Origin of the sequence: Leptolyngbya sp. FACHB-1624, from assembly GCF_047649235.1 — a bacterium.
Lineage (GTDB): Bacteria > Cyanobacteriota > Cyanobacteriia > Leptolyngbyales > Leptolyngbyaceae > Leptolyngbya > Leptolyngbya boryana.
The window spans coordinates 3,338,054-3,393,762 of sequence record NZ_CP180258.1; the positions used below are offsets into that span (position 1 = coordinate 3,338,054).

The 55,709-nt window shown below is 46.7% G+C and carries 59 protein-coding genes and 1 riboswitch (2 of these 60 running past the window's edge); of the genes, 28 read left to right on the forward strand and 31 right to left on the reverse strand.

All coding sequences use genetic code 11. The features are described 5' to 3' along the window. Positions 1-1,959: the 5' portion of a caspase family protein gene (locus ACMUEV_RS15630; protein WP_277880446.1), read on the reverse strand. 858 nt of this gene lie to the left of the window's left edge; the window shows 1,959 of its 2,817 coding nt (coding positions 1-1,959); it begins with the start codon at positions 1,957-1,959; its stop codon lies off the left edge, out of view. 41 nt (positions 1,960-2,000) lie between these two features. Then, positions 2,001-2,468 (reverse strand): hypothetical protein, encoded by a 468-nt coding sequence (locus tag ACMUEV_RS15635; protein WP_190652861.1) that lies wholly within the window; start codon positions 2,466-2,468, stop codon positions 2,001-2,003. 744 nt (positions 2,469-3,212) lie between these two features. Here ACMUEV_RS15635 and ACMUEV_RS15640 point away from each other — a divergent pair. Continuing rightward, a complete protein-coding gene (locus ACMUEV_RS15640) occupies positions 3,213-3,467 on the forward strand; it encodes a hypothetical protein (protein WP_190652860.1) in 255 nt (84 codons plus the stop codon). A gap of 1 nt (position 3,468) precedes the next feature. Here ACMUEV_RS15640 and ACMUEV_RS15645 read toward each other — a convergent pair whose 3' ends face one another. The 8 genes from ACMUEV_RS15645 to ACMUEV_RS15680 form a co-directional block, all read right to left on the reverse strand. Next, on the reverse strand, positions 3,469-3,600 hold the full coding sequence (locus ACMUEV_RS15645; protein WP_277880445.1) for a hypothetical protein: 132 nt from the start codon (positions 3,598-3,600) through the stop codon (positions 3,469-3,471). 240 nt (positions 3,601-3,840) lie between these two features. Further along, positions 3,841-8,139 carry a tape measure protein gene (locus ACMUEV_RS15650; RefSeq protein ID WP_415354606.1) on the reverse strand — a complete coding sequence of 1,433 codons (4,299 nt, stop codon included), beginning with the start codon at positions 8,137-8,139 and terminating at the stop codon, positions 3,841-3,843. After that, complete coding sequence (locus ACMUEV_RS15655; RefSeq protein ID WP_190652255.1) at positions 8,139-8,303, reverse strand: hypothetical protein; 165 nt, start codon at positions 8,301-8,303, stop codon at positions 8,139-8,141. Before ACMUEV_RS15655 ends, ACMUEV_RS15650 begins: the two co-directional genes overlap by 1 nt. Then, positions 8,300-8,716, reverse strand: coding sequence for a helix-turn-helix domain-containing protein (locus ACMUEV_RS15660; RefSeq protein WP_190652256.1), 417 nt, complete (start codon positions 8,714-8,716; stop codon positions 8,300-8,302). Before ACMUEV_RS15660 ends, ACMUEV_RS15655 begins: the two co-directional genes overlap by 4 nt. Before the next feature lie 40 nt (positions 8,717-8,756). Beyond that, positions 8,757-9,269, reverse strand: a complete 513-nt coding sequence (locus ACMUEV_RS15665; RefSeq protein ID WP_190652257.1) for a hypothetical protein — start codon at positions 9,267-9,269, stop codon at positions 8,757-8,759. 3 nt (positions 9,270-9,272) lie between these two features. Further along, on the reverse strand, positions 9,273-9,944 hold the full coding sequence (locus ACMUEV_RS15670; protein WP_190652363.1) for a hypothetical protein: 672 nt from the start codon (positions 9,942-9,944) through the stop codon (positions 9,273-9,275). Continuing rightward, positions 9,931-10,137, reverse strand: a complete 207-nt coding sequence (locus ACMUEV_RS15675) for a hypothetical protein (protein ID WP_190652258.1) — start codon at positions 10,135-10,137, stop codon at positions 9,931-9,933. The genes ACMUEV_RS15670 and ACMUEV_RS15675 overlap by 14 nt, the downstream gene beginning before the upstream one ends. Positions 10,138-10,144: 7 nt before the next feature. Beyond that, positions 10,145-10,825, reverse strand: a complete 681-nt coding sequence (locus ACMUEV_RS15680; RefSeq protein ID WP_190652259.1) for a hypothetical protein — start codon at positions 10,823-10,825, stop codon at positions 10,145-10,147. A 314-nt stretch (positions 10,826-11,139) separates the two neighbouring features. Here ACMUEV_RS15680 and ACMUEV_RS15685 point away from each other — a divergent pair, with 314 nt between their 5' ends. After that, positions 11,140-12,687, forward strand: coding sequence for a DUF4214 domain-containing protein (locus ACMUEV_RS15685; RefSeq protein ID WP_190652260.1), 1,548 nt, complete (start codon positions 11,140-11,142; stop codon positions 12,685-12,687). Between the two features lie 114 nt (positions 12,688-12,801). On the opposite strand, the gene ACMUEV_RS15690 is transcribed toward ACMUEV_RS15685, so the two are convergent. Together ACMUEV_RS15690 and ACMUEV_RS15695 are read right to left on the reverse strand one after the other, a co-directional pair. Then, positions 12,802-13,395, reverse strand: a complete 594-nt coding sequence (locus ACMUEV_RS15690; RefSeq protein ID WP_190652261.1) for a hypothetical protein — start codon at positions 13,393-13,395, stop codon at positions 12,802-12,804. Then, positions 13,395-13,673, reverse strand: a complete 279-nt coding sequence (locus ACMUEV_RS15695; protein ID WP_190652262.1) for a helix-turn-helix domain-containing protein — start codon at positions 13,671-13,673, stop codon at positions 13,395-13,397. The genes ACMUEV_RS15690 and ACMUEV_RS15695 overlap by 1 nt, the downstream gene beginning before the upstream one ends. A gap of 547 nt (positions 13,674-14,220) precedes the next feature. Here ACMUEV_RS15695 and ACMUEV_RS15700 point away from each other — a divergent pair. The 16 genes from ACMUEV_RS15700 to ACMUEV_RS15775 all read left to right on the forward strand — a co-directional run bounded on the left by ACMUEV_RS15700 (position 14,221) and on the right by ACMUEV_RS15775 (position 26,136). Continuing rightward, positions 14,221-14,628: a hypothetical protein gene (locus ACMUEV_RS15700; protein WP_190652263.1), complete on the forward strand. Its 408-nt coding sequence runs from the start codon at positions 14,221-14,223 to the stop codon at positions 14,626-14,628. An 81-nt stretch (positions 14,629-14,709) separates the two neighbouring features. Beyond that, a complete protein-coding gene (locus ACMUEV_RS15705; RefSeq protein WP_190652264.1) occupies positions 14,710-15,429 on the forward strand; it encodes a hypothetical protein in 720 nt (239 codons plus the stop codon). Between the two features lie 355 nt (positions 15,430-15,784). After that, on the forward strand, positions 15,785-16,078 hold the full coding sequence (locus ACMUEV_RS15710) for a hypothetical protein (protein WP_190652265.1): 294 nt from the start codon (positions 15,785-15,787) through the stop codon (positions 16,076-16,078). Positions 16,079-16,343: 265 nt separating this feature from the next. Next, on the forward strand, positions 16,344-17,378 hold the full coding sequence (locus ACMUEV_RS15715) for a ParM/StbA family protein (RefSeq protein WP_190652266.1): 1,035 nt from the start codon (positions 16,344-16,346) through the stop codon (positions 17,376-17,378). Between the two features lie 8 nt (positions 17,379-17,386). Beyond that, positions 17,387-17,689 (forward strand): hypothetical protein, encoded by a 303-nt coding sequence (locus tag ACMUEV_RS15720; RefSeq protein ID WP_190652267.1) that lies wholly within the window; start codon positions 17,387-17,389, stop codon positions 17,687-17,689. A gap of 92 nt (positions 17,690-17,781) precedes the next feature. Next, positions 17,782-18,111, forward strand: coding sequence for a hypothetical protein (locus ACMUEV_RS15725; RefSeq protein WP_190652268.1), 330 nt, complete (start codon positions 17,782-17,784; stop codon positions 18,109-18,111). After that, the gene (locus ACMUEV_RS15730; protein ID WP_190652269.1) at positions 18,108-18,263 is read left to right on the forward strand and encodes a hypothetical protein; all 156 of its coding nucleotides are present in this window, start codon (positions 18,108-18,110) and stop codon (positions 18,261-18,263) included. The genes ACMUEV_RS15725 and ACMUEV_RS15730 overlap by 4 nt, the downstream gene beginning before the upstream one ends. Further along, positions 18,260-18,676, forward strand: coding sequence for a hypothetical protein (locus tag ACMUEV_RS15735; RefSeq protein WP_190652270.1), 417 nt, complete (start codon positions 18,260-18,262; stop codon positions 18,674-18,676). The genes ACMUEV_RS15730 and ACMUEV_RS15735 overlap by 4 nt, the downstream gene beginning before the upstream one ends. Positions 18,677-18,687: 11 nt before the next feature. After that, positions 18,688-19,554, forward strand: coding sequence for a hypothetical protein (locus tag ACMUEV_RS15740; RefSeq protein WP_190652271.1), 867 nt, complete (start codon positions 18,688-18,690; stop codon positions 19,552-19,554). A 65-nt stretch (positions 19,555-19,619) separates the two neighbouring features. Further along, positions 19,620-21,452, forward strand: a complete 1,833-nt coding sequence (locus ACMUEV_RS15745) for an ATP-binding protein (protein WP_190652272.1) — start codon at positions 19,620-19,622, stop codon at positions 21,450-21,452. Between the two features lie 184 nt (positions 21,453-21,636). Further along, entirely contained in the window at positions 21,637-21,846 is a 210-nt protein-coding gene (locus ACMUEV_RS15750; protein ID WP_190652273.1) for a hypothetical protein, read from the forward strand. A gap of 30 nt (positions 21,847-21,876) precedes the next feature. Further along, positions 21,877-22,050 carry a hypothetical protein gene (locus tag ACMUEV_RS15755; protein WP_190652274.1) on the forward strand — a complete coding sequence of 58 codons (174 nt, stop codon included), beginning with the start codon at positions 21,877-21,879 and terminating at the stop codon, positions 22,048-22,050. A 17-nt stretch (positions 22,051-22,067) separates the two neighbouring features. After that, positions 22,068-22,358: a hypothetical protein gene (locus ACMUEV_RS15760; RefSeq protein ID WP_190652275.1), complete on the forward strand. Its 291-nt coding sequence runs from the start codon at positions 22,068-22,070 to the stop codon at positions 22,356-22,358. A 184-nt stretch (positions 22,359-22,542) separates the two neighbouring features. Next, positions 22,543-22,707: a hypothetical protein gene (locus ACMUEV_RS15765; RefSeq protein ID WP_190652276.1), complete on the forward strand. Its 165-nt coding sequence runs from the start codon at positions 22,543-22,545 to the stop codon at positions 22,705-22,707. A 468-nt stretch (positions 22,708-23,175) separates the two neighbouring features. Beyond that, entirely contained in the window at positions 23,176-25,806 is a 2,631-nt protein-coding gene (locus ACMUEV_RS15770; protein ID WP_190652277.1) for a phage/plasmid primase, P4 family, read from the forward strand. Continuing rightward, positions 25,807-26,136: a hypothetical protein gene (locus tag ACMUEV_RS15775; RefSeq protein WP_190652278.1), complete on the forward strand. Its 330-nt coding sequence runs from the start codon at positions 25,807-25,809 to the stop codon at positions 26,134-26,136. It abuts the gene before it with no gap. Here the strand turns inward: ACMUEV_RS15775 and ACMUEV_RS15780 are convergent. Next, complete coding sequence (locus ACMUEV_RS15780; protein WP_190652279.1) at positions 26,133-27,191, reverse strand: hypothetical protein; 1,059 nt, start codon at positions 27,189-27,191, stop codon at positions 26,133-26,135. The genes ACMUEV_RS15775 and ACMUEV_RS15780 overlap by 4 nt on opposite strands. Before the next feature lie 284 nt (positions 27,192-27,475). Here ACMUEV_RS15780 and ACMUEV_RS15785 point away from each other — a divergent pair, with 284 nt between their 5' ends. Continuing rightward, positions 27,476-27,697: a hypothetical protein gene (locus ACMUEV_RS15785; protein WP_242044605.1), complete on the forward strand. Its 222-nt coding sequence runs from the start codon at positions 27,476-27,478 to the stop codon at positions 27,695-27,697. Between the two features lie 61 nt (positions 27,698-27,758). Here the strand turns inward: ACMUEV_RS15785 and xth are convergent, their stop codons facing one another. Both xth and ACMUEV_RS15795 read right to left on the reverse strand, forming a co-directional pair. Further along, complete coding sequence (xth, locus tag ACMUEV_RS15790) at positions 27,759-28,544, reverse strand: exodeoxyribonuclease III (protein WP_190652280.1); 786 nt, start codon at positions 28,542-28,544, stop codon at positions 27,759-27,761. Between the two features lie 55 nt (positions 28,545-28,599). Beyond that, a complete protein-coding gene (locus ACMUEV_RS15795) occupies positions 28,600-29,802 on the reverse strand; it encodes a protein kinase domain-containing protein (RefSeq protein ID WP_347277621.1) in 1,203 nt (400 codons plus the stop codon). A gap of 401 nt (positions 29,803-30,203) precedes the next feature. Between ACMUEV_RS15795 and gatA the strand changes: the two genes are divergently transcribed. The 3 genes from gatA to ACMUEV_RS15810 are packed head-to-tail and all read left to right on the forward strand — an operon-like array spanning position 30,204 to position 32,434. Beyond that, positions 30,204-31,652 carry an Asp-tRNA(Asn)/Glu-tRNA(Gln) amidotransferase subunit GatA gene (gene gatA, locus ACMUEV_RS15800; RefSeq protein ID WP_190652282.1) on the forward strand — a complete coding sequence of 483 codons (1,449 nt, stop codon included), beginning with the start codon at positions 30,204-30,206 and terminating at the stop codon, positions 31,650-31,652. A gap of 9 nt (positions 31,653-31,661) precedes the next feature. After that, complete coding sequence (locus ACMUEV_RS15805) at positions 31,662-32,102, forward strand: element excision factor XisH family protein (RefSeq protein WP_190652283.1); 441 nt, start codon at positions 31,662-31,664, stop codon at positions 32,100-32,102. After that, positions 32,063-32,434, forward strand: a complete 372-nt coding sequence (locus tag ACMUEV_RS15810) for a XisI protein (RefSeq protein WP_190652284.1) — start codon at positions 32,063-32,065, stop codon at positions 32,432-32,434. The genes ACMUEV_RS15805 and ACMUEV_RS15810 overlap by 40 nt, the downstream gene beginning before the upstream one ends. Before the next feature lie 21 nt (positions 32,435-32,455). Here ACMUEV_RS15810 and ACMUEV_RS15815 read toward each other — a convergent pair whose 3' ends face one another. The 4 genes from ACMUEV_RS15815 to crtO all read right to left on the reverse strand — a co-directional run bounded on the left by ACMUEV_RS15815 (position 32,456) and on the right by crtO (position 37,289). After that, complete coding sequence (locus tag ACMUEV_RS15815; RefSeq protein WP_190652285.1) at positions 32,456-32,638, reverse strand: hypothetical protein; 183 nt, start codon at positions 32,636-32,638, stop codon at positions 32,456-32,458. Positions 32,639-32,728: 90 nt separating this feature from the next. Further along, positions 32,729-34,972: an NACHT domain-containing protein gene (locus ACMUEV_RS15820; protein ID WP_190652286.1), complete on the reverse strand. Its 2,244-nt coding sequence runs from the start codon at positions 34,970-34,972 to the stop codon at positions 32,729-32,731. 9 nt (positions 34,973-34,981) lie between these two features. Continuing rightward, positions 34,982-35,440 (reverse strand): hypothetical protein, encoded by a 459-nt coding sequence (locus ACMUEV_RS15825; RefSeq protein WP_190652287.1) that lies wholly within the window; start codon positions 35,438-35,440, stop codon positions 34,982-34,984. 157 nt (positions 35,441-35,597) lie between these two features. Further along, positions 35,598-37,289: a beta-carotene ketolase CrtO gene (gene crtO / locus ACMUEV_RS15830; protein ID WP_190652288.1), complete on the reverse strand. Its 1,692-nt coding sequence runs from the start codon at positions 37,287-37,289 to the stop codon at positions 35,598-35,600. 297 nt (positions 37,290-37,586) lie between these two features. Here crtO and ACMUEV_RS15835 point away from each other — a divergent pair, with 297 nt between their 5' ends. The 5 genes from ACMUEV_RS15835 (at position 37,587) to ACMUEV_RS15855 (ending at position 43,215) form a co-directional block, all read left to right on the forward strand. Next, a complete protein-coding gene (locus ACMUEV_RS15835; RefSeq protein ID WP_017288155.1) occupies positions 37,587-38,621 on the forward strand; it encodes a hemerythrin domain-containing protein in 1,035 nt (344 codons plus the stop codon). A gap of 107 nt (positions 38,622-38,728) precedes the next feature. Continuing rightward, positions 38,729-39,616, forward strand: a complete 888-nt coding sequence (locus tag ACMUEV_RS15840; RefSeq protein WP_190652289.1) for a glycerate kinase — start codon at positions 38,729-38,731, stop codon at positions 39,614-39,616. Between the two features lie 93 nt (positions 39,617-39,709). Then, positions 39,710-39,869, forward strand: a riboswitch (cyclic di-AMP (ydaO/yuaA leader). Positions 39,870-39,886: 17 nt separating this feature from the next. Then, positions 39,887-40,735 carry a nitrate ABC transporter permease gene (gene ntrB / locus ACMUEV_RS15845; RefSeq protein ID WP_190652290.1) on the forward strand — a complete coding sequence of 283 codons (849 nt, stop codon included), beginning with the start codon at positions 39,887-39,889 and terminating at the stop codon, positions 40,733-40,735. A gap of 205 nt (positions 40,736-40,940) precedes the next feature. Then, positions 40,941-42,332 (forward strand): ABC transporter substrate-binding protein, encoded by a 1,392-nt coding sequence (locus tag ACMUEV_RS15850; protein ID WP_190652291.1) that lies wholly within the window; start codon positions 40,941-40,943, stop codon positions 42,330-42,332. Positions 42,333-42,375: 43 nt separating this feature from the next. Further along, positions 42,376-43,215: an ABC transporter ATP-binding protein gene (locus ACMUEV_RS15855; protein WP_017288151.1), complete on the forward strand. Its 840-nt coding sequence runs from the start codon at positions 42,376-42,378 to the stop codon at positions 43,213-43,215. A 151-nt stretch (positions 43,216-43,366) separates the two neighbouring features. On the opposite strand, the gene ACMUEV_RS15860 is transcribed toward ACMUEV_RS15855, so the two are convergent. From ACMUEV_RS15860 to ACMUEV_RS15875, 4 genes are all read right to left on the reverse strand, one after another. Beyond that, positions 43,367-44,347, reverse strand: coding sequence for a hypothetical protein (locus ACMUEV_RS15860; protein WP_026148628.1), 981 nt, complete (start codon positions 44,345-44,347; stop codon positions 43,367-43,369). Between the two features lie 18 nt (positions 44,348-44,365). Beyond that, positions 44,366-45,016: a TVP38/TMEM64 family protein gene (locus tag ACMUEV_RS15865; RefSeq protein ID WP_190652292.1), complete on the reverse strand. Its 651-nt coding sequence runs from the start codon at positions 45,014-45,016 to the stop codon at positions 44,366-44,368. Between the two features lie 74 nt (positions 45,017-45,090). After that, a complete protein-coding gene (locus tag ACMUEV_RS15870; RefSeq protein WP_017288148.1) occupies positions 45,091-45,975 on the reverse strand; it encodes a D-alanyl-D-alanine carboxypeptidase in 885 nt (294 codons plus the stop codon). 182 nt (positions 45,976-46,157) lie between these two features. After that, the gene (locus tag ACMUEV_RS15875) at positions 46,158-47,054 is read right to left on the reverse strand and encodes an alpha/beta fold hydrolase (RefSeq protein ID WP_190652293.1); all 897 of its coding nucleotides are present in this window, start codon (positions 47,052-47,054) and stop codon (positions 46,158-46,160) included. Between the two features lie 180 nt (positions 47,055-47,234). Here ACMUEV_RS15875 and ACMUEV_RS15880 point away from each other — a divergent pair, with 180 nt between their 5' ends. After that, the gene (locus ACMUEV_RS15880; RefSeq protein WP_190652294.1) at positions 47,235-50,000 is read left to right on the forward strand and encodes a M16 family metallopeptidase; all 2,766 of its coding nucleotides are present in this window, start codon (positions 47,235-47,237) and stop codon (positions 49,998-50,000) included. 36 nt (positions 50,001-50,036) lie between these two features. Here ACMUEV_RS15880 and ACMUEV_RS15885 read toward each other — a convergent pair whose 3' ends face one another. The 8 genes in view from ACMUEV_RS15885 to ACMUEV_RS15920 are tightly spaced (at most 35 nt apart) and all read right to left on the reverse strand, a layout consistent with a single transcriptional unit that may run on beyond the window. Further along, on the reverse strand, positions 50,037-50,744 hold the full coding sequence (locus ACMUEV_RS15885) for a DevA family ABC transporter ATP-binding protein (RefSeq protein ID WP_190652295.1): 708 nt from the start codon (positions 50,742-50,744) through the stop codon (positions 50,037-50,039). Then, entirely contained in the window at positions 50,744-51,895 is a 1,152-nt protein-coding gene (devC, locus tag ACMUEV_RS15890) for an ABC transporter permease DevC (RefSeq protein WP_017288144.1), read from the reverse strand. Before devC ends, ACMUEV_RS15885 begins: the two co-directional genes overlap by 1 nt. An 11-nt stretch (positions 51,896-51,906) precedes the next feature. Further along, complete coding sequence (locus tag ACMUEV_RS15895) at positions 51,907-52,107, reverse strand: hypothetical protein (protein ID WP_190652296.1); 201 nt, start codon at positions 52,105-52,107, stop codon at positions 51,907-51,909. Further along, entirely contained in the window at positions 52,104-52,466 is a 363-nt protein-coding gene (locus ACMUEV_RS15900; RefSeq protein ID WP_190652297.1) for a DUF5367 family protein, read from the reverse strand. The genes ACMUEV_RS15895 and ACMUEV_RS15900 overlap by 4 nt, the downstream gene beginning before the upstream one ends. Positions 52,467-52,501: 35 nt before the next feature. Continuing rightward, positions 52,502-53,410 carry a sigma-70 family RNA polymerase sigma factor gene (locus ACMUEV_RS15905; protein WP_190652298.1) on the reverse strand — a complete coding sequence of 303 codons (909 nt, stop codon included), beginning with the start codon at positions 53,408-53,410 and terminating at the stop codon, positions 52,502-52,504. Between the two features lie 8 nt (positions 53,411-53,418). Further along, entirely contained in the window at positions 53,419-54,033 is a 615-nt protein-coding gene (locus ACMUEV_RS15910) for a GNAT family N-acetyltransferase (RefSeq protein WP_190652299.1), read from the reverse strand. A gap of 33 nt (positions 54,034-54,066) precedes the next feature. Next, positions 54,067-55,239 carry an ABC exporter membrane fusion protein gene (locus ACMUEV_RS15915; protein ID WP_190652300.1) on the reverse strand — a complete coding sequence of 391 codons (1,173 nt, stop codon included), beginning with the start codon at positions 55,237-55,239 and terminating at the stop codon, positions 54,067-54,069. Then, on the reverse strand, positions 55,236-55,709 hold the 3' portion of the coding sequence (locus ACMUEV_RS15920) for a TetR/AcrR family transcriptional regulator (RefSeq protein ID WP_017288138.1). It continues 108 nt past the right edge of the window; the window shows 474 of its 582 coding nt (coding positions 109-582); its start codon lies off the right edge, out of view — the gene reads right to left on this strand; the stop codon is at positions 55,236-55,238. Before ACMUEV_RS15920 ends, ACMUEV_RS15915 begins: the two co-directional genes overlap by 4 nt.

The window sequence follows — 55,709 nt, forward strand, 5'->3', positions numbered from 1 at the left end:
ATCCATAAGTGCTTCATGAGCTAAATCTATCCACGCAACACCACTGTTAGGATCTCTATCCGTAACAATCAGTCGTTCACGAATAAGCTTATTCAAAACTGACTCAATAAGTTGTTGATCCTCTAAATCGTTTCGTGCCAATTCCAAGATATTTTTCTTAGATTGTCTTTGCCGAGTATCACGAGATTCTAATCCTGTTCTAACTAGTCGTACAAAAACTCGTTTAACCCATGCTTTTTCATGCTCATTAAAAGTGGTGAAAATTTCTTCGGCGCGTTGATTTAAAGCACCAAGTACTCCACCAAGCTTGTAACCTTCACCATCTATTGATTGTCGGTCTTGTCCATTGCCCAGTTGCTTGTAATGTTCAAATGTAATTTCCAAGTTTTCCTTGTCCCTTAAATTCCACAATTCTTTTAGAGCAAACTCAAGTAAAGGCAGAAAGTTTTCTTCACTGCCAATGTCTCTGATAATTAAATCCGGCAATCCTGATTGGAATTTATATCCTCCCTGAAGATCTGCTGGTTTGACAATGACTTCCTTAATCTCATTGGATTGCAAAGGTGGAATCCATATAGTATGGTTCTGAATAATTCGAGTTAACGAACTGTCACCAAGACAATTGTCTATAAAGTCTGCTCTTATCGTTGCAATAACTGCAAGTTTAGATTCACTAGAATTGATAAACTTAGACAGAATACCGATGAACTTATCTTGCTGATCTTTATTGCAGGAGCTAGCTGTGAATACTTCTTCAAATTGATCTATGATGATCAAAATTTTACTGGTATCGTTTAATAAGTCGGCAAGTATACCTAAGCCATCACTTTCAATCTTTTGAGCTATCTCTTGGGCTTGAGTTGGATTTAGTGCTGGAAAAAGCTGTTGAGTTATTTCAATCTTTAGCTTACTTACTGGATCAGTCCAAGGAACAATAGGGTTTAAGACTTTCCATCCTAATCTTTCTAGATCAGGAGAGATTTTAGCCTGAACCACAGAAGATTTACCGCTCCCAGATGCACCCGCTAAGAAAATAAAATTTGATTTCTCTAATTTATATTTAACTTCTTCAACAACATTCTCGCGCCCACAAAAGAAATAACTTGATTTTCTTGAGAATGGCTCTAAACCTTGATATGGACATATATCCTTATCTAATTCATTTAAATTGTTATTGAGATTTGGTTGAAGATTTAGATAAAAAGGACCTTGAGCTTTTCCTCGTAACATTGGACATGGAATATGTTGATCCTTTTCTCTTTCCCCATTGTATTTATTGGCTTGATCGTATAGCCAATCCTTCAAGTCATCAACAGTGATTTTTCCGTCTTTATCTCTATCTAATTCGTTGAATCTATCTGTAAGAGCTAAATAAAGGTGAGTTGTTAGAAACCCTCCATGTAGAGTGGAGCGTTTATACTCAATTTTTATTTCTTGTGTTCTTTCTAAATGATCACCCGCTAAAAGCGCAAGATAATTCTGCGGCTCAATAGTTATTCTTTGCGAAGCAGATACTAACTGACTGCTTATAGGTTGTCCTCCGCCTTTAAAGGTAGTATTACGACCTGCATCCGCATAGCAGCAATCAAGTACAAGCAGCTTATTTTCAGCTTTGCAGTGGTTAAATGTATCTATAATCCACGAAATTGGAAGTGCTGAAAGAGCTAAGTTCTCAGGTTCTGTTGTGTCGAGCAACAAAAACAATTCACCATCGCGGCATTCGCCATGACCTGAGAAATAAAAAATTAAAGTATCTTGCTTTCTACAAGATTTTGCTATTGTTGTAAGTCTATCTAAAACAGCGCTACGGTCAAATTCTGACTCCAATCTGCTTACATCAAAACAGTATTTTTCATTACCTAAAACATCCGCTATTCTTGCTGCATCATCAACCGCATACCGGAGTTGACCATAGTTAGCAGGTCCGTTAGAACCCATGACTAATGCTTTTCTGAACATAGTTTAGGATAAGATTACGGATAAGTATTCAAGTTTAACTTCTACTGTTGAGGCGGGGTTTCTCCCGAAGAATCACTATATTTAACTTCAAGACCAAAGCCCTTTAGTGAAACTTGAGAAGTTCTATTAATTTGCTGGGAGAATTCATGAAGTTTATCTCTTCTCACCCACTGTAAAACTGGCTCTCCAGATGCATCACGTACAACATTTCCTTGAGAATCTTCTACGGGAATGCAGATAACTTCATGAACAACAATACCCCTGGGGGTGATGGATTGTATAGCTTGAGACAAAAGTGGTGTTAAGGAAAGAGTAAGTGCTGCTGAGGCAATAATAACTTTAGGGGCAGATTTTTCTTGAAAGCCTGTCACTGCTGGATCAGACGCAACACCATAGCGCACATCAATATCTTGTCTCTTTAACAACTCGACCACATCTGTCTGGTAGTCTGCTAGAAGCTGTTCAATTTCAGGGGATGCAAAGACGAAAATCTCAGTTGAATCTTCCATAAAGTCTAGACATTTTTTCTTGATGACACCTCAATTATGGCTGCACCCATATGGGAAGGGCAAGTTTCCGTAATCGTTCACTGACTGCGTACATATGTTACGTCTCATTGCAGCCTCTTACATTCTAAGCACGAATCTACGCCCACCTAATAATATTTACAGCACCCCCAGATAATTTTCTGAATCCTCCCATATAAATAATTCAGCGGTCTAACAATTATTTAGACTGACTCTTTCCGCCTAATCATCCAGATCGGGATGTTAGACCAAAGACAGAAAACAGTCAGCATAAAATTCCTTTGAAGCAATATAGACTACCGAAAGTCAGCATAATATCCCTAAATTGGGGAATTAGTATCGACGCTCTTTGCCTAGTGCCAGAAATTGAAACATTAGATGATGCATGTTTCGCATGTTACTCCTCAATAGGGCAATTAGGCAGAAAATTTCCGTATTTCTTCGTAAATTAGGTTTGTACTATTCTGCCTAAGTTCCGTTCAGCAAGATTTAAGTGTCTGATCATTTGCAGAAGTCCCAGTAACGTGCAAAATGGAGCACTTCTAAGCTGAGAAAAGGATTGAGTAACCAGACTCACTCTTGCCCTTAGCGTTTACGATACCGATGCTAGAGGCAATGTCTCCGACTTCTTGGGATCAGGCGCAAAATCTTTTTTAGCCATTTGAACTACCATTTTTTCTGATAGCCACTAACAAAATCATGTAAACGATTCAGCAGGTGAAAGCTATGAGGAAATACGAATCAACCGACTGGCTGTTTGATTCAATGATGCGGTTCAAGGAAAAAGAAGCTCAGAAACAGGCAGAGTCACAGCCGACAGATTCCCAGGAAGAGATTTCTCAGAGAGTGATTTCCCTGACTTGCCCCAAATGCGGTTCAGGGCAACCGATTCGGGCAGGAAAAGGTAGACCTCGCAAAGATGGAACGAGATCGCAGCGAGTTCTCTGTAAGGACTGCGGCAGGGCTTCGCTGATTACTTGAGTTAGTCTTTGTCGCAATCTTTGCGATCGTTTTGAGGTTTGGAATCAACAGGTTTTTGCGAAACTGAAGTTTCATTCAGTGGCATAACTTTGTCTACCAATTCCATGAGAATCAAAGCCGTGGCTCTACTCATTTTGTAACCCATTCAAACCTCCCGATTAAGACGACATCTATCTTGCCGCCCAGTCTATCAAACGTCAGGAAGTTTACCAATCGCGGCGCTTTCAAGGTCTACTGGGATCTGAGCCGACCTCTTACCAGATTGCCTGGTAGGTGGCGAAATTCACCGACCGCAATTACCAGAAATCTGGTAGTTGCTGGTTAAACTATCGCGATCACGATAGTTCAATCGGTGACCTCGCCATCATCTAGGTCAACCGCGATACAGTAGCCCGCCTGGGCGAGTTTGTCGCAGCATTTCATCCTGAACGGTTTTCTGAAAATGCTCCTGAACCCGTCTTGGGTCAATGCCTGAGTCTGAACTCACTTGAACCGAAGTATGGAAGCTCAGGTTTTGTCCGCCGCCAGAGTTGCCGCCTGTTAATGGGATTGAAGCAACGGGCATAATCTTGCCAACATCGCCGCCCACACTGAAATTCGCAACACTGCCGATGCCGTTCGGGAATAGCTTGCGGTATGCCATTGCTTCGTCAACATTTAGCACCTTCTCTTTAGGTGTCAGCGCAGCTAAGACCGAGTTCGGCCCTTCCCGGCGAAGTGCAGCCGAGATTTCGCCGTAGCCACTTCTGAATGAGTTACCGCCGATCGCTGGTACGTCGCCGCCAGATGCGAAGTTCAGGATGGGTGAGGCAATGTCAGGAATGCCGCTGAATTCGCCGCCAATGCCGCCGAATAGTTTCCCAAACAAGCCAGTAAACAGTTTGTTTACTGCCAGTTGTGTGAGATTTTGGAGCAATCCAGAAATCATATTCTTGAACGCATCGCCGATCGATTTCGTGCCCTGCCACATCTCGGTCACGAAGTTCTTAAACGGCGGCAGAACATTATCACTGATGATTTCCCGTGTCTCGTTGAATTGTTGATTGATGCTCGCCAAATTCACAGCGTTAAGCTGTTCTGCTTGATCCGTCAAATCCTTCAGAGTTAACCAAGAAATCTTGCCCTGCTCATGCAGTTGTTTCAGTCCATCGATTTGATCCTCGAAGCGCAGAGCCTCTTTCAGTGAAGCCTCCTCTCGCTGCAATTCACGGGTGTCACCGCCGATCAAGTTGCCGAAAGAAATCTGACCTTGAAGCAATCCCAGTCGCCCACTGGCTAGGGTATTGCGGCGTTCTCCGCTGACAGAGATTTGATCGATGCGCTGTTGCTTCTGGCGTTCCTTCTCTGCCTGTTCCTCTAATGCCGTGGCACGTTCGATGGCGCGTTTCTGCCCCTCATCTAGCCGTTGAAGATTCGCTTCATTGCGTCCGATAATCGCGCTCAGTTCGGCACTGGGAGCGACCGCCGCAAGTTCCTTGGCAGATTTCAAGGTTTCGACAATGCGTTGCTTCTGGGACTCATACGCCGCATTAATAGAGTTCAGATTCTTAATGTGCTGAATCGCGGGTGAGTCACCATTCTCGTACTGATTCGCCATCTCGAAGACAGCATCGCCGCCTTCGTTCGTCGCCTTGGTTAAATTCTCGATCGACTCAGTGACCTTGTTCGCCCATTCAGCCTTGGGAGCCTCCGACAGGCTTGTTTTTAGGTTTTCCAGTGAAGCAATGTATTTTTTCTGATTCTCGATCGCTTTGCTGTAATCGATGCCGCCCTCGTCTCCGTCCTGAATCTTCGCCGTTCTAGCCGAGATTAGATCTTGAAGGTCATCTTTCGCCTTCCGCACCTGATCTTCTGCGGCGCGATTCTTCTGGGTGATTTGGGATTGATTCTGAAGTTGTGCTTTGAGTTCAGGGTTTCGAGTTTTAGCGATCGCAGATTCGGACTCAGCATCTTCTCGCTGGTGTCGCAATGCTAAATCACGATCACGTTCTAGCCGTGCGCGGTCTGTCGCCTCTTTTTCCTTGGCTCTGCGTTTAGCGAGAAGTTCCCGCGCTTCTCTTGCCGCATCCTGCTCTGCCTGCAAGTCGCTGATCGCATCGCTACCTGTCGCTGTTCCCTGTGTCGGGGAATTAATTCGCTTGTAGCCGAGTAGGAACGAAGGATCAATCGACTGCCCATTCTTCGATGCTCCTAAATGCAAATGTGGACCTGTTCCGTCGCCTGAGCTACCAGTTTTCGCAAGGATCTGCCCTGCTTTAACCTGCTCCCCAACCTTGACTAAATTTTGAGACAAGTGGGCGAAGAATGCCGTTGTGCCGTCCTTGAACGCGACTTCGACTAATTTGCCGTACCCGCCGAATTCACCATCCTTGCCTTGAGTTCCGCCAGAACGAATTACCTTGCCGTCCATCGGACTAACAACGGGTGTGCCTGTGGGCGTTCCCAAATCGATGCCATCGTGAAAACGAATGCCGCCTCTCGTAGGATGCTGGCGATTGCCATAACCACTGGTAATTGGGAAACTTCCGATCACCGGATAAACTTTCTCTTGCTGTTGTTGTGGCGGCGCGGCATTGAAATCAACGCCTGAAACGCCTTTCGATGTTCCAGTAGAAGTCGATCGAGAAGATGTATTAATGCCGCCAGAAGCCGAGCTATTGTCGCTCATAGCGCCGCCTGACTGGGGAGCATTGCCGCTTTGACTGAGATTGCCTAACTTCGCCGCCAATGGCTTGTATCGGCTCAAAATTGACTGTGTATACTCGCGAATACTTGGGTAAGTACCGCCGCCGTAGTATTGCGGTGTCGGGTCATCGTATAAGCCTTGCTGCCCTGAGTACCACTCAGACGCGACCTTACGAACTGCAATATCTTCATTCCCACCAGAAGAATTCATCGCTGTTCTAAACATCGTCGCCATTTGATGATTGGCGATCTTTGTTTGCAATTTTGGGTCATTCAGGAACTCATCTCGCCCAACCTCTCGACCTACCGCTGCCTTGCTCCATGACGGGAGATTATCAGGCATGATCTGGTACAAGCCGAGTGCGCCTGAATGTCGGTTCACGGCTCTGTGATCGCCGCTAGACTCCTGACCCATGATTGCGTCTCGTAATGCCGCCGCCTTCGAGTCTGGGCGCTCGCTCCCGGTCTGCTTGAGGTCGGAAGTCATGCCCGTGGCGTTCGCCATTGTTTGAACAATGCCCTGCCAAGTTGTCAGCACTGACTTGGAATAATCCAGAAATTTATTCACGCCTGTAATCAGGTTGTCAGTTCCACCGTTGAACCGCTCATTGGACTTCCCAAGCCAGTCATCCCAACTCTTCAATGTTCTGGCAACTTCACCGCAGAAACGAATCACGTCCGCAACAAGTTTCCCAAAATCCGCAATCTGGGCGATCGCCTGCTTGATCGCGTCTGGATTCTGCTCAAGGTATTTCAGCAGTCGCTCTGCCTCGGCAACCAATGCCTGCATTCCGGTTGTCAGCAATTCATTGAGCGCGGAGCCAAGCAGTTTTGCATACTGGGGATTTTCCTTGAGAAAGTCTGCAAACTTAGTTGCCTCAGTATTTAGCGCATCGAACGCCGTTGAATTCTGAACTTCGGCTAAGGTCTGGGCGAGGAACTTTGCGCTGGCAGTTGTCGCGGGCTGCAATCCCTTACCAAGATTCTCTTGAAGTTTTTCGATTTGATTCTGCAAATTCGTTGATGCAGCCGCCGCAGTGTTGAGTGCCGCAGGAACAGCACTGCCCATTTCTTTGTTGATTTGCCGTGAAAACTTCGTCAGGGCATCGGCTCCGACCTGCCCTGACTCAACCATCTTGGTAAATTCCTGGACAGAAACGCCCATCGCACGGGCAAAGATTTGGATCGCCGATGGAAGGCTTTCACCGAGTTGCCCACGTAATTCTTCCATCGAAACGATATTTTTCCCCGCCATCTGACTGACAGCTAGGAGTGAATTTTTGATTTGTTCGTTAGACAGTCCGAGAGTTCGACCTGCTTCGACGATCGAGTAAAAAATGTTTCTCGTTTCCTGTCCTTCTAGCTGCGTTCCCTTCGTCGATGCTGCCAGACTATTGAATCCAGGAATCAGCGTCGTCAGGCTATATCCCAGTTGATCAGAAGCATCGCGCAGAAACTTCATGTTCACCACGGCTTCCTGGGAGTTGCCGGAAACATACTTCAAAGCAGTCGTCAGAGCTTCGATTTTATTCGCCTGTCCAACAGAATCTCCGATGAAGTTAAAACTGCCTGATAGCGGCGACATCAAAGTTCTGAAAATGGTCTGACCGACTCCCTGAAAGATGCCGCTAATAACGTTCTGAAGTGCGCCTGTGCTGGCTTTGAGAGATTGCTGAATACCACTAGAGATACCGTCGCCAATCTTTCGTCCGTGGGATTGGTGTTGTGCTGGACTTCCGAGAGCATCTTCGGTCGATTTAATGAAACGACCTCTTGAATCTCGCAGCCGTCCATCAATACCGCGAACAACACTGTCGCCAATTTGTTGCCCTTTCCCTTGGAAGTTGCCACCGAACGCGCCTTGAAGCTCTTTATTGATAGATTCTGCCTTCTGCTTAGCGAATCGCTCTGATGCTTCAATTTCGCGCTTCAGTTGGGCACTGTTCGCTGTTAACTCAAGTTCAAGTTTTCCAAGGGATTGCGACATTATTCGATTCCTTTTTTCTGTTCCGACACACCACAAAAGCCCATAAAGAGCGACATGCCGATAAGCAATGCCGCTTCAACTGCTGCTTGATTTGTTGCCGCATCCTTTGAGCCGATGCGACGCTCCCATCGTTTGAAATTCTTAAGAACTCGGCGATTCTTCATGTCCGCCCCCGACCGTTATCTGGAAGCTGAATGACGACCTGCCCGTGATTCTCTTCAGACGGCGAAACCGTAACGCTGGCAGGGTTTATCGGGGGATTCAGGATCGAGTAAGCCCTGAAAATTCTATCGATCGCTGAAAGCTTGTGTTCTGGTTCTTCTGCGGTTCGCAGAAGCGATGCTAGTTCATCCAGAGCCGACGATAGCAAGCCTGCCGATTGGACACGCGCTTCGACAATCATCGAAGAGATCGCATCGTCGGACTCTGCTAGAAGTCCAGCAAATTGAGCCTTCCAACGGGTTGCTGTCCGTGCTGGAACTCCTAGCTCTTTCTCGATTTCCGAATAGCTTCTACCCGCGACTAGGGCGCGGATTACAGCCAATTGTTGATCGTTGATGTTTTTTCTCTTTGCCATCGTTTTCTTAGCCAAATCGAGCCAAATCAAGCCAATTGTTTCAACTCAAACTAATTTCAAAATCGCAGTCTGCAAGAATCGTGTTCAGTTCTTCAATCTCGGCTTGGGTAAAATCCTCGGCTAAGCCGATGCGAACCTGTTGGACGGCAAACAGCAAATCGTCAATGTTGCGGCTTGTTCCTAGAGCAAACAGCAGTAGTGACCATGCGTTCACGTTTGTAGTCCCCATTGCCTTGCCAAACAACGGAGTTCCTCGCAAACTTGCTTGAAGCTGTTCCCAGTTCGGATGGAGCGGATTAAGTACTGCAATCTCTTCAGGACTCAATCCTTCCCGCCATTGAAGCCCGTCGAACTTGGGGCGATACAATCCTTGGGGCGGATGAAGTTCAACGCAATCGGACGGAGCAGGAGGCACTGAAAACTCTCCTGTCTCCGGATCATGAGGCAAGCCAAGGGCAATCGCCTCGTCAATGTTTTCTGGGATTTCCAGAATCACTGGCTCAATCAGAGAACCACTAGCGGCATCAACTCTGTAAACTTGTTTCGTAATCATCGTCTAAACCTCGAAGCGAACTGCGGACAACGGAACAAAGGCTGTTCCTGGGGGCGTAACAGTGAAGTTAACGATGACATCGCCCGCACTGGAAACGTCCAGAACGTAAGCCGTTGTATCGACCATCGAAAAGCGCTGAGCCGCCGCTGGACGATAGCCAGCGGGAAGATTGAAAATCACGCTTGAGGTTGGACTTGTTTTCGTTACTACGCCTTGCAGGGAAACAGTGCCAGTCGTAAGCTTGCGATATCCGATCGCCGGGAATCCCGCGCCAGTGGAACTTGTCCAGCCATTGATAAGCGCCGCAGTCTGCCATGATGGATTGTTCGAGATCGCAGTCTGAACAAACGCGCAGTTTGCAATCTGCGTTGTATTTGTCCCCGCCGCTGCCGTGGGAGCCGTGGGAGTGCCTGTCAGTGCAGCATTGTTCGCCGTAGCCATGCCGTCGTTCGTTGTGTCGCCATAGCCGACGACGACCCATGCATTGTTAGCCGAATTTCGCCGCTTGATTGTCGCTGGCGATGTCGAGGTATCCACCCATCGTTGAAACGGATATGTGATTAGCGGCTGGCTATTCCCGGAAAATTCCGTGATCAATGCCTGAAACAAATTGTTCATGTCCGCCCGAAATGACGGAAAACTTTGATCATCAATTACGCCGTCATGCGTTGCCATTTTCGCCGCCCTCCCAATAGAAAATCGCCTTCAAATATTCGGCTTGCGATGCTCGATTGATTTCTCGCAAGAATGCGGCAAACTCTAGATCGCCTTCCGCTTCGGCTTGAGCAATCTGATCTTGAAGCGCTTGTTCTCGTTCAGGATTGGGGCGTAGGACTGCCGGGGGGACTTGTGCAGGTTTTTCTTGCATGTCTTACTTAACCCTCCACCCGGATTAGACCTTTCTGAACTGCTCGCAGATATCCGCCCTGGTCACTCCACTCAGCGTCAACTTTGCGAAGAAAATTGCGATCGAGAAGTTGAGCTTTGCTGATTGTCGAAGTCTTCGGCGCTGGCTTAATTTCTGTTTTTTGTGCAGCAGGCTCAACCACTTGCGGACTAAGGAACTCGCGGATTTCATGCCCGTTTTGAACAGCACGGGAATCATCAACTCGGATTTTGCCGCTCTGAATTCCCGCCGTCAGTTCGACTCCAGCCGCAAGCATGAACTCGCGAGACATCAATTGCGCCTTGCTCACGTACAAGCATTCTGGCGCTTGAGTTTTGGGCGATGCCTGTTTTTGCTGATTCGGAGCGGGATGAACTTGCGAAGATTCTGCCTCTTTACCAGGACGAGCGAAATACTTATCGCGGATCTCAGGCTTGTCTCGCCGCAGGTACTCCACATAAAAATCTGGGCGTTCTCCATTGATCAGCAGTTCGTTGCTCTCTGTTAGCTCAAACCTGCATGCTGGTTTGATTTCCTCCCAGAACAATTCAAAGCTATCTGGCTGAAGAGAGCGACGATCATAAGCCTTGGCGATTTGTAGCTTGCCGTAATCCTCGATCGCTTGCTGTAGTCGCTCATCGGTTGATAATTCTGCGTTTTGCTCTGTCATAGATTCCAATTTATAGTCTTTACTTATAGTTTACTCTTTAATATATAAAGTAAACTTATGAAAGCAAGCGGAAATGTCATAGATCTCCATTGCACCTAAGAGAAGAAGCAGAAACCCCTCAACGATTTCAGGGATCGTTGAGGGGTTTTGTTTTGCGATTGGATGTTTGGCTAAGCCTTCTACGCAGATGGAGTAGTTCAATACCAGTCAAAGTTTTTATAAATTTCTTATGAAGCGTCCGGGAATATACGTAGAACAATGCAAAGATTACATCGGCGGGAATCAGTCATCCCGCTTTTTCGTGGAGTGAGAAAATGCCCGCCTACCAGTTTTTGTCAAGGCTTTTTACAGATGGTCTAGGTCGTGCCCCAGAGGGTAGAGGATGGGGATTCTGGCAGAGCGAAATTGAGAAAAGCGTCTCAGTAGACCAGCTACGAGGCATGGGATCTAGCTTTTTCAATAGCGAAGAATTTGCCGCCAAAAAATACACAACTCAGCAAAGAATTTCGACGCTGTATAGAGTCGCATTGTCTCGCGAGGCAAACGCAGGTGAGGTCATTAACTGGACATGGCAGATCGACTCAGGACGGCAACCATTTTCTAATGCTGTGATGGCGGTGTTCGGCGGTGACGAGTTTGCTCGGATAGCGCCATCGTACCTGAATACAAAATATGACCTCGTTGGTGGAACGCCGTATCGCCCTGCCGCTCCAAGATCAAACGCATATTACGTTCGACGATACGAAGGCGGGTTCTATGCTGTTGACGAGACAAATGGGATTAGGAACAGCACAGAGTTGCAGACCGTGTTAAACAGCCTCAAGCCAGGCGATATCTTATCCCTTGCTCAAGGCGCGATCGTCGAAGTCACGAGCCAAATCGTAATGCCGTCAGGGGTCATACTGGATACGCACGGAAATCCAGGCACAGACGAGTATCAGAAGATGGCTCGGTTGTATCGAAGCTCGAACTACAATGACGGCAATATGATTGCATTGTTGAGCGGTTCAGCACTGAACAATGTCTGGGTTGATGGTCAGAGAAACACTGCTAATAATCCGAACTGGAAGCCCCAAAACATCAATGTTGGGTTGCTTGGTGGCGATGGAGCTAGCGCTGAATACAACCGCATTGATAATTCTTTAGGATTCAGTCACTTAACGATTGCGGGACAAAGCATAGGACTACCCAAAGCGACAAACATTTTAATTCGCGGTAATTTTTTCGATGGCACAACAAGCAACTATTCTCGGCATTGGGCTGACGGAGTTTCCAACGGCGGTGAACAGGTCACAATTGAAGACAACGTGTTTATCAACATGACCGATGTTTCTGTCGTTGGATTTGCATTCAATATTCCGAAGGATAGTTCTCAAGACAGCATCATTCGCCGAAACCTGATTCTGAACTTATCTAACTCGTCCTACGGTGGATTAGTGAGCGACGGTGTATTCGATGCGGGGGGTGTTGGAAGTGCGCCAGGAGAAGTTCGAGCCAATGCTTTTGGACTGACGTTTGAAGATAATATCCTCTGGACGAGCAACGGCGCTTTCATGTCGATCGCGCTGTCGGCAGGGACAAGAGCATGGTTCGGGGATTCATCTCAAACGATTGACGGGACGACTTTCAAGAATAATTCCAGTGATGGACAAAAGATTCGAGTTGGATCAGGAATTGTTGCTTCTGGCGCTCTGAACGTAACCGTTGAAGGCAATGTGCTTAACTTCGTCTTTGCTCCAGAGGCTAAGAAGGCTATCCCTCGAATGGAATTCGTTGCTTCTGTCACGGCTGGTTATGCCTCATTCAGGAGCTTTGACATGGAATGGATTGATCGCCAAATGAACGCGGAGATTATTACCTAACAAAAACAAACTTGTTGACAGGCATTAAAAAGCCGCTACAGGAATCTCTGTAGCGGCTTTTTAAGCGTTAACTCTTTTCGCGGAATTCTTCATCCATGTAGGCACTGGGGTAGCTTATGCCTGCAATTGCTCCAGAAGCGCGATGCAGGCTTGAGTATTGTCGTCTTCTAGACATTGGCGGTAAAGCGATTTCTGCGGATTCTTGGCTAACTCCTGCTCGATCACATCCTCAATGTCTTGCTGGATGGCATCCAGACCCAAAAACTCATAGACCTGGTTCGGGCTGCATCCAAACTCAATCAGTAAGCGGATTTGGCGATCGCGTTCTTGGAAGATGTTTTCTGGCATAACTTCTGGGCGTTCAATTTGTTTGATTCTGAGCAGGTTTGAAACGAGTTTCGCTGTAGACGAGGGCGCGGCAAAATCATTGCTTCTGAAATGTTGCAGGCTCACACCATCGGCAGTCATCAGACACCCGTTGATTCTGACCCAAAACGCCCATTTGTCCCGATCAACGCCGATCCGTAATCTGGGCGAGATATCGATGCCGAGGGCAGTTGACTCGCTTTTGGGAGCATACATCGATTCTAATTCCGGCAATGTCGGGATAATTCTATCTACGTGGTTCGGGCAGTTTTCGAGAAGCCAGAAGATTAGGGCATCGGACATCAGCCAATCTGAGAATTCTTTGCGGGTTGGAGATTTCATTATTCAGAGTCCTCTTTCAATTCAACAAGTTCAGAAAGTGTGCATACGCCAAACTCTTCTGAACTCAGTTTTGTAATAGCGACTCGAATCCTTTCAATGTCATCACTGCCGATCGCTGGAAGCGTGTCTCTGTTTTTTAGTCGAGAGACATTTGTGGGATGAAGCCCAATCTCATCAGCTAATGCCTTATTCGTCACTCGTCTTCGGGCGAGTGTTTCTCTGAGCTTCCAAATAATCCGACTCACGACAGTGATGACTTCAACGGTAGGGACAGTCATCACAATACCTTCTAATAAAGAACTAATCACCACTATAGCGTTTCACCACCATTAGATAGCGTTTAACGCTATAGTCCCTACCTATGATTGGGTTCGAGACTTATTAACTACATTTATAGCATTTAACAACACGGTTGTAGCATTTAACGCTATATTAGTTTCTGTGAGCGAGAAGTTCACCGAGCCGACCGGGGCTGAGACAGGAGTACCGGGAACCTTCGGGGTCGCCAACCGAAGCAAAACAAGCCGGGGCACACAAACTCAAAACCGCACCATTGACAACTGAATAGCGAGATTGCACCTTCCTAGCCGAACCGGAGCGAAGCTGAGTCCTTCTCGCGTATTTCAAAGATTTCAGCAATCGCTGTTGCGGTGACAGGGCAACACGTTCTGCTGAGTTCTGCAAGTATGTGTGAAAAAACCGAGGATACGGGTTCAAAAGCCACCTTCGCGAGTGTCTAAAAAATACGTTGACGCTCGTAGTACTAGAGGATGCGTTCGATGGCATTTTGAAAAGCCAGAGAAAAGACCTTGCATCACCTACACAGTGCCGATTGAGCAACTAGGCAGTATTGATGCTTTTCAATCTGTCTCCGAAGCTCTGGAGCCTGTTTCTACTTCTGTTTCGTTGCCGCTCCTTAGTCTAAAGCCTGCCACTGGCAAAACACCATTTGAGCTTGAATGCTCCAAGAAATTGGCAACAGTATTAAGCGGCGAAACTGAGTCAGTGACAGAAGTTGGACGGATTGACGTTCTTACTGCAACGTCAGTTATCGAACTAAAAGTCGCTCGAAACTGGAAGCACGGAATAGGACAACTTTTAACCTACGGCTTCTACCATCCAGACAAAGATTTACAGCTAGTTCTAGTTGGTAAAGATGCCAATGAATACGTTGATATTGCTCAATTCCACTGCAATCGGTTTGGAATAAAAGTTTCGGTTTTCAATTTTTAGATTTCAGCGATCGAGCTTCTGCATTGAGAAGCCGATCCGCTGGACTCTTCCAGCCTCAAGCACTACAAGGACGTTCAACAGATGAGCAACGGATTTCAATCAGCAGACGAGACGAAAATCGCAATCGCGGTCAAACGGCTTACACCATCGGCAAAGCGAGGCGATATTCAAGCATTCTCTGACGGTGTTCAGCAGATGAGAGAGCGTTACGGGCAACCCGTAGCAGAGGAAGCGATGAATCGAATCCTCAAAGAACACCGGGAGTTATCACTGCAACTTTTGGATCGCTTACCAAAAGAAAGCCAACTCCTGATCCAGGACGAGGCTTTTGACATTCTCGCGGAGGTTGTCGAAGCTGCTGGACTAAGGCTCGAAGATCATTTTCGGATCACGGATAAAGGCATTGCACTAACCGCGCCTGGACTCAAGGCGATTGCTGATACTGGTTTTCCCAAAATGGAAGACTTCGGCAAGCCTTTTGACTCTTTAGAAGGCGTTGGGTTGAAGCGCATCAGCGGGTTCTACCATCCACTATGCGAGACATTCGAGCATCGCGGAGAGGATTGCGTTAATTCCTGGGCGGTTGCCTCGATGTGTATCAATTCCGCCGCTGGATGGCTCCCAGACGTTGACTCTGAACAAGGTTATCGAAGCCTTGAATTATTCGTTTCTCAAGTTTCTCCAACAGCAGATGTTCGCAAATTGCTGTGGCGTTCTAGATTCGACGATCGCGCATTGATGCGACTTTGCCAGCTTGCCGCAGATGGCATGACGGCAAAGGCGGCGCAATCGATTCGTTAGGCTTGCTCAGAGATTTCAGCGATCGTACTTTTGACTCCTGTGGGCAAAAAGTCGATCCGCTCCCTACAGATTCCATCCAACTAAAACTCAAGGCGAATCGCGAATCTTTCCGGGGTTGCTGTTCGTGTTCGACTGAAGCCGATGCTTCTCTGACTTTCTTCGAGCAAGTTCTTCGAGAACCAGCTTGACATATTCCTGATTAGTCACGGCAACTCCAAAATTTAGAGGTTTTCAAATGATAGCAGAAGCAAAGAACCCAACAGCGCAACCGTTCTAAGCGGTCTTCCAGGTGCGATGCCTGGAAGCGCTCTTGCTTTTTGGCAAAACAAACTCATTACTTATTGAGGATTCAAAAATGTTTGGATTACTTTGTGCTGCCGTAATCGGTGGCTGCGTCTCGAAGCACACTGCCATCGACCTGACTGAGGGTTGTGCGGGAATCACCGTCAACTATGACCAAATTTGGGCAGACGCATTTGCGTTTTTCACATGGCTCGGCTCACTCTACAAGTGGTTCATCAACGCAGGTCGCGAAACTCGGAGCTACTTTGATGACGCAATTCTGCCCTGGCTTAATCAGCGCGGAATTTCGATTTCATTGCCAACGATCGACCTGCCGCGCCTACCAGAAGCCCCGCATCTGAATTAATCGAAGCAAAAAGCCGCGATGCCTACACAGCAAAATCGCGGCTCTAACTTTACCTACCGGATGTTTTCATCATGACAAAAATTCTGTTCGTCGTCTTGCTTGGGGCTTGTTGCCTCGGCTACGCAATCCCCACAAAGTCGCAGTCCCCAAAAGTTCCGCAAGACCGACCGCCAATCACGAACTTTGACGCGAAGCGTTAATCTCTCGACTGGCTCTGACTCGATGTTGGAGCCAGTTTTTTGTTCATAAATTAGGAGCATCAACAATGAACTACTCGCCTGATCGCGCTGCATTAGCGCTAAGAAACAAGGTTGGATATTCGCCCAAACTCATCAGCATTGAAATCTCGAACAGTCAAGGAAAAAGATACGGCGAAGGCGACATCAATCCTTTGATTGTGCATTCAGCTTGGACGCACACGATCGACAGAGTTGCCCGTGGGAAAGGAACTCAATCCAGCCCGCAAATTCAGACCAAAGACGGCGAAACGATCTGGTTCGGTGAGATGCCTGCACTGGGCGATCATCAATCGATCGCTACTCTCGGCAGAGACAAGTCTGAAATGGCTGCATTCCTGCTCATGCCTCTATTACTACCTGAAGACAACGGCGGAGCGCATGGAGGTCATTTACGCATCGTGATGAGCCATCACAGCTACTTTGACCCGGTAGTAAAGCAACGCATCGAAGATCAGATTCTAGGGCGGCATCAATTCACCCGCAACGGACGCGAGGTTGATGTCATTGTCGATTCAGTTGAGCTTGTCCCAGAAGGCGTGGGTGCTTACTGGCTTGCTTCTGAATTGAATCAGTTGAAACCTGGATACAGCTTGGCAATCGAGATTGGCTATCGGACAACCGAAGTTTGGTTAGTCAACGAATCCGGTGAACCAATTAAAGGGGAGCCGATTCAGTTCGGAGTGTTCAATCTGGCATCTGCGATCGCATCCGATGATGAAGTGAGAACCGCGCTACTGGGAACCACTGACACCCCTAAGACGGTGAAAGATACTCAAATCGCGATCGCACTGAAGCAAGGCAAGATTGCAAAGCTTGAGACTGCCCAATGGGGAGCAATCAAAACCCGTCATCTAGAACGCTGGAAAGACGATGTAATCGGTATGGTGTTTAGCCAGCATGAATCCAGCTTGACCCAAGCAGAGCAGATTCTATTCTCTGGCGGCGGCGCGATGCTTCTGCGAAAAAGACTGTTGAAAGCTAACCCGAACTTCTGGGTAGACGGCGATGCTCAAACAGCTAGTGTACGAGGTTCGTACTATCACTTCCTGAGCTTGGTGTAGGTAGCACAATGGCGCAACGAAAAAACTCAGTAGTGCTAACTGAAACGGCAATTTCAAAACTGCAAGTACTGGTGAGTAATGGCGAGTTCTGCTCATTAGATGACGCAGCATCGCACATTATCACGTCAGTACTCGGCAGTACTGGCAAGTACTCATCACTTTCGACTCAGTTTGCACCCAAAACAGAGCCGAAAGCTGATAGTACTGCCCAGTACAAGCAAGATTCAACTGAAAGACCTGGAAAGACAGTAGAGGCAACGGCTTCGCCCGAAACCAAGCCGAATCTTGCTCAATCGTTCCGAAACATCTAGAAATGACACGCAAAAGCCGATCACTTCGCCCTAGGAAAGTTCAGTGATCGGCTCCACTCCCACAACTACAAAATCATCGGAGCTTTTTCATTATGAAGCCTGACCTGAGTTATTACTCTCAACCACTTGCAGATGCCCTTGCCCCAACGTTTGGCGACAGGCTAGAACAACTTTTCTACATTGAGAAAGTTCAGTTAATCGGAGCGATCGGAATGTGGATTTCATTCCGCATTGACGGAGAAATCGACGATGCAAGCTTTGGCGATTACGTCGAAGAATTCACACCAATCAATCCAAGTTTTGATGCTTGGGACGTTGCAACGATTCACACGAATTTTAGAACACCAGATGATGCAATGCCGCTACTCAAAGCGCTTGTGGCTCAACTCGATCAGGGCATTTGGATGGAGCAAGAGCCATGAGCAACTATCACAAAGACGATGGATCAATGACAAGCGGGATTTTCGTATTTGGCTGTGTCCTGCTTGCTTTCGTTGCTGGCTACTGGGTGCGTGACCAGGGCGTTCTATTCAAGGTTGAAGTCCCACAAGTCGAGCACAGGAAGGCGAAGTGAGTCTACACAAGCAACTCTACAAAGGTTCTCGAAACCTCGGTATCGGATTACTGCTTTTCTCTGCCGTCATTGGTGGCAGTCAGCTACTCATCAAAGCGGGAAAGCAGCACCAAACCGACCTACGAACCGCAGAGATTGAGCAACGGGCACAAATCGCAGAGAAGCAAGCCGACGCGCAAAACCGAGAAGCTACGGCATTCCAGAAGGCAGATCAGTTAAACATTCATCGCCTGATTATCAACGATGTCGGGCGAGAGCAAATCAAGCCAGGGTTGCCTTTCTGGAAGACGCAACCGACTCAGACTCGATTGATTTTCGACAAATTTGAACGCTGTGCAGGGATCTGGAAGGATCGCAAATTCACACCAGATACAACCGTTTGCAATAACCCCGATCATCCCTTACTCAAATAGGAGCAACACTCATGGCACTTCGGAACGCTCAAGACAATTCAACTCAGCCCAAAGCAACTGGATCAGATTCGACTCAGCCCAAATCGAATCACAACACTGAACCGACTGCCGATGAAATCTTCGGTTCGCTTGCTGATTCGATCGCATGGTTCTTTTCCCGTCCAGCCGCACTTTACAAATGGTGTACGGCTCCACGGGGAGGACAGAGAATCTTTCTCGGTTCAATCGCCATTTACTTCTGGCTATGTTCGGCAGAATCTTATTGGCAAGCACTCGCCATCGGCAATCACTTCTCTAAGACGGGCAAGTTTGATGGCTCATACATTGCCGAAACTCACCCGTCATTTATGCCCAAACCGTTCAGTCCCAACAATGGCAACATCCAGAACATCGGCGTTGCATTCGCTGATCCAAACTTCTACGTGACGAGCGTTATCTCGATCGTCATTCTGGGCGTTCAAGCCAACTTACAGCGTGGTAAGAAGTCTGTCGCTAAAGCTAAGCAGGACTACGAATCGGTGAAGAACTTTCGAGTTGGGGAAGTTCCAAAAGAAGCGATCGATGTAGTTCACATTGAAGCGAAAGCCTACAAGCAAGCAGGAACAGCCAATCATAAAAAGATCTCAGGCGTGGTTCGAGCTTCCTATGTTGTGGACATTGCATCAGCCGTCGCACCGCTTTATCGGTTCATGTTCCTTAGTCCTAGCGCTTTCGTCACTTCTGCTATCTGGACTTACATCAATGTCTTTGCCGCAGAAAAGTTTGTGGCACTCTGGCAAGCCAATGAGGACATCGTGAAGGCTGAGTCTGAATCGAAGCGCTTCCCCAAAGTGCTGAACTTTAGAAAGCCTTCTGCAAACAAATCTGAATCCGCATAGATACGACAAAGGGGAGCCGTCACACTCCCCTCTTTTCCATTCAAGTCCCCGGTGAGGTAAATCAAATGGCTCTAAGCAAGTTTAATCCGCAACTGATGCACGATGATCAGCTTCTCCCTGCAACCTTGCTGGAGATGGGCGACACGCTCAACTTCATCGAAACCCGTAAACATACCCTACGCAATGAGATCAAGACATCCAAGATTGATGCAGGCGTTGGCAAAGTTTCAGGGCTTGCAGGTATTGCAGGCGGGGGCGCATTACTCATCCTCAGCAATCCATTAGGCTCACTCATCGTCGCAGGAGGAGCGATCGCCTATTCGATGGCAGTCTTTGCCCAATGGTTGCAAACTGGCAAAGTTCAAATTATGCCGCTATCCAGCAAGACTCAAGCCGAGCGTGACGTTGAGTTGTCCAGTTCAACCGAAACCGGGAACGCTTACGATGTCGCTGCAATTCAAGGGCAGCGGGATTCGATTCGAGAGGATGCAGCCTACTTGAGCGATCGCGAAAAGGTTGAGTATGAATTGCTCCACTTCTCCCCTGAAGGCTTGCTGTCAGCAATGAATTATGTTCACCCAACACAACGATGGGCGTGTTACCAGTTTTTGATTGATGCGTTTCTCGCGGGAACGATTCAGAGCTACTTCGCAAATCCGCAAGCCTTGCGAGATGTTCTAGGCAATCCCGCGATCTATACAAGCCATCTGCCAGAAGCGTCGAAGCGGTTCCCACAGTACGGATTACAGAGCGCGGGTGCGATTGATGGACATGAGGCTAGAACATCATTCCAAACCCCGCAAATCGGCTCCAATACCCGCTTAAACGCAGTGGAGGTACAATCCTCACCAATGATTCAAAGCGTCGCTTCTACGGCTCAAAAACAGGGGGCAGAGGACATTGCCAAATCTCTTGCTGAACATCTGCAATCGACTTTGATCGTCGGGCAACCAGGAGCGGGTAAAGGACTCACGATCGCGTATGCAACTCGCTGGATCAAACAGCTTCATCCTGACTGTCAGATTTGGGCGATCGATCCGAAATCAGATCCGGCAGAGGCGGACTACTGGAAAATGTGCGATCGCTTACTGCAATGTCCCATTCGTCCATTCACGCCTGCTGAGGACATGGAAGCGATTCAAGACGCGATCGATACCTTCATCGCCGAATTCCAAAACTCACATGCACCAATGAAGCTTCTGATTTTCGATGAAGCCTTGGCGGTGAAGGAAAAGACCGGGCAGTGGTTCAAGGGACTGATGGCAGGATTCAATGCGCTGTCTTCGATGGGACGGAGTTCTAAACAATATGGATGGTTGGTTTCTCAATCACCTAACACTAGCGACTTTGGCATCAGTGGCGGAACTCGCAACGTTTACAGACGGGTGTTGTTGTTGGCGAAATCGAATCAAGGTTTGATTGCCAATCGCTCGACTTTCTTCTCTGGTGAACCGACTCAATCTCAACTGAACGAAACCGGACGAGTCTACTTTGACTCAATTACAAATTCGTGGGGAATCACTCCGGTTTATCACGATTTGGTTCGAGATGTTCCTGCTAACTCAGAACCCAAAATAGAGCCAAAATCTCGCAGGATTTCGCTCGAATCTTTAATGCAATCGACTGAAGCCGAACACCCAGTCGAGCAGTTCTATCATGGTGACTCAATGCCATCTGACAACACGGAATCTGACTCGTCAGAACTCGAAATCCGAGCAGAAATCAAGCGCTTCCTACTGGCAAACAGTGAAGGCTCTAAGCCTCGTGACCTTACCAGAAATGCCCGTCAACCTGTTCGCGGAATGTCCACAGAGGATATCAAGCTTTATCTGGAAGTAATGGCGTTAGATGGTGAAATCTACGAGGTTGATGGCACGTTTTTTACTAACAGTAATTAACCTCTGTCGCATTTGTCGCACTGTCGCAAAATACCCTTGTCGCAGTCTGTCGCAACGGTGCGACAAGGGTGCGACAGCCCTTGCGACAGTGCGACAAAACGCGACATGCGACATGCGACACCACAAAATGCGACAATACGACGCTCTACAACTGAACTATCAAACTATTAGGAGAACCCCGGAAATGATCACATGCAACATCATTGACGAAACCGACCGTGACGAGCATCAGAACATCTACAACTGGCAGCAAGGCTTTCCCAGAGTTCCAACTATCGGTGAGTACATTGTCAAAGATCAAAAAGGATTCAAGGTAAAAAGCGTTCTCTGGTATGACCACGGAAATACCGTTGAGGTAACGCTAGTTGTCGAATGGGATGGATGGCTACAGTAGACACATCAAGCTATTAAGAGAAGACTCACAATGCACCACAATTTCAAGCAAAAACTAGCCGCTAAAGACTGGCAATTTTTACGCAACGGCAAAGGCTCACATCAACTCTGGCAGCATCCAGAGCGCGGCATTATTTCGATATCAGTTCGAGCAGGAAGAATGCAAATCGCACGGGCACTTGAAAAGCAATTATTTGGATTCTAGACGTTAAGGAGAAAATCATGACACAACAAGAAATTGTTGAGGCTTTGCGGAAAAGAGGGTTCAAGCAAATCGAGATCGAGAATGATGTTGTTTTGGCAGATTTTGGAATTGAGAACGAATACTGGGTGATCATCCAGCCGGACTCAGATGAGGAATGGCTCCATTGCACCCTTCAAAGTCATACTCCGGAGACGCTTCGCGACGGTCTTTATCAATCTCTGGATGAGGCGTTGTTTGAGTTCGCGATCCTTGCCACAGTCGATTTCGCAAAGTTCCACGAGCAATGGCGATTGAGATCTACTAGGTAGCGTTCACCCCTAAACGTCACGGGAAAAACTCGTGGCGTTTACCCCTCAACACCCGTAAACGTTTTTGAGGTGAACGGAGCCTTCCTGGGAAACTTCAAAATCTTTTATCGATATAACAAAATGCTGTGTTACGTTCAAAACAGCTAGTAAATTGCAGCGCGTTTTTACTAACCAGGAGGATCTTATGGCAACGCCAAAACATAGTTCAGTCGCGATGACAGAGCGCGAACTGCGGGAACTAGACGAACTTTTCCCAAACATTCAGGGTCGGAGTCGAAAACTGAGAGCGGCGATCGCGCTGAGCAAGCAGTTACTCAAAGAGGACAAGATCAACATCATCGTGACTTGAATGCAAGTGATGCTTGCACAATGCACGGAGCAATGATGCTAGATTGCAATTGCACGGATTTCTCCGACCTGGGCGCGATGCCACGGTCTAAAACAAGGCAGTTGCAGTGCGATGCTGTGAAGGGAAGTCAGTCCCGCAAATCAATGAACTAACAACGAATTAATCAGCGAACTTTTCAAGAAATCAATCGCGGAAACTAATCGCGGACTGACAAAAATAGCCAACGCTGTCGCAACAGTGCCCCACAAACAAAAACAAACCCCAGTCTTGTTAGAGCTTGGCGGCTGCAAGACCAGGGGTTTATTCAAGAATTTTTCGTTCAAAATGCAAGATATCTCAATCTTACCAAAAGAGCAAGGCTCTTTTGACGTAATCGAAAAACCGTACCTGGAACAACCTAGTAAGCTTACACAGGAACACAGAGATCATTTACTATCTGAGGGCTTCAACCTGGATCAAATCCGCCAAATGGAAGCGGACGGAATCGAATCGATCTCTTCCGAGGAAGCTAGAAAGCGCGGCATTTTCTGCAAAGGCGATGACGGCAAGACTGTTTCGCCTTCTGGGTTGTGGTTTCCTTTTGGTGGCGACTTTGGACAGATCCGCGCAGACAACCCGCCAATTAAGAACGGCGAACCAGTGAAGTACCTAACTACTTGCGGCAAAGGCTCTAAGGCATATCTTCCGGTTGGCGCAAAAGTTATCACTGAAGGCTGGAAAGATGGTTTTGCTGGAACCGTTCACGGTGGAATAGCAACGGGTGCGATCGCGGGCGTTAGTCATTATAAGAAAGCCTTGCCTAAAGGATCGAAGATGACGATTCTGTTTGATGCAGACGGTTGGACAAATCCAAGCGTGCTTCTCAATCTGTTTAATGCTGCGATGTGGACAGGCGGCAAAATTCAGCTAGTCCCCCAAATTCCAGGAGAACCGAAAGCAGGACTCTGCGAATATTTCAAGGCAGGCTACACAGCCGAAGATTACAAAGTTTTGATTGACTCTGCGATGAATCCTCGCGCATTTCTGATGAAGCTTTCGGGTCAATGGGGGAGTCTTGAGGGTGACATCGAAAAGAAATGGCGGTGCATCAAGGTTGTCCTTAACTTGGCTGCAAAGCACTTGAATAGAGGGGAGCAAACTTCGCTGATCGATGCGATTGACAAAACCTTTGAGGAGGCTCAAAAACAATCCTTGAAGTCAATGCTTAGCAACTTCAGGAAGCGGATCGAAGCGCAGCAAAATCGAGAGAAGAAAAAACGGCGAGAACTGGAGCGGAAGGAGAAAGAGGCTCAGAGACAAGAAAGAATTGCGAGAGACTATCCAGGCTATCCACTCATCCCGGTGGAATACGACGACAACGGCATCAAACTACCGAGAGAGGGAAGCGTTGCCAACATTCTTTATGAAAGCTATCGCCATACGTGGTCGTGGATTCCCGCTCAGAAGACGTTTTATCGTTACGGTAAGGAGTCAGACGGGTTGTGGTCGGAAATGGCTCTTGAGCTTGCTTACAGACAGATTCAAAAGATCCTTGATGGCGCGAATGATTTTGACGGAGCTTACAACGATCGCTATATTACGTCAATCTGCAATCTGCTACGAAACTTAGTCACAGACGACAAGTGGGAAGAAAGTAAAGGACTGCTTCCATTCAAAAACGGAGTACTCAATCTCGATACGGGCGAACTATTGCCACACAGCCCCATTTATCGGTTTACGTGGCAAATGCCCAGAGAGCATGATCTGTCTGCGAAAGACTATCCAGAAATCGACAAATGGTTTTCTGAGGCGACTCAGGGTGACAATCATGCGAAAAGACTGCTGATTTGTTTCTGTGCTGCCGTCCTGCGCGGGATGAACAAAATTCAGAAGTTCTTGAATGTGACGGGACGACCTGGATCTGGGAAAGGAACGTTTACGCGACTACTCCAAGCTTTAATTGGAGAAAGGAACGTTTACGCAACCGACTTAGATCGATTGGCAGTCAATCAATTCGATCTAGCAAATGCCCGGAACAAGAGACTAATGGTTTTCAACGATTCCGAGAAGACAGAAAGCAAATCAGCGCTGAGAGCCTTCAAAAATCTCACAGGCGAAGATAGGGTAGTCGCGGAGGTGAAGTGTCAGCAAGCAAGCAACTTTGTTTTTGAAGGCTTGATCCTTGTTAGTTCTAACCATCCGGTGTTCCCAGGAGATCAGGCGATTGATCGTAGACAAGTCGTTGTACCGTTCGATTTGGTTGTGAAGGAGCCAGACCCTAATTTAGGTAAGAAATTTGAGTCGGAACTTTCAGCTTTTACGAACGCACTTCTTGAAATCCCAGAAGAAGTGATCATCAGAACATTGCAGCAAGTCGATGGGACATCCGAAGCGATCGCGGATAAAACCTGGGACTATAAAATCAGAACGAACTCAGTCCTTCATTGGTTAGACGAGTGCGTGGTCATGGACGAAAACAGTAGGATTCCCGTGGGAAGCAAGATTGGCGACCTCGACACTGCCTACGGCAACTACCACGATTTCTGTATTAAGAGCGGCTCTAAACCCAAGTCAGGCAAGGAGTTTGCTGAATACATCGGGGAAATTCTCGGAACCAACAAAACTCAAGGAAGCATTGTGAAGCTCCCAGTCGTGTTTAAGAAAAAAATGTCATCCGGCATGGTTCTTCACGGGGTTAAATTCAAGTCCCCTGGCTCTGATGAATTGTCGCTGATTGCCACGGTTAGAGAGCAAGAACTTAGCTCCAAGAAAATTGAGCAAATCGACGAGACAGAGGATTTCTCGCATGGCTCTGACGAAGAAACGCAATCGTCCGGGTTCGATCGTGGATTGATGATGCAGCAAGTGTACGGGTACGTTGGGGAATGCGATGACGCAATCCCTATTGACGTTGAAGCCCAAGCGATCGAGATTGTGACAGGCATTCTAGATTCGTATGGACAACCAGACTTCAAAAACAAATTAATCGGGCTAGGAAAATTCCCAGAGCAAATCAGAAAAGTTGCAAAACCGAAACTCAAGGAACTAGCACTGCCCCACGTCTACGAAGAAATTCGGGCTATCAGACGGCAATGGAAGAAAGATCAGGAGGTCGCATAAATGACCCCTGACTCCGAAAAACTACTCGCGGAAATGTACCTTACGCAACAAAGGCTATTAGTTGAGGTTACGGCACTTCGAGCCCAACTCGAAGGACATCCGGCGATTGCCGATGGCTGGATGTCTGGGGCAGATGCGGCGATCTCGCTCAAGCCAGAAGGCATCAAATCAGCAAGACATCTTCAAAAACTCAGGCTAGATGGTGCATTCAGCGAATCTAAAGGCGAAATCCGGAACATGAGCGCGGGTGAACGTCCTACCTGGCAGTATCATGTCCCAACCTGCCGAAAGGCTTTACAGCGTCATTTTCGACAGATTCGGGCAGTTTAGGATTCACCCAGAATGAGCGATCGATAAACTCGCTCATTCTCGGCATCGCTCAACCATCGGTGATACGTTCTCAAATGCACATCCGGACTGTGACCCATCAACGCGGCTGCGGTACTGACAGGCAAGCCTTTCACAACTGAAGCCCTCACAGCGTAAGCGTGTCGCAGATCGTAGGGCACAAATGGCAGGTTATAACGCTGGATTCCGAATTGGCGGCTCACCAGTTGCCCTCGCTCTCGATTGCCTTGCCTGGTAGTCTGAGGCGAGTTCATCTCGATTAAATTCCACTGTTCAGACCATTCCGGGTGAATCGCCCTTGCAAGGCGGCTCCCGGTTTTTGTGCTGTCATGCACCCGCAAAGTTAAAGGGTCAAGCATTTGGCAGGCGTAGATTTCATGTGGTCTGATGCCAAATGCAGCCATCGCACCATAAGCCCACTGCCATTTAGAGCAAGGAATACGATCGCGCCATTCTACGATTGTTTTGTCATCCGGGATATCACGTGGTTTAGGTTCATAAGCGCCTGCGTATACGGATAAGTTGATCGTCAATCCTGCAAAATCAGCTAACTTTTGGAGCCGTTGACAGGCTAATTCTCTATTGCGGGTGTTTTCTTTTGTAGATAAAACGACGGCAAGCAAATCTGCATCCTTTAACGGTGCGTCCTGTGGCAGTTTTCGGAGCGTTGAAAGCCATGTGTTGATCCAGGTCGCCTCTTGAATCCGATGCGTTCTGAAGTATTCAGCCTTGAATTCTTCAACCCACTGCGCGATCCTCTTTGACTCCGGATCATGGTCTGGGTGAAGGTAGACCTCCCAATCGAATGAACCATCGGCGAGGGATTGCGCCAACTTGTGGGCTTCTCGCTCTGCTCGCTTCAATCCGTCCTTTGATGCAGGGATTCTCAAGCTGATGTCATATTGCTTCCGTCCAATGCCGTCTTGAGGCTTCTTCGGTAGCGTGGCACGTAATCCTAAATTCTTGCCCTTGGGGATGACGCGAACCGGAATACAAGCGGCTTTCAAGCGATCGTTAATCTTCTGAACCTGATCCATACTCAGCCCTAAACTAGCCCTAAATTTTGTCGCGATTAAGGACGTTTTAGGGTGATTCAAGATGATTGAACACACCAGAGATAGAGCCTGAATCGCTTGATATGCCTAGTTTACCGCCATTTTTAGAGAAATAGTACATCTGCTTTGGGAGCAGGATGCCGCAGGTTCAAATCCTGTCATCCCGATTGATTTGAAAAATGCCGTTCGGATAGATCTTTAGCAGATCTATCACGGGTTGGAGCAGCACACTGTGTCAATTCCTCTAGAATCAAGTGCGCCAGTGCATGAGCAACAGTATGGGAATTCCAGAGTCAGGATTTGTTATTTTTCTAGGGTTCGGTATCCTCTGCACGATCGCTGGAATTGCAGCAGGTGTATATCTCCTGAAACCGAAAGATCAACCACTCCAGTTCGATCGCTGGGGATTTGTAGTGCTCATTCCGATCGTGATTCCGATCGTAGCAGCATTGCTGTTTCAAGTACTTTTTTACTATCGCAGAAGCTAAGAATTGGGCTAAATTGCAAGAACACACGGTTGTTCTTTAGGTTCTAAGCCTTTGGAGGAGATCAGAATTCTACGACAACGGGAGTATGATCGCTGGGTTGTTCAAGTTCACGAGGAGCGCGATCGATGACACAGGAAATTGCTCGATCGTACAAATCTGGCGTCAGGTAATGATGATCAATTCTCCAACCTGCATTCCGACGGAACCCAGCCGATCGATAATCCCACCAGCTAAAATGTCCGCTTTCGGTTGTGAACTTCCGAAACGCATCAGATAACCCCAATTCCAAGACCTGCCGTAATGCATCTCGCTCCACATCGGTTGCCATCACCTGCTTTTCGCGACCTTTGGGATTGTGAATATCAATATCTTCTAACGCAATATTGAAATCTCCACAGACAAGTAGAGAAGGCGATTGTTCTAGCAAAACTGCTAAATATTCTCGCAGCACCTTCAGCCAGCGTAGCTTGTAGACATACTTTTCACTATCCACGGCTGAGCCATTGGGCACATAGAGATTCACCACTCGAACGCCATCAATTACTGTACTAATGACTCGTTTTTGATCATCAAGATCACCCACAATCTCGGCAGGAAGAATCGCTCCAAATCCGCGATCGACGTGTTCTAAAGGCGATCGACTAATCAAGGCAACGCCGTTATAGCTCTTTTGTCCAAATGCCGCCGCATGATAGCCGATCGATTGAATCGCTTCATATGGGAATAACTCATCGACCACTTTTGTTTCTTGTACGCACAATAGCTCGATTGGATTCGCTGTCAGCCAGTCTGTAACATGCGTCAGACGAGTCCGAATCGAGTTGACATTCCAAGTTGCAATCTTCATGAGCCAGGATGAAACAAACGGATTTCATCATCGCATACGTTGCTCAGATTTTGGCTTAAATCAGCGATCTCAATGCCGTTAGAACTTCACGCGCAGACTGATAGCGATCTGCCGGGTTCGGTTCGGTTAATTGATATAAAACTTCGATCAATTGCGGTAGTAATCCCGGAATCAAATCGGGACTGAAGCGATATTCCTGCCGCCATTGTCGGTAAAACAGATGCGGATGTTGCCCTGAAATCAGAAAGGCTAACGTTGTGCCGAGCGCATAGAGATCAGAAAGGTATGTTGCCTGTCCATTTTTTTGCTCTGGTGCAAGATAAGCGGCAGAAGTCTCATCCATACCCAATCCCCGGACACTGCCAAAATCGACCAACGCAAGCTGATAGGAAGACGTAGCGTGAGCACGGTAAATCAAATTATGAGGACGAAGATCTTGGTGCAACACAGGAGGAGATTGGTCATGGAGATATTCCAAGATTTCGCAGACTTCTACCATCCACGCGATCGCTTGCTTGAGTTCGACTTTGCCGCGATCGCCAATGTAGTGACAGAGCGTCTGCCCAGAAATCCGCTCTGTCACAAGAAAAGGTTGTCCGTCAATCCGAAAAAAATCCCGCCAGCGCGGAAGACCAGGATGATTCAGTTGCTTGAGCATCTTAGACTGACGTTCAAACAAGGCAAGCGCTTGGGGATGATTGATCCAATCAGGATTGAGCGTTTTGAGCAGCAGCAATTCGCCGTCTTGCTCTCCCAGATAGGTGATCCCCACTTTGCCTTGGCTGAGCAGTTGAATCTCTTGATATTTGCCGATTCTCGTTTCATCCTGCTTGCGAATCCACTCCGCACTGGGATGCCCGAAAGATACATCTGTATCCATCGTTGTCTTAGAATCTGAAACCGCGATCGTTTGAGTATTGAGCAGAGGTTGAGTTCTATCCTCATCCTCGGTACTTGTAAACGGTATATTGAGAGCCGCAACGGGAATTTTCGCAGGCTCAACAGAACGCTTCACGGTTAGAGTTTCAGGTCGCCCAAAATGAACTTGAAGATTGGGACCCGATCGCGCGAGTCGGAAAATCATGCCATCTCGCACAGGCAATTGTAAGACTCGTTTGCCTTCAAAATAAGTCCCATTCGCACCGAGACTGACCAACTCCCAGGCTAAGTTGACTTGCCGAAGTTCGACGTGGTAACGAGACACAACTGCGCTATACAGCACAACGTGATTGTCAGTCGATCGACCGACTTTTACCACTGGGGAGTCCTCAAAAGTCCAGTGTTGAACGGGCGTTAGCTGAACTGGGTGTAATAAAGTTAGAGTAATCACATGCACGCCACAGAAAACTTGGACGAAAAACTGAGAAATATCGCGAATTTCAGGAATTTGAAATCATAGAGCGCGTAGGAAATTGATGTAAACAATTTAACCTAGCCCCCTAGAACTGACGCAGAAATTATTCCAGCCGCTGACTGAGCCAAGCGCGAATAGAATTCGCAACGCAGTCATAGAAGTTTAAAGTTTCTGCTTTGCTCTCAAAATTCCCAGAATTTGCTAGTGGGATAACGTCTTTTTTTCTAACGCTCGATCTCTGGCTTCCCCTATACTGTAAACTTGTGCAGATTTTTGAGTGCGCACGTCTATTGAGGAAGGTTCGTATGGCATCGATTCGTGAGTTGCATCAGCAACTGATTAGCAAAGAGCGGTCTTGCGTTGAGATTGTGCAGGAGTCGCTGGATCGGATTCAAGCATTGGAGCCGAAGTTGCATAGTTTTTTGCAGGTCACGAACGATCGCGCATTAGAACAGGCGAAGCGAATTGATGAAAAGATTGCAGCCGGAGAAGAAATTGGGCTGCTGGCGGGAATCCCGATCGCGATTAAGGATAATCTCTGTACACAAGGGGTTCCAACCACTTGCGCGTCTAAGATTTTGCAGAATTTTGTGCCGCCTTATGAATCGACGGTGACGCAGAAATTGATCGATGCGGGCGCGGTGATGGTCGGCAAGACGAATCTCGATGAGTTCGCAATGGGCGGATCGACCGAGACTTCAGCTTATGCGAAGACAGCGAATCCTTGGGATATTTCACGGGTTCCGGGCGGGTCGTCTGGTGGGTCAGCCGCGGCAGTTGCAGGTGGAGAATGCCCGATTTCACTCGGATCAGATACGGGTGGATCGATTCGTCAGCCTGCTTCATTCTGTGGAATTGTGGGGATGAAGCCGACTTATGGCTTGGTTTCGAGATATGGATTAGTGGCGTTTGCGTCGTCGTTGGATCAGATTGGCCCGTTTGCGCGATCGGTGGAAGATGCAGCAATTTTGCTCAATGCGATCGCGGGATACGATCCGAAAGATTCTACGAGTTTGAAAGTAGACGTTCCTGATTACACGCAGTTTCTCACGACTGATTTGAAAGGGAAAAAAGTTGGAGTCATCAAAGAAACGTTTGGCGAAGGGCTTGATCCCGAAGTCGAGAAATCGGTGAATGCTGCGATCGATCAGCTCAAAGCGTTAGGTGCAGAAGTCAAAGAAATTTCTTGCCCTCGATTCCGTTATGGAATTGCAGCGTATTACATTATTGCTCCGTCTGAGGCTTCGGCGAATTTGGCACGATATGACGGCGTGAAATATGGGGCGCGGATTGAGGATGCTGAGAATTTGATGGAGATGTATACGAAAACGCGATCGCAAGGATTTGGTGCAGAGGTGAAGCGCCGGATCATGATCGGCACGTATGCCCTCTCGGCTGGATATTACGATGCGTACTATTTGAAGGCTCAGAAGGTGAGAACGCTGATCAAACAAGATTTTGAAAAAGCGTTTGAGGAAGTGGATGTTTTAGTTTCACCGACGGCTCCGACGACTGCATTTAAGCTCGGCGATAAGTCACAAGATCCATTGAGTATGTATCTGATTGACTTGATGACGATTCCGGTGAATTTGGCAGGATTGCCGGGAATGAGTGTGCCTTGTGGATTTGATTCGCAAGGTTTACCGATCGGGCTTCAGATTATTGGCAATGTGTTGAGAGAGGATCAGGTTTTCCAAGTTGCGTATGCTTATGAGCAGGCGACGGATTGGCATACTCGGAGTCCGAAGTTGTAGGGCTGAAGGATGCCAGCAAAAGATATTTTTCATGAGGCTGTCAGAGAGGCATTAGCTAAAGACGGGTGGGTGCAGATTGCACCCTTAACTCTGAGATACGGCAAGACCCGCTTGGAGGTCGATTTATCAGCAGAGCGGCTTTTGATTGCTGAGAAGGAAAATATTCAGATTGCGGTAGAAGTTAAAAGCTTCATTGCTCCGAGCGTTGTGTATGAGTTTCATCAGGCGATCGGGCAATATTTGCACTATCGTTTAGTATTAGAGCGGATTGAATCACCCCGAATTCCCTATCTTGCAGTTCCTAGCTTCATTTACGATCGACATTTCACCGATGAGTTTTTTCAAGCGAGTCTTCAAGCTCACAATGTTCGACTGATATTGATTGATGTTAAGGAAAAGGAGATTCGACAATGGATGCCACCTGTCAGCCCAATGCCACACTCGACTTAAGCCCGAAAAAAAATGATTATCGAGCGATCGTCATTGACGTGTTGAATCAGTTTTTACACGCTTCTAAGGATGAGATTGAGACGGTTCCAGTCTTTGATACAGTACACGATCGCTATCAACTGCTGGATTTGGGGTGGCGTGGAGAAGATGAACGGGTCTTTTTGCCGATTGTGCATCTCGATTTGATCAATGGCAAGGTTTGGATACAAGAGAATCGCACTGATGTCGATATTGCTCGATCGCTGATGCAGGCGGGAGTCGAACGGCAAGATATTGTTTTAGGATTGCATCCGCCGAGTTTTAGACAGATGGGTGATTATGCGATCGAGTGAGTAGGTTACGAGATAGAAAGATTAGAGATGCTCCTCATAGATACCGACTCGACTGATGGCAGTGTCGGATAGAAGGGGTACATTTGAGCCAACAAAACTTTGAAAGTCGTCTGCAAGTTGATCGGAGATCGCTTCAAATTCATCTTCTTCTTGCAGAATTAGCGTGACGATCGCTTCTTGTTTCTGATCGGTAAGGTCTTTCATTGTGAGATTGCTTGCTCAAGTCGTTCAGACATTTGAGAGTTGACTGCTTTAGGATGTCTCAATTATCGCTTAGTTCGATTCGGGTGAAGCTCAAACTCGCAAGGTGGCGAAGTAGTCGAGGAGTTCGCGGTGGAGAAAACGGTAGCGTCCACTAAGATTCTGCAAGAGTCGGCGTTCAGTACAATAGTTTAGAAATTTTGAGATATTCCATGGAGCAATACCGTTTTGCCAGAGAACGAGGCGAAGACAAAAATGTTGAAGACAAACTACTCCACCACCAAATAAAAAACTAATAAATATACTTTGCCATAGGCTAGCCGGTAATAGTGATGATGATATGTATCTCGAAAATAGCACCTTCCAATCGAGCCCTTGGGCTATCTGACGAATGAGTTCTGGGGAAATGTATATCACAACTAAAATTGGATACACCAACAAAACTAAAATTGGACACACCAAGAATGTAAGCAAGAAGAAGCTGTCTCTTGAATTCCAGATACCCTGATTAGGTTTTGCTCGTAGTTGAATCTTCTTTTGAGATGCATGTACTATATTTTCGATCTTTTTAATCTTATTTGCAGCACTGGTAAGTCCATCTATAGAGACATTTGTTATACGTAGGATAAGTTTTGCAGGAATCATCAACGCTATTAGTAACTGACGAAAAAGAAACGTCATAAGCAATCTAAAAGAAGCGTACCAAATTCGCTTCTTATTCAGTACTTTTGGTATTCTTCGGTATATATCGCTCAGTCTATCAAGGAGCAACAGCAGCTTTTTGTTTAACGACTGTAATACGATCACTAGTATGCTCAATGTTATGACAAAGCCAGAATTAATTGGTTTATCAATCAGTAACTTCCATAAAGTACGCATCACCTTTTTTGGAAGTTTCTGTGACATTGCAATATGAAACATCTCAATAGGTGTTATGTCCGTCTGTCGATTAACTAAACCAACTACTAACCCAAACGGCAAACCGAATATTAGCCCGCACCATAACCCATAAACCAATCCATAGATTAGCCCATAGATTATTGCAGTTACTAACCCCATGAATAACACACATACTAGTCCAAAGACTAGTTGATATTGATAACGCAATCGAGCTATCTCAAGCCAATGGGGCTGTATTCCCTCAATTAATATCTCTATCTGCTCATGGGTTTTCAAGTGCTGTGCAAACCAGGCTAGCACCTTTCGAGTTTCCTTGAAGCCTGGCTCAGATTCGGTATTATCATAAGCCCATTGTTTCTTCTGCTTTCGTCTAAATTGTCGCTCAATCTCGCGCGTCTCCTGCTGTAATCGCTTCTGGATAAACGCTTCATATAATTCTTCTCGGCTCGAAAACGGCTGCCCATCATACGCCTCAGCCGCAATACTCAACAGCAACGGAACCTGAAAAATTCCCGGATTCCCGTCTTTGTCTGGCTGCAACATCTGCCGCATCTCTGCCGAAGTTTGAATCGCCTGCCACAACGAATCCAGTTCAATCTCCTGTAAATATTGCTGAATCTGCGCCTCACTCAGCGATTGCAAACAAATCTGTCCCGGCATCGCTCTCAAATTCGCTCCGGCATCCTCATACTCTTGCACCCGACAACAAACGACTAAATGCGGATACCCACTCGCAAACTCATTTAGTGCTGCAATACACTGCGTCTGCTGCTCTATCCCCAACTCATCTAACCCATCCATGAGCGGCAATAGCAATTGTTTGTCAATCCAAGCCTTTCCCTGATCTTCCGCCAAGTCAAACCCCGATCGAAGCTGCTGCACCAGCCAATCCTCGATCTTCCCCGTCTTCCAAGTCGATAACTCAAAAATAATCGGAATCACAGACCCCGGATTCTCGATCGCGCCCGCCAACAAATCTCGCGCCAAGGTCAACAGGGTCGTCGTTTTCCCTGCTCCTGGCGCACCCAAAATCAGCAATTTCTTGCGAACATCTTTTCGACAGAAGACTTTTACGATCGCTTCATTCAAATCCAGGTCAACTTCTTCCTGACCTTCTGTTTTCAACTTCCGCCGCAATTTCAGCGATGCCTTACTCGAATTTGCACCATATGATTTCATCCGCAACGGAATCAAAACATCGTCATCATTCAGCGTAAAATCCAGCCGGGCGATCACGTCCTCCTGCATTTTGGCAAGAATGCGAGATTGTCGATCGTCCCACTTTTTCCCAGGCTGCGGAAAGGTTTGCAGGAAAGTTTGGTAGATCGTCGTACTGCGATCGTCGCCTGCAATCTGTTTCAGATCTCGCCCTGCTTGAGTGAGATCGACCTCGCTATTGTTAATATCGCCACCGATGTTTTGATCTTGAGAAGCCATCGCTAATCCTTAAATCCCAAAGAAATGCACCGCCACCCCAAGCCAAGGCGCGATCGCTTTCAAGATCTCTGCTCCCGTCTGCCATAAACCCTTTGCCGCCTCCGAAGTCTCCTGCAAGTTCTTCATCGTCTCACTCACTTGCTTCAGATTCTCGCCAATCAGGGTCTTATTCGCTTCCTTTTTCTTCGCCGCTTCTTTTTTCGCCTCTTTCTTAGCAGCGTCGAGATAATCCAGCATTTCTTCTTGTTCTGTCTCAGCGACCCCGGATGATTTAATCGCTGTTTCTAGCTTTTCCAGCAGTTGCACCACTTCAGCGATCGTCATGCCTTGCGTCTGATCGTCCGAGTCACCGCGCTGAACCGCCGTCAGATCACGACCCGCTTGCGCCATCTGCACTTGGCTACCTGTGACATTTCCACCGATCGACTGAGACTGAGTTGGATTTCCCGGGGGCTTCTTTTCAAACATGAATCATCCTCTAGCTTTTTCTCAATTGTAAGAATTAATTCATCAGCACCACCCAGGATTCCTAATTCTTTAATTCGCTCAGAGAAGCACCGCAGCAAAGAGAAGCTCACTCGTTTTATCAAATCAACCAGCACGAGGATCAAACCATCGATCGTAATTATTTCTGAAACAACCCATCAAAAACAGACTTGATCGAACTGCCTGCATCCCGAAACGTCTGCAAAAACGGTTGCTGAGCATGGAGAAACACTCGCGCACAATTCCGCCCCGGCATTCCCGAAATTGACCCACCCGGATGTGTTCCTGCTCCTGTGAGATAAAGATTGTCGATCGGGGTTTTATAATTCGCAATCTCTGGCAAAGGTCGGAAAAAGACCATCTGCTCTAAGGTCATATCAATGTGATAGTAATTACCTTTGTAAGAGCCAAGCCGTTCCCCTAACTCGGCAGGGCTTTCAACCGCACGAGCGATCGTAGCTGTTTTCACATTAGGCGCATAGTCAGCCAGCTTATCGACGACACGATCGGCAACTTTATTTTTCAATTCATCTGTCCAACCTGTGCCATTCAAGCCTGTTCCTTCAGCATTCTCAACGTAATAAGGCGCGAAGAATTCAATCCACACCGTATGACCACCTTCAGGAGCCATCGTCGGATCGAGCATCGTCGGTTGAACAATGTACATCGAGGGATCAGCATCGGGAATTTTACCGATCGAAGAATCGTGATGAGCAATTTCTACATGCTTAACCGAATCCGCAATCAGCACTGAACCAATGAGATACTCATCTTTGTGATCGTGATGAATAAATTTCAAGGGTTCAGACATTGCCAGATCGATTTTTAGAATCGTTTCATTGTTGTTCACGATTCTACGATCGAGCCTTTCTCGCAAATGTTCATCGGCTGAATCTACATCGCTTGGATCAACAAGCTGCAAAAATACTCGTCGCGCATCAATGTTAGAAACTACGCCACGAGTCGCTCGATATTCCCGACCTGTTGCAACTCTGACACCCACTGCTTTTCCATCATCAATCAGAATTTGCTTCACTGATTGATCTGTGAGAATTTCCCCGCCTAGAGATTGAACTAATTTTACTAAAGCAGCGGTCAGCGCACCTGTTCCCCCTTGCGGTCGTGCCATTCCTGGATGATGTCGCATTGCCATCATCATTGCCCCGATCGCTAAATTCTTCTGAGAAGGCGGCACACTCATTTCTGCTGCTAATCGAGCTAGAGGTGCTTTGACTGTTTCTGTGTCAAAGTACTCATGCAAAATATCCTCAGCACTCGAAAGCATCGTTCGCACAAAATCGAGTGCTTTGTTCGTGGAACCAACTACTGATAGAAAATCTTTGATCTTCTTGAGATCATAGTTTCCAGCAATATCAATAATTGACTTAGGAGGAGCATTAAACATCGGAATCATGGCGTTAATCGTCCGCTGCCACAGATCCACAAACTCTGCATACTTTCTCGCATCTCGCTCACTATATTGAGCAATTCCAGCACAAGTTTTTTCAACAGACTGATGTGCCAGAAAGTAAGTGCCATCCGGGTGCGGACAGAAGACAACCGGATCACAGTAAAGATACTTCAACCCATATTTTTCTAGCTCCAGTTCTTCGACCACTGGACCAAGATGGATAAATTCATGATCGATCGCACATCGATTAAATCGAAATCCAGGTGCTTCTTCGGGTAGAAGTTCTTCGGTTGTCGCGGCTCCCCCTGGAACCGTTCGCTTTTCGAGCAAAAGCACTTTGTACCCTGCTTTAAGTAAATAGGCAGCACAGACTAACCCATTGTGACCTGCACCAATTATGACCACATCATAAGTAGACATCGATACTTGCTCCTAGCATTTCTCTCACGTGATGTGCGAACAGTCCTAGCGGCACGATTCGCCTAAGCATCCCATTTTTTATTCTTATTCAAAAGCGTCTAGCACAACTGAGCAAAAGGCAACTATCTAAAGACGAAATTTTAGATTCTACGTGTATCTAGAGTCTGATCCCGAAGGTGATTTACCCAACATTTTAGTCAACCACGGGAATGATGTTGTTTCTAGATGCCTGTGCGAAGCTCAAAGCTGGAACGAATACCGAAATCTCAATAAGAGCAAATTTGGAGAACACTCATTATGGTTACAACAGTAGACGACACGAAACGCAAAGCGATCGCGATGAAGCTTGCGGATATGAAAGCTGTTCAAGAATTAATCATTTCTAATGAACAGAAATTTATTTCAGCAACGACGGATTCTGAGATTGCCAAGCGCTTTCAAGAGATGCTGAAAGATGACCAGAAGAACCTGGGAATCTTGGACACTGTGATTGTTCAATATGGTGTGCCATCTGAACCGAAGCAGACGATTAGCGAATTCGTCAGCAAGATGGATCAGATGATGTCTGGTTCCGAATTGACCATGTATGAAAAGGTGTTTCAACATGAATTGATGAAACATCAACAAGTGATGACCGGAATCACGATTCACAAAGCTGCTCAGCGCGTGGGTGCAGATATCGAAGCGGCGATTACTCCACTAAATACTGTCAACTTTGAAAACCGTGCTCACCAAGAGCAACTCAAAGGCGTTCTCGAAACGTTGGGCGTGCGGGAATTGACCGGAATGGATGCAGACCAAGGACTGTGGAGCCGGGTTCAAGATGCGGTTGCGGCACTGTCTGGTGTAGCAGGTAGTGTTGTCACGCAAGCGAGTGGCAAGTCTGATATGAACATTCAAGATGTGATTCGGATGGATCACCAAAAAGTGAATGTTCTGTTTGCTGAAATCAAAGGAACGCAAGATCAGATGAAGCGCAAAGAGTTCTTCACTCAGTTGGCGAGTGACTTACGCGCTCATGCGATCGCTGAAAACGAAATTGCTTATCCCGCAGTTCGAGGTAAGTATGCTGAAAGCGACTTGCAAGAACTTTACGATGAGCAAAATTCCTGGTTCCCCGCACTTGAAGCGATGGAAAAAATGGACATGATGTCGGATCAGTTCATGTCTGCATTGAACAAGTTGATGGATGAGATCATGGATCACGTTCGTCAAGAAGAAAGCACGTTCTTTGCAGCATTGCGCGATAACTTCAGCAGTTCTGAACTAGAAAATCTGGCAACTCAGTTCAAGGCGAGAAAGAGCGAAGTACAAAAAGCTGCTGCTAAATAATCGCTGCACGAGCTAGGGTTTGATTTCAGGGGTTATAGACCGGGGGATAGATTCTCCCGGTTTTTTTGATTCAATAATAGAATTGCGACGGATAAAGACTTGATTCTATGGATATTGATTATGAGTCTGAAAGGAATCGATCCGAGTTTCTTAAAATCCACGAAGCTGCGATCGTAGAACTCTGCAACGAACTCGAAATTGTGCCCGACCCTGACACCATTAAGAAGATCTGGGTACCTTTAGCCTTTCAGATTGCACATTGGCGCAACGCTCAATCTCGTGTTCTCATTCAGGGGTTTCTGGGTGGGCAAGGCACTGGAAAAACGACCTTAACTAAAGTCCTTGTGCTACTTCTGAACAAGCTCGGCTACTCGACTGTGAGTTGGTCACTTGATGATTTGTATTTGCCGTATGTCGATCGAGTTCGGTTGCGAACTCGTGATCCGCGAATGATTCGTCGAGGACCACCTGGAACGCATGATGTGCAATTAGGCATTGAGGTTTTACAGCAGTTTCAGCGGGGAGAGTTTCCGATCTCACTGCCCAGATTTGATAAATCGGCTCATGGAGGAGAAGGTGATCGCAGTGAGCCAGAACTCATTACACAGGCAGATATTATTCTCTTTGAAGGATGGTTTGTGGGAGTACGTCCGATTGTTTCTGAGTTCGAGATCGTTGCAGATCGGCAATTCGCACAAGCCATGAATCAGCAATTACAGAGCTATGTACCGTTGTGGGAATTACTCGATCGCTTCGTGATTCTCTATGTTCCAGAGTATCAACTGAGTAAACAATGGCGGAAAGAAGCTGAGCATAAAATGATCGCTCAAGGTAAATCTGGAATGAGTGATGCTGAAATCGATGAATTTGTCGAGTACTTTTGGCAAGCCTTACACCCTGAATTATTCATTCCGCCCCTGCTAAAGCAGGCAGATTTAGTTCTAGAGATCGGAGAGGGGCACAGTGTTCGATCGATAAACTATCCAATCGATTGAGAATTTTTATGCATTCTGTTGTGAGAGGATCATGAAATACTTCTAAAGAAAGATTGTTCATTTTGATACTTCGATGGTAAAGTATCTCCTATTCGAGTCGGTCAGCTTAATTCAGAGAGTAATCTCTGAAGCGGAGGAACCAGTTTATTCGGGGCTTACTGTTGTGAGCTTAGTTATTTCTAAGTAACCCAATGGGGGGCATCTCGCAGCCCTCGCCCGTCAGCTAACTTCGTCAGCATTCGAGAGTTTGGCTCTGGAGAATCTAAACTTATGATCCTGCAAATCAATTTGGCAGCAATGTTTGCTGTTGTTTCTCAAGCGATGGGGCGGCGGGTTCGCCCAGTTATTAGTCGCGATCGTGTCTTTTTACCGATTCTGGGCTTTTTGGGTGTGATTGTGCTGTGGTGGGCGATCGCGCTTGCCAAACCTGAATTGATTCCAACGCCTCCTGAAGCATTGGTGGCGAATTTGGATTACATTCTGCATCCGTTTTATCGTCGAGGTCCCGGAGACTTGGGATTAGGGTGGCTCTTACTTGCGAGTTTGCGACGGGTATTGATCGGATTTACCTTGGGCGCATTGGTTGCGATTCCAGTCGGCTTTTTGATTGGCATGTCTGAAAAAGCAATGATGGCGCTTAATCCAGTCATTCAGATTTTTAAGCCTGTTTCACCGCTGGCGTGGTTACCGATCGCGCTTTCTATTTTCAATCTGGCTGATCCTTCAGCAATTTTCGTGATCTTCATTACTTCACTTTGGGCAACGATTATCAACACTGCGTTGGGCGTATCGAGTGTCCCAAAAGATTATATTGATGTGTCGCGAGTGTTGGAAATGCCGCAGTGGCGACGGATTCTGAAGATTGTGCTCCCTGCTAGCTTGCCGTACATTTTTACAGGTTTGAGAATTAGCCTGGGAATTGCTTGGCTGGTGATTGTGGCAGTCGAAATGCTAACTGGTGGAGTGGGAATCGGATTCTTTGTGTGGGATGAATGGAGTCGATTGAATCTTAGCTCTGTGTTTTTAGCCGTGTTTGTCATTGGCTTAACAGGATTGCTATTAGATTTTGGATTAGCCCAGCTTGAAGCTCTAGTAACACATCGTCGGCGATCGGTTTAGCTTCGAGAAACTCTCTAGAGAATTGCGTGCTATCAGGAACGATTGATAGCAATTTGTAGGCTTAGCAGATCTTGAAAATTTAGAGGTTTCAAAACTTAAAGTCCCTGATTCTAGGAGCTTTAGACGCTAAAGCCGAAGTTACTGTAGCACCATTAAACCGAACCCGACATTCAACTGAACATCCTCCGAATGCAGAGAGTAGAGCATGAGAAATTGGACAAGACGAGCATTTTTAATCGGCGCGGGAACATCGACTGTGGCAGCTTCACTGCCTTCATGTGCGATCAATGCCAGTCGTGCACCCCAAGGACTCTCTGAGGCTGCAATGTCAGTTACTCCTGTGATTCAATCGAGCGAGTTAGAGAAACCGAATTTGACGATCGGCTATGTTCCAGTCAATGACTGTGCACCATTTGCGATCGCTTGGGAAAAAGGCTTTTTTCGCAAATATGGCTTGAATGTACAATTGAGCCGTGAAGCCAGTTGGGCGACCTCACGAGATGGCTTAATCTTCGGTCGCTTAGATGCGGCTCCCGTCGTTGCCGGAGCAGTTACAAATGCGCGAGTTGGAGCAGAAGGCGCGCGCCATGCTCCGATGTGTGCTGGCATGACCATTCATCATCACGGAAATGCGATGACGATGAATCGCGCAATGTGGGAGTCAGGATTGCGTCCTTGGTCAGCATACAACGGCAACTTAGACACGTTTGGGCAAGACTTTCGACAGTACTTTGATAACTTACCTTCAGAGCAACGAGTCTGGGCAGTCGTCCTCAGTTCTTCAATCTACGAGTACTTTGTGCGCTACGTTGCTGCAGCAGCAGGAGTCAATCCACTCAAAGAGTTTCGAGTGATTATTGTGCCCCCACCCCAGATGGTGACGAATGTGCGGATTGGCGCAATGCAAGGTTACATGGTCGCTGAACCCTGGAATACACGGGCAATTTCAGGGAATGAAGGCATCGGGTTTACTTTTGCTCAAGGACGAGAGATCTGGAATGGACATCCCGATCGCTTACTTGCGGTCATGCAATCTTTTATTGATGAGAATCCCAAAACTTATCGGGCATTACTCAAAGCGATGATCGAAGCCTGTCGCTACTGTGATCAAAATCGAGAAGAAGTCGCTCAGATTATTTCAGCACGATCGTATACCGGAGCAAATGTGAAATTTACTCGACCAGCGATCGTAGGAGACTACAACTACGGCGGATTTGATGGCAAAAATCGAACCGTGAAATCAGATTCGACAACCATGTTCTTCGACATGCCGAAAGATGTGCCTCACGTCAAAGATGAGCATTCTACTTTTATGTGGCAATCGCGCAGTTTATGGCTGATGACCCAAGCAGCGAGATGGGGACAAATCAAAGAAATTCCGAAAGATGCGGATCAGATTGCAGCAAAATCTTGGCGCACCGATATTTATCGCGAAGTCGCAGCAGAGTTGGGAATTGCTTGTCCAACTGAGGATTACAAAGTTGAGCCATCAGCAGCATTTATCGACAAGAAAGCGTTTGACCCAAGCGATCCAGTCGGGTATCTCAACAGTTTCGAGATTCGGGCGAGGCAAGCTACAAAAGTCTATTTTTCCTAGGTTTATTTTTCGTAGTTAACGAGTATTTTAGAAGGAGTTCTTCATGACAAAATTCAACATGCTCAATGCGCCAAAGCCTGAGTTTGGGATGTCATATGCACCAGCATTTCTTGAAATTCAGCAGCTTTCTAAATCGTATAAAAACGGCGATCGCGAAACTGTGATTCTCAAAGATGTCAATTTAACGATCGGGGAGCGCGAATATATCTCGATTATTGGGCATTCGGGCTGTGGGAAGTCTACGTTGCTAAAAATTGTGGCGGGACTAGAGCGATCGACTTCAGGTTCCGTTTTACTCGAAGGGCGAGAAATTCGCAAACCCGGAGCAGAAAGAATGATGGTGTTTCAGAACTATTCATTGCTGCCTTGGTTAACCGTTCGACAGAACATTCGCTTAGCTGTCGATGAAGTGTCGCGAGGCTTGTCTGCGGCTGAGAAAAAACAGGTTGTCAATGAACACATTGCCATGGTGAATCTCAATGCTGCGGCGGATAAGTATCCGGATGAGATTTCAGGCGGCATGAAGCAGCGAGTCGGGATTGCGAGAGCATTAGCAATCCGCCCAAAAATGCTGCTGATGGATGAGCCGTTTGGAGCCTTGGATGCGTTGACGAAGAGTAAATTACAGCGACAGGTACTAGAAATTTGGGAGCAGCATCGGCAAGCGGTGATGATGATTACGCATGATGTCGATGAGGCGATTTATATGAGCGATCGCATTGTGCTGATGACGAATGGACCTGAAGCTACGATCGGAGAGATTCTAGAAGTCCCGTTTGAGCATCCCCGCGATCGAGCGAAGATTCGCAATTCGCCTGCTTACTATGAACTGCGGAATCATGCGCTGAATTTCTTGGACTCGCATTTTGAGTCGGATGAGTAATCGTCGATCGCATTCATGTTGCGGGGTGGGGAGTGGGGAGTAGCAACTATCATTTCAGATCTTCACCCTATTCTCCTGACCTGAATCTTTAAAGTTTCGAGCAGCTACAGAACTCCAAGTTTTAATCAAGCCTGGAGTTCTTTTCTTATCGTTAATCTAGACCAATGCCTAAATCATCGTCATCACCATCAAGAAATTGGTAATCATCAGATGGGTAGTCTAAGTTGTCAAAACGACTATTGCTTCTAATTGCATCAATAAGACATTCTACAGTTGTGCGGATTTGCAGAGCTTCACTGTCTAATTGTTTGTACAAATCCACAAAAAACTCATACTTACAACCATCAGAAGCAACTAGCCAGGGTTCCCAGATTTCCCCCTCTCGTAGGTTCATTTTCCAACTTATATGGGTTTCATGACAGATAACTTCTCCAATGTACGCAAGAAGAGATGGAAAAACTTCAGAGTTTAAGCAATTCCGCTTACCATGCCGTTTGATTGCCCATTCAACGTGCTTAAGACTTGCTTCGCTCTTATCGAGATATTGCTCTGGAATTGCTAGCTGAGTGCCGAGTTTAGTACAAAGTTTAGGAATAGCTTCAATGAATTTGTTTTGCTGTGGCAGTAGACCTGCAAGCATATGTTTAGACCGGAATTCGTACTGTGCTTGGTAGCATTCTAAAGAGGAATACAGCAGTGCTCCCTTCAGTTTGGAGAACGGTTGCTTAAGAATTTGTGCACTAGGAAACGTAAGAATTTGCCCATCATCATGTTCATAAATTTCAGAGAATTTTATTCTAGCCTGCTCTTCTAAATCTTGATTCTGGCTCCATCCTGAGTTGCGTTCTAGAAGTTTACGAGCCTTCTTAAGAGGCAGAAAGGCTGGCTTTTTTTCATCACCTTGCCACTCACTTTCTAAATCGATTAGAGAAGTAGTAAAAATGTCAATTGAAGGGTAGATTCGACTACGGCATACTCCATTTGTAATTGCTAAAATTCGTTTATCTTGCAATTGATAAACTTCGCCACCATAACGCTCACTGAGTTCCACATTCTGGTTATAGTTAGAGTCTGATAGTAGTGCTTCAACTTGTTGATTCGTCAAAGATTGAGATATTCGATTTTTCACCATGTTCATCATTCAACGTCTTTATTCTGTCGATGAACTGTCTGCTTGCCGATTCAAAAGTGCAGTGACGACCGCGAGTGCAAAGCAACTGATAACTGCGATTCCGATTACTGCTTGACCGCCATCAAATAATCCTGCACCCAAAGCAACTGTTGGAGGCTTGGCAACAATCAAGCTCAGCCCCAAAGATGCTAGGAATTTTTTCCATCGCATCTGAGTTAAGCCAATCCCATACGCGACAAAATCAAAACCACCGCCCATCATAAAGCCCGTGGCTAAGAAGAAATTCTTCTCTAGATGCTTTTGGCTAAACCGATCGACGCGCTCCATAAATTTTGCGCCCACCAGCTTTTGGACAAGAGATCGACCATAGCGACGTGCTAGGTAAAAATTCAGCACACAAGCAAGGAGATCGGCGACAACGATCGTCGCTAACCCCACTCCAAATCCAAACAGACCGCCAGCGAGCAGCGCATACAACGTCCCTGGAAGAATTGGAATCACGATGCTGACAAACCGCAGTCCAAGTAACACAATCGGACTCCATACGCCAAAGCGTTGTACTTCTGTTCGGAGTTGATCGACACCAATTTGATTGATTCCCCAAATCATTCCAGCAATGAGGAGAACAATCAAGGAGAATTTCAAGATTTTAGCGATCGTATGCGGCATAGTTTAAGAGAAGTTTGTGCGAGCACCTGATCAATAGGATCTCACACAATACACCTCAGCACGGAATTCGCAGGCTAATCACAGCGATCGACTTGAGCCGTTTTCAGCACAATTTGGTCGATTGCTTGGACGAGGACTTGTCCTGACTGCCCAGGTTGATTGACCACAATACTCAGCGCGATCGTGCCATAGTTCGGGTTGTCTAAATATCCAGACAATGCCCTGACTCCTCGCAAGGTTCCAGTCTTGCCATGAAATTGACCTTGAACAGGAGTATTGCGAAAGCGATTTTGGAGTGTTCCATTCACTCCGGCAACAGCTAAAGATCGATAAAATAGTCCACTTGAATCATTCGTAAACATCCCTTCCAAGAGAGCAACGAGAGCAGATGGCGTTGCCCGATTATTGCGAGAGAGTCCCGAACCATCAACTTGCGCATAGCTCTGGGCATTCACTCCTAGCAGTTCTAATGCATTTCTGATGGCAGCTTGTCCTCCAATACGACGGCGCAGCGCATCTGCTCGATTGTTATCGCTATAGCGATTGACCTCAGTCACCCAGTTACTAAAAGACGGTATCGTTTGAGGATTGTTGGTGCTAGCAATTTTCAGCGCGGCAGCGGTCGTCAGCAATTTGACATTCGAGGCAGGAATAAGTGAACTATTCGGATTGTACTGGTAGAGAATTGCAGGCGTTTCGATCGGCTTAATCAGAATGCCCCAGCGAGCATTGCGAAATCTTGGATTTTTCACAATAGCGTCGATCGCAGATTCTAAATTGCTTCGGCAGAATCTAGAAGTTGATCGCACCGCAAAATTTAATGGTGCATCGGACAACGAAGTTTGGGCAGTGGCAACTTCAGACTGGCTCCAGACTCCCAGACTAATACTGACAGCTAAAGCAGTGTTTTTGATTACTTTTTGAATTCGAGTCAGGGCTTTTTCTTCGGATCTTTGCATCTTGCTCACGTAGCTTTTACTTAAATTCTTCGTAACAAAATCACTCCCACCGCGGAGCAATATATCACAAGAATCGCAGCTACTATCACTTTGATCAAAGAATAAACGTTGCCCATTTCGCCTAGCTTGCGAGAATCTGAGCCTTGAGCAGACCGTTGAGAACTATTTCTGCTTGGTTGAACTTACGATCGCAAAATACGACGAATATGAGCCTCGACAACATCCGTTTTTTCCAACATCGATAAATGTCCACAATCGGCAATCTCTAGCACATTGTCCGCATCGCTGCCAAATCGCGGATGAAAACTAGCAAGATGACGAACATATTTCGGCTCCATCACCGTATCCTTCGTCCCTGCCACAAAATAGACAGGCTGTGATAAGCGTGCTACAACTTGCGGCAATCGATGCACCTCGGCTTCTGTCGTCGAATCGAGCAACGTGCCAACAGCAGCGTCTGGATCAGCCTTGACAAAATCAATCAACCGCTGGCGACCCCACGATCGATCAATCGCCTGTACCACATTTGCGCGCGTGAATACTAAATCTAATCCCGGTAACTGCGGCAACCATTTTGGACGAAATTTGACCATTTGCTGCCCGGCCGATCGAAACCGCTCAAAGGCTTCCTTCAAATAAATTCCGCCCCCTGAATTCAAGCAGATCACGCCTTGAACTTGTTCGGGCATTTGATCTGCTGCCCACAGTGCCACACATCCTCCTAACGAATGCCCGATCAACCATGCCTTAGAAATCTGCAACTCTCTGAGCAACATGCCTAGATCTCTTGCATACGATAAGAGACTGTATTGCGTCACTTGAGGCTTTACCGCAACAGCAAGGTTTCCGGAGGATTGAACCTCTGGCAAGGTGACACTATCTCGATAGGGCTGAGACTCACCAAAGCCACGCAAATCATAAGACAGACATTGATAATCAACTGACATCTGATCAATCAAAGGTTGCCAATAATTTCGGCTGAGCATCCAACCGTGAACAAAGACCAGCGTTTCGGAGTGGGAAGTCGGAGCCGTCAAGTCATAGACATGCGGCACTCCAGAAATGAGTGTAGTAGACATAAATTCATCCTACCTTAAACCACGCACCTCCCAAATGTAAGCGAGAGCACAATCGCCATTCACAAATTAGAGCAGTCGATCTAAATTAAGAGACGTTAGAGTAAATGGAACTTACCTGACAATATCAGGTCTAAATTTCACAAGCCGAATTTTTTCTGTCGGCGCTTTACTTATTAACTTATGTCTTTCCTGAAATTCTTTCGACACCATCGCCTTTTTAGTGGGCTGTTTACACTTTGCCTCGGCATTGTTCTGCTGTCTAATTCCGCCCTCTTTGGCAAATTAGAAGCGTGGGCGAGTTCTCCTGCGATCGTTGCCATGACGACGACCGATGAAGTTCGTAAGACAGTCCTCGACAATGGCTTGACCGTGTTGACGAAAGAAGTTCCGACGGCTCCTGTGGTAACCGTGCAAGTTTGGTATCGCATTGGCTCACGAGATGAAGCAACAGGTGTAAATGGGATTGCACATCAATTAGAACATTTGATGTTTAAAGGAACGAGCGATCGACCGATTCAATTCGGTCGCCTGTTCAATGCCTTGGGCAGTCAATCGAATGCGTTTACGAGCTACGATCAGACTGCATATTTCGGAACCGTTGAGCGGGACAAATTGCGATCGCTGCTAGTGCTCGAAGCTGACCGGATGCAGAATGCTTTGATCACCGCAGATTCGCTGACCAGTGAAAAGCGAGTGGTCATTTCAGAATTGCAAGGTAACGAGAATAGCCCGAACTATCGATTAAGTCGAGCGGTGATGCGGGCTGCTTTCCCAAATTCTCCTTATGGACTGCCTGTGGGCGGTACAAAAGCAGATGTCGAAAAGTTTAGCATTGAACAAGTTCGTAGCTACTACAGCAATTACTACAGCCCTGAAAATGCGACTGTAATCATTGTCGGAGATTTCAAAACAGAGCCGACTTTGCAAGCGGTCAAAGACTCCTTTGGCAAAGTTCCGAAAAAAGAAAAGCAACCTGTTCAGCAACAAGCTCAGCCTGTTGCAAAACCTGTAAAACCAGCCCAACCGATTGTGCTTCGCGAACCGGGTAGCGCGCCCTTGTTGAACTCAGTCTATCCTTTACCCAAAGCAACCCATCCCGATGTACCTGCATTGCATGTGTTGGATTTAGTCTTGACTCAGGGTCGGAGTTCTCGACTGTATCAGGCATTGGTTGAAACGGGCTTGGTCAGCGGGTTTAGCGGTTATCCAGCGAATATGATTTCGGGGGGATGGTACGACCTTTCTGCAACTGCTGCGCCGGATCAAGATTTGAATAAAATCAGCGCCGCGATCGAGAAAGTACTATCTAATGTGCGATCGCAAGGCGTTACCCAAGAAGAACTGACCCGCGCTAAAACACAGCTAAAGTCTTCAATTCTGCTCAAAAATCGCGATATTACTCGCCAAGCCTTTCAGCTTGGGGATGATCAGACGACGACAGGCGATTACAAATATACCGATCGCTTTTTAGCCGCCGTCGATCGTGTATCTGCAGCTGATCTGCAACGCGTTGCTAAAACATATTTCGCCCCTGAAAAATCGACGATTGGCTTTTTCCAACCGACAACGATTGATGCAAAAGCAGGAAATGCAGCGAATTCAGGTCAGACGACTGAGAAATTTAACCTAGGTGCGCCTGTTGATCCGGCTCAAGTTGCCAAGTATTTGCCTGCCGTGCAAAAGAGCGATCGCACCACGCAAGCGCTACCAGAACGCTATGTCTTGCCGAATGGATTGCGCCTGCTATTGATGCAAGATAGCAGTACTCCAACCGTTTCGCTCGCTGCTTCTATGCAAGCAGGTTCCGAATTTGACTCAAGTGCAAAAGCGGGAATCGCCAAGCTGACTGCTGATAACTTAACGAATGGAACCCAGACCAAAGATGCGCTAACGTTAGCGAAAACGCTAGAAGATCGAGGCATTGAGCTTGGAATTGAAACCAATCGTGAGAGCGTGTTAGTCAACGCAAGCGCACTCAGCGAACATCTCCCCGTTTTAGTTCAAACGTTGGCAGACGTTGCCCAAAATGCAACATTTCCCGATCGAGAACTTGAACTGGCTCGAAATCGCGCTCTCTCGGCGCTCAAAGTGCAACTGGACAATCCGGCAGTTCTAGCTCGTCGAGTTTTTCAGCAGACAGTCTATCCCGAAAATCATCCGTTCCACAGTTTCCCAACCGAAACGAGTCTAAAAGCAATTCAGCGCCAAGATGTCTTGAACTTCTACCAAACACACTATCGACCCGATCGAATGATTCTGTCTTTAGTGGGTGACTTCGATCTCGCGGATGTGAAAACCCTAGTTGAGAAAGAACTGGGCGGATGGAAAGCTTCTGGAGCCGCACCAGCTTTGACCTATCCACCCTTGCCTACTCCTAGCTCTGTCGTGCGTCGTTATGCGCCGATTCCGGGTAAGACACAATCTGTCACGCTGATTGGATCAGCCGGAATCGATCGACGAGATGCACGATTCTACAATGCCTCGATTGTGAATCAGGTACTAGGAGGCGATACGCTATCGAGCCGTTTAGGGGCTGAGGTGCGCGATCGACAAGGATTAACTTATGGAATTTACAGTTACTTCCAAGCGGGAAATCGTCCGGGTCCATTTGTGATTTCGATGCAGACTGCTCCAGAAGATGCAGATAAAGCGATCGCAAGTACGGTGAAGCTCTTAGAGCAAGTTCGAGAAAAGGGAGTCAGTACAGTTGAGGTATTGACTGCTCAGCGATCGATCACCAGTAGCTATCCGGTTGATTTAGCGAATCCGGATCAGCTTGCCAGTGAAATTTTGATGAATGAGACTTATGGCTTAAACCCGGCTGAGTTGCGTCAATTTCCGAATCAAATCGAATCGGTGACGCAGGCTCAGGTCAATCAGGCTGCTCAAGAACTGATTCGACCAGAGCAATTGATCATTGTGACCGCCGGACCACCAAAGTCATAAGATACTTGATCCATTGGGGTGCGATCGCATTTGACGTTACTTTACGGCAGCGATCGCACTTTTTCCATCACTGACCAATCGCCCGTCTTCCATATAAACAATGCGATCCGCGATATCTAAAATCCGATTGTCATGGGTTACTAATAAAATCGTGCAATGCTGCTCTTTTGCGAGCTTCTGCATGAGTTCAACGACATCTCGACCCGATTGTTTATCGAGTGCAGCAGTCGGTTCGTCTGCGAGAACAATTTTAGGGTGACTAATTAAAGCTCGCGCGATCGCAACTCGCTGTTTCTGACCTCCAGAGAGTCCATCTGGATAGTAATTTGCTCGATGCCCAAGTCCAACAGCTTCGAGCATTGAAACTGCCATTGCATCTAGATCTTGATTGAGATAGCGATCGTGCAGTTCCAGAGACATTCTGACATTCTGTTTTGCGGTTAAGAATGTCATTAAATTGTGTGCCTGGAAGATATAGCCGATATTTTTACGAAGCTGGGTCAGTTGTTGCTTGGTCGCGCCTCGAATTTCTTGATCCAGAATCGTTAAGCTTCCTTCCTGCGCCGATCGCAATCCACCTAAGAGCGTTAGTAGCGTTGTTTTTCCAGAGCCAGAAGGTCCCGTCATAATCACGATCTCGCCTGCATGAATATTCAGACTGACATCGAATAAGACTTGTTTTCTCAATTGACCTTGACCAAAGTAATGGTTGAGATTTTGAACAGAAATAACAGGTTGCATCATTAGAAAATATCCGCAGGATCAGCAGCTTGAAGTTTTCGCATGGCGATCGCGCCCGAAATGGAGCACATCACAACAGTTAGAACAAAGACCGTAATGGCCCGATTTGCTGTCATTGCGATCGGTAACAACGTTGCAGCATAAGTAATTTGATAAAGCCCAACTGCAACCGCAAAGCCTGGAATAAAGCCGAGAACCGCTAAAATTAGAGCTTCTTGCAGCAGAATATTCAGAAGAAAGCGATCGCTATATCCCATTGCTTTTAACGTGGCATACTCAGGCAAGTGATTTGCAACATCTGTATAGAGAATCTGATAAACAATCACTGTGCCAACAATGAATCCAACAATCACACCAATTCCAAAAATAAAGCCAATTGTTCCTTGGCTTTCCCAGTAGTTGCGTTCAATGCCTGCAAACTCTTCAGGCGTGAGAACTTTTACATCTGGCAAACTTGCACTGAGTTGAGCTTGAACGGCTTTGACATCTGAGTTCGGTTTGAGTTGAATCAGCCCAATGTCGATGTCGCTTGCTTGGCGATCGCGGTACAGCCTCAAGAAAGTTGAATCGCTCATGAACACATTGCCATCAGCAGTAAAAGATGCGCCCATCGTGACCAGTCCACTGACATTGATCAATTGTTGATTCAATTCCGTTGAGACACTACCTTGTTTTTGAAACGTATCTGCGATCGCGCCAAATTCAGGACGACCTACTCGATCAAAGACCACATTGTTGAGTAACTTCAGCGGTTCTAAATTCTCTTGCAATCCGGAGAGCTTAAAACTCGGTGCATCCGGTTCAATTCCCCAAATGAGAATGCTTCGAGTTAAGCGAGTTTCAGGATTTTTCCACTGTCCCATCGCAATTCGGATAGAACTCACTGATTGAACGCGATCGCTACTTTTCGTCTGATAAAGGCGTTCGCGAGAAAAAGGTGTAAATGCTGCTAAGCTCTTGAACCTTGGATCAATGATCACCAAATCTGCTTGCAACATGCGATGCGGCACAGTAGCGCTATCGTAGAGCGAATCTTGAAAGCCGAGTTGCATAAACATCAGCATGTCAGCAAACCCGATTCCCGCGATCGCGACGACTAAGCGGGCTTTCTCTTTCATCAACTGGAACCATGCCAGCGGTGTTTTACGAGCCATATCAAGCTTCCTTAGTACGGTGGATAACGAATCAAATCGTCCAGCAAATCATAGATAGGGAGTAGATTGAGTTTTGCGATCGCCATCATCCAGCGGGATTGTCCTCGGGGGCAGCCTCGAATTGCTCGGTAACTCGATCGCATCAAAGTCAACCACGGCGAAAGTTTTAACCGTAGAAAACGACTCCAGATTGAAAAAGATTTGCTGCTCATTGTTCAGGTAAAAATCCGGTGATCAGAATCGATGCATACCCCCATAACATCAGTCCTGCAAACAGAATATTTGCATTGGGATCAATGTTCGGGAAGACTGTCGGAAAGGACAAAACACTTCCAACATCTAGTAGCATTCCCGGTAGAGCAACGAGCATTGCGGCTTTTGGCCGATCGAGCAGTTTGACTTGCCGCCAAAGATAAACAGCGGTCATTACAACGAACATGACTAAAGCAGTTGCTAGAAATAAACCGATCGAGAGTACAAGATTCGTCGGATCGAGTAGAAATTGACCGATTAGACGAAACGCGATCGTGGCAGTCAACCAGATGAAAACTCCAATCCCTAGAAATTGCATCAGAAATACTCCAGATTTGAATTCACGTTGAACTTTTAGACCGCAACATATTCCTGCAATCGCACCTTATACTGCTGCAAAGTCTTCATTGCTGCTTTCTCTAACAAGCGAACCGTTTCTCGACTACAATTCATCTTCCGGCTCGCTTGAGATAAGCTCAGAGCTTCCCCATCTTCTAAGCCAAATCTTAAAGTCATGACTTGACGTTGATTAGCAGGCAACAATCCTAGTAGATTGAATAAATCTTCTCGAAGCAGCGATCGTGTTACTTTCTCCTCTAACATCTCTCCTTCATCTGGCAACAACTCACCTAACTTTGTGTCTTGATCTCTGCCAACGGGCAAATCTAACGAGACAGAGCGATGAACGGATAACAATGTTTCTCGAATCTCTGTTGCATCAGAAGACAATGCTTGAGCAATTTCTGAGATCGTTGCAGTTCTGCCGAGAGTTTGAGACAGCGATCGCTGAGTTTTCTGAATCAAATTCAACTTCTCAGTCAAATGCGTTGGAATTCGGATCGTTCTACTTTTGAGCGCGATCGCTCGGCTCATCGCTTGTCGAATCCACCAATACGCATAAGTTGAAAATCTATAACCCTTAGACGGATCGAATTTCTCAACACTGCGCTGCAATCCCAAATTCCCTTCCTGAATCAGATCTGACAAATCCAAACCACGATTCTGATAAGTCTGGGCAATCGAAACGACTAAACGCAGATTCGCTTCGATCATTTGGCGTTTGGCATGTTCTCCACGCGCGATCGCGCTTTGTAACTCTTCATGGGATAGATTGACTGCTTTTTCCCACTGTTCAAGCGTAGATTGTCGAACTTCATAGAGCTTTTGTAGACCTTGAACTTGCCGACCTAACTCGATCTCTTGTTCTGGAGTCAGACGAGGAATGCGACCAATCTGTTCTAGGTAGACTTTCAATGTATCCATGGATCCATTTAGTTCTGAGGATTGCGTTTCATTGCCCAATATTCGCGCCCTGCAAAGGTTCCTTGATATGCAATCTCAAATCCTTGGCGCTGGTAGAATCTCACTCCACCTGAGGTTGAAGTTTCTAGATAGCAAGGCATTTTTGTGCGATCGGCCTCTTGAAGTACAGGTTGAAGGAGCTTTGCGCCAATTCCTTGACCCTGGTATTCTGGCGATACTCCGAGCAGAGTTAAGTGCCAGTGTGGTTCTGGAGCATTCTTGTTCTGTAATCGGATCTCTGTCCCAACGAAGGAAAGCAAATCTCCAATTCGATCCCAACGGATATAAAGCGGAACAGTGATCAATCCTGATATCACTGCCTGCCACCCCTTCGATAAAGTAAACTGAGAGGCTTCTGGGGGAAGCCAAACCGCAGCACCTCTTGGCGTTTCAGCAGTTGTATAAATTTGATTGTAAGGCTGACCATAGTTCAACAAAGCTTGAGCTATGTGCTTGAGTGCATTTAACCTTGCAGATGCTTCTTCAGGTAAGAAGTAACCGACTAGCGGATCTTGATCAAATGCCGCTGAAAGCTGATCCGATGCGATCGCAAAATCTGAAGGCTTTAGTTTAACAATGTCCATCTCTCACTCCTTAAATCGAACGTTCGTTATCCATTAGTTCAGCAGAATCGAAGTCTGAACTTGTAAATTCGTCAGGCTGGAAACTTTTCGGCTTGCTACTGGATTTAGGCGAATTTTCACATCAATCACTCGTCGATCGAGGTTTTCTCCTGGCTGGTTACTAAAGACTTGCTGCTGATTCACCTGCAATCCAATCTCTGAAACTGTTCCCTGTAGCTCTCCTTCAAATGCTTGTCCAGTAATCGTCGCTCGCTGTCCAACTTTCACATTGGCAATGTCACTTTGATACACTTCAGCTACAGCCACCATTTGATCATTCTGAGCTAAATCTGCAATCCCAGATTCGCTAATTTTTTCACCTGCACGAGTATGAATTTTGAGAACCTGTCCTGCCATCGGTGCGCGAATGTAAGCTTGTTCGAGTTCAGTTTCAGCTCGTTTTACGGCAGCGATCGCGCTATTTACTTCAGTTGCAACCGTCTGAACATCGACCGGACGAACTTCTGTAATCCGACTTAAAGTAGCTCTCGCTTCACTTAACTGTGCTTCGAGTGAATTTGCAGCTTGATTCTGCTTGGCTTGAGCTTGCCTCAATTGAGATTGAGCAGTATCGAGTGCAAGGCGTTTACTGTCTAAGTTAGAAGCCGCGATCGCACCTTGTTTGTAGAGTGAATTAAAGCGATCGAATTCTGCTTGAGCTGTCCTCACCTCAGATTGCCAGCGATTAATTTCTGCGGTCTGAGCTGCGATTTCACCTTGTCGATCAGCTTGGAGTCGTTCAATCGTTGCTTGCTGCGCTTCAATCTCTCCAGTCTTTGCGCCTGCTCGAACTTGAGCAAGTTTCGCCTGTGCGACCTGAACTTGTTCGCGAGCTTGTAAGAGTGCATCCTGCAATCGATCCCGCGAGTCTAAAACAGCTATCACTTGACCTTTCTGAACCCGATCGCCTTGTTTTACAAATAGCTCAGAAATGCGATCGCCATCTAACGAGATCGGAGCCGACAATCGAATCACTTCAGAGCCAGGTTCTAGTCGTCCCAACGCAGCAATTCGGGTCACAGTCGGAGCGGTTTCAGCAGATTGTATCGCAGGCTTAGGACTGAATTGAGAGACGACATAAAACGATGTTCCACCTGTGATCAAGGTTGCGATCGCAATGCCGCTCCAGAGACGATTTTTCGGTTTCAGAAAGAGATCCAGACTCATGATGTTTTCGGTTTGTGTTTCTCTAAGTACAGCGTTAGCATTTCAGCAAGTAATTTTGCTTGAGCTTGGTAATCAATCTTGCGATGCCCGTAAAGGTCTTGGAGCAATAATCCATCGACTAAGCTCATCATAAAAATCAGAATCTGTGGATCATCAATTCCAAGCATTGCAGACATCGTTTTTTCAGCTTGATCACAGATTCTTCTGAAGACTTCACTGACTTCTTTTCCCTCTCGTTTCTGATGTTGGTAAAAATCTGTCATCAGCAATGTCTGTTTCAGAAAGTAGTCTCGATGCTCCTCAAACAGTGCAAAACCTGCTTGAGTCTGTTCGACTAGGTTTTTGCCTTTTAATCGAGTCGAAAAATTGAGAATATCCACCTCAGTCAGTTCTTGGATTAATTGCTCAAACAATGCCTCCTTACTCGGAAAGTAGTGATACAGCGTTCCAGTCGAAACTCCTAAGCCTTG

What these genes read in the sequence shown, in the direction of transcription:
- ACMUEV_RS15635 (WP_190652861.1), bottom strand. Translation starts at nt 2,468, where the DNA reads ATGGAAGATTCAACTGAGATTTTCGTCTTTGCATCCCCTGAAATTGAA.
- ACMUEV_RS15640 (WP_190652860.1), top strand. Translation starts at nt 3,213, where the DNA reads ATGAGGAAATACGAATCAACCGACTGGCTGTTTGATTCAATGATGCGG.
- ACMUEV_RS15645 (WP_277880445.1), bottom strand. Translation starts at nt 3,600, where the DNA reads ATGAGTAGAGCCACGGCTTTGATTCTCATGGAATTGGTAGACAAAGTT.
- ACMUEV_RS15650 (WP_415354606.1), bottom strand. Translation starts at nt 8,139, where the DNA reads ATGTCGCAATCCCTTGGAAAACTTGAACTTGAGTTAACAGCGAACAGT.
- ACMUEV_RS15655 (WP_190652255.1), bottom strand. Translation starts at nt 8,303, where the DNA reads ATGAAGAATCGCCGAGTTCTTAAGAATTTCAAACGATGGGAGCGTCGC.
- ACMUEV_RS15660 (WP_190652256.1), bottom strand. Translation starts at nt 8,716, where the DNA reads ATGGCAAAGAGAAAAAACATCAACGATCAACAATTGGCTGTAATCCGC.
- ACMUEV_RS15665 (WP_190652257.1), bottom strand. Translation starts at nt 9,269, where the DNA reads ATGATTACGAAACAAGTTTACAGAGTTGATGCCGCTAGTGGTTCTCTG.
- ACMUEV_RS15670 (WP_190652363.1), bottom strand. Translation starts at nt 9,944, where the DNA reads ATGGCAACGCATGACGGCGTAATTGATGATCAAAGTTTTCCGTCATTT.
- ACMUEV_RS15675 (WP_190652258.1), bottom strand. Translation starts at nt 10,137, where the DNA reads ATGCAAGAAAAACCTGCACAAGTCCCCCCGGCAGTCCTACGCCCCAAT.
- ACMUEV_RS15680 (WP_190652259.1), bottom strand. Translation starts at nt 10,825, where the DNA reads ATGACAGAGCAAAACGCAGAATTATCAACCGATGAGCGACTACAGCAA.
- ACMUEV_RS15685 (WP_190652260.1), top strand. Translation starts at nt 11,140, where the DNA reads ATGCCCGCCTACCAGTTTTTGTCAAGGCTTTTTACAGATGGTCTAGGT.
- ACMUEV_RS15690 (WP_190652261.1), bottom strand. Translation starts at nt 13,395, where the DNA reads ATGAAATCTCCAACCCGCAAAGAATTCTCAGATTGGCTGATGTCCGAT.
- ACMUEV_RS15695 (WP_190652262.1), bottom strand. Translation starts at nt 13,673, where the DNA reads ATGACTGTCCCTACCGTTGAAGTCATCACTGTCGTGAGTCGGATTATT.
- ACMUEV_RS15705 (WP_190652264.1), top strand. Translation starts at nt 14,710, where the DNA reads ATGAGCAACGGATTTCAATCAGCAGACGAGACGAAAATCGCAATCGCG.
- ACMUEV_RS15710 (WP_190652265.1), top strand. Translation starts at nt 15,785, where the DNA reads ATGTTTGGATTACTTTGTGCTGCCGTAATCGGTGGCTGCGTCTCGAAG.
- ACMUEV_RS15715 (WP_190652266.1), top strand. Translation starts at nt 16,344, where the DNA reads ATGAACTACTCGCCTGATCGCGCTGCATTAGCGCTAAGAAACAAGGTT.
- ACMUEV_RS15720 (WP_190652267.1), top strand. Translation starts at nt 17,387, where the DNA reads ATGGCGCAACGAAAAAACTCAGTAGTGCTAACTGAAACGGCAATTTCA.
- ACMUEV_RS15725 (WP_190652268.1), top strand. Translation starts at nt 17,782, where the DNA reads ATGAAGCCTGACCTGAGTTATTACTCTCAACCACTTGCAGATGCCCTT.
- ACMUEV_RS15730 (WP_190652269.1), top strand. Translation starts at nt 18,108, where the DNA reads ATGAGCAACTATCACAAAGACGATGGATCAATGACAAGCGGGATTTTC.
- ACMUEV_RS15740 (WP_190652271.1), top strand. Translation starts at nt 18,688, where the DNA reads ATGGCACTTCGGAACGCTCAAGACAATTCAACTCAGCCCAAAGCAACT.
- ACMUEV_RS15745 (WP_190652272.1), top strand. Translation starts at nt 19,620, where the DNA reads ATGGCTCTAAGCAAGTTTAATCCGCAACTGATGCACGATGATCAGCTT.
- ACMUEV_RS15750 (WP_190652273.1), top strand. Translation starts at nt 21,637, where the DNA reads ATGATCACATGCAACATCATTGACGAAACCGACCGTGACGAGCATCAG.
- ACMUEV_RS15755 (WP_190652274.1), top strand. Translation starts at nt 21,877, where the DNA reads ATGCACCACAATTTCAAGCAAAAACTAGCCGCTAAAGACTGGCAATTT.
- ACMUEV_RS15760 (WP_190652275.1), top strand. Translation starts at nt 22,068, where the DNA reads ATGACACAACAAGAAATTGTTGAGGCTTTGCGGAAAAGAGGGTTCAAG.
- ACMUEV_RS15765 (WP_190652276.1), top strand. Translation starts at nt 22,543, where the DNA reads ATGGCAACGCCAAAACATAGTTCAGTCGCGATGACAGAGCGCGAACTG.
- ACMUEV_RS15770 (WP_190652277.1), top strand. Translation starts at nt 23,176, where the DNA reads ATGGAAGCGGACGGAATCGAATCGATCTCTTCCGAGGAAGCTAGAAAG.
- ACMUEV_RS15775 (WP_190652278.1), top strand. Translation starts at nt 25,807, where the DNA reads ATGACCCCTGACTCCGAAAAACTACTCGCGGAAATGTACCTTACGCAA.
- ACMUEV_RS15780 (WP_190652279.1), bottom strand. Translation starts at nt 27,191, where the DNA reads ATGGATCAGGTTCAGAAGATTAACGATCGCTTGAAAGCCGCTTGTATT.
- ACMUEV_RS15785 (WP_242044605.1), top strand. Translation starts at nt 27,476, where the DNA reads ATGAGCAACAGTATGGGAATTCCAGAGTCAGGATTTGTTATTTTTCTA.
- xth (WP_190652280.1), bottom strand. Translation starts at nt 28,544, where the DNA reads ATGAAGATTGCAACTTGGAATGTCAACTCGATTCGGACTCGTCTGACG.
- gatA (WP_190652282.1), top strand. Translation starts at nt 30,204, where the DNA reads ATGGCATCGATTCGTGAGTTGCATCAGCAACTGATTAGCAAAGAGCGG.
- ACMUEV_RS15805 (WP_190652283.1), top strand. Translation starts at nt 31,662, where the DNA reads ATGCCAGCAAAAGATATTTTTCATGAGGCTGTCAGAGAGGCATTAGCT.
- ACMUEV_RS15810 (WP_190652284.1), top strand. Translation starts at nt 32,063, where the DNA reads ATGGATGCCACCTGTCAGCCCAATGCCACACTCGACTTAAGCCCGAAA.
- ACMUEV_RS15815 (WP_190652285.1), bottom strand. Translation starts at nt 32,638, where the DNA reads ATGAAAGACCTTACCGATCAGAAACAAGAAGCGATCGTCACGCTAATT.
- ACMUEV_RS15820 (WP_190652286.1), bottom strand. Translation starts at nt 34,972, where the DNA reads ATGGCTTCTCAAGATCAAAACATCGGTGGCGATATTAACAATAGCGAG.
- ACMUEV_RS15825 (WP_190652287.1), bottom strand. Translation starts at nt 35,440, where the DNA reads ATGTTTGAAAAGAAGCCCCCGGGAAATCCAACTCAGTCTCAGTCGATC.
- crtO (WP_190652288.1), bottom strand. Translation starts at nt 37,289, where the DNA reads ATGTCTACTTATGATGTGGTCATAATTGGTGCAGGTCACAATGGGTTA.
- ACMUEV_RS15835 (WP_017288155.1), top strand. Translation starts at nt 37,587, where the DNA reads ATGGTTACAACAGTAGACGACACGAAACGCAAAGCGATCGCGATGAAG.
- ACMUEV_RS15840 (WP_190652289.1), top strand. Translation starts at nt 38,729, where the DNA reads ATGGATATTGATTATGAGTCTGAAAGGAATCGATCCGAGTTTCTTAAA.
- ntrB (WP_190652290.1), top strand. Translation starts at nt 39,887, where the DNA reads ATGATCCTGCAAATCAATTTGGCAGCAATGTTTGCTGTTGTTTCTCAA.
- ACMUEV_RS15850 (WP_190652291.1), top strand. Translation starts at nt 40,941, where the DNA reads ATGAGAAATTGGACAAGACGAGCATTTTTAATCGGCGCGGGAACATCG.
- ACMUEV_RS15855 (WP_017288151.1), top strand. Translation starts at nt 42,376, where the DNA reads ATGACAAAATTCAACATGCTCAATGCGCCAAAGCCTGAGTTTGGGATG.
- ACMUEV_RS15860 (WP_026148628.1), bottom strand. Translation starts at nt 44,347, where the DNA reads ATGGTGAAAAATCGAATATCTCAATCTTTGACGAATCAACAAGTTGAA.
- ACMUEV_RS15865 (WP_190652292.1), bottom strand. Translation starts at nt 45,016, where the DNA reads ATGCCGCATACGATCGCTAAAATCTTGAAATTCTCCTTGATTGTTCTC.
- ACMUEV_RS15870 (WP_017288148.1), bottom strand. Translation starts at nt 45,975, where the DNA reads ATGCAAAGATCCGAAGAAAAAGCCCTGACTCGAATTCAAAAAGTAATC.
- ACMUEV_RS15875 (WP_190652293.1), bottom strand. Translation starts at nt 47,054, where the DNA reads ATGTCTACTACACTCATTTCTGGAGTGCCGCATGTCTATGACTTGACG.
- ACMUEV_RS15880 (WP_190652294.1), top strand. Translation starts at nt 47,235, where the DNA reads ATGTCTTTCCTGAAATTCTTTCGACACCATCGCCTTTTTAGTGGGCTG.
- ACMUEV_RS15885 (WP_190652295.1), bottom strand. Translation starts at nt 50,744, where the DNA reads ATGATGCAACCTGTTATTTCTGTTCAAAATCTCAACCATTACTTTGGT.
- devC (WP_017288144.1), bottom strand. Translation starts at nt 51,895, where the DNA reads ATGGCTCGTAAAACACCGCTGGCATGGTTCCAGTTGATGAAAGAGAAA.
- ACMUEV_RS15895 (WP_190652296.1), bottom strand. Translation starts at nt 52,107, where the DNA reads ATGAGCAGCAAATCTTTTTCAATCTGGAGTCGTTTTCTACGGTTAAAA.
- ACMUEV_RS15900 (WP_190652297.1), bottom strand. Translation starts at nt 52,466, where the DNA reads ATGCAATTTCTAGGGATTGGAGTTTTCATCTGGTTGACTGCCACGATC.
- ACMUEV_RS15905 (WP_190652298.1), bottom strand. Translation starts at nt 53,410, where the DNA reads ATGGATACATTGAAAGTCTACCTAGAACAGATTGGTCGCATTCCTCGT.
- ACMUEV_RS15910 (WP_190652299.1), bottom strand. Translation starts at nt 54,033, where the DNA reads ATGGACATTGTTAAACTAAAGCCTTCAGATTTTGCGATCGCATCGGAT.
- ACMUEV_RS15915 (WP_190652300.1), bottom strand. Translation starts at nt 55,239, where the DNA reads ATGAGTCTGGATCTCTTTCTGAAACCGAAAAATCGTCTCTGGAGCGGC.